The organism is Pseudomonas sp. LB3P93 (assembly GCF_054898025.1).
On sequence record NZ_CM142713.1, the window covers coordinates 1,441,791 to 1,497,696 of the forward strand.

Genomic DNA, 55,906 nt, shown 5'->3' on the forward strand with positions numbered 1-55,906 from the left:
TGAGTGGTGAGAAGCGGGTGTACGCCCAACCAATCTCTTTCAACAGATCCGCAATGCCAAACTGCAGGCAATAAAAAGGCGCGAACCTCACGGAACGCGCCTTTTTCAACAGCGATGGATCAGCTGCCCAGTGCCTTCGACGCCAGCCAGAACAGGCCGGCCGACAGGGTCACAGTCGCTGGCAGGGTCAGGACCCAGGCCAACAGGATGGTTCTGACGGTGCCGCCTTGCAGGCCGCTTTTGTTGGCGACCATGGTGCCGGCCACGCCTGAGGACAGGACGTGGGTGGTCGAAACCGGGAGGCTGAAGATGTTCGCCGCGCCGATCATGCACGCGGTGGTGATCTGTGCGGACATGCCTTGCGCATAAGTCATGCCTTGTTTGCCGATCTTCTCGCCGATGGTCAGCACCACGCGTTTCCAGCCGACCATGGTGCCCAGGCCGAGGGCCAGTGCGACCGCCAGAATCACCCAGAACGGGGCGTATTCGGTGGTGGTGGTCAGGTCTTTGCGCAGTTTGTCCAGGTCAGCCTTTTCACGGGCAGCGAGGCCAGGCAACTTGCCGACTTTCTTCGCCGTGTCGTCCAGGCAGAGCAGGTAACGACGGACTTCGATGCGGCTATCCGGTGTCAGCGAGTGGTAATCCGCTACACCTTTAAGGGTGCCGAGCAGGGCGGTGATGGTCGGTTCGGTCTGTTGCGGGTTGCAACGGAATTTTTCCGGCAGATCGCCTTCCACGCTTTTGCCCAAGGCCAGGTATTCACCCAGGGTGTCGGCGTTGCGCTTGTAGAACTGGCTCAGGTGCAGGGTCGCATCGCGGGTCCGTTCGATCTGGTAGGTGGTGCTGCCCAGGTCGAGTACGAATTGCGCCGGCACAATACCGATCAGCACCAGCATGATCAGGCCGATACCTTTCTGGCCATCGTTGGAGCCGTGCACGAAGCTCACGGCCATGGCCGAGATCACCAGGACCAGACGGTTCCAGAACGGCGGGTGCTTCTTGTCGTCGAGCTTGCGGCGCTGGTCCGGTGTCTTGTGCATCTTCGACAGGGGACGCCACCATTTAAGGCCGATCAGCACCAGGGCCGCGACCAGAAAACCCGCCATCGGCGAGAACACCAGGGACGCACCGATATCGATCGCCTTCTGCCAGTTCACACCATCGGCCAACGGGATATCGTTGATCAACGCGTTGGCCAGGCCGACACCGAGGATCGAACCGATCAGCGTATGGGAACTGGAGGCCGGGATACCGAAGTACCAGGTGCCCAGGTTCCAGGTGATGGCGGCGGCGAGCAACGAGAACACCATGGCCAGCCCGTGACCGGTGTTCACATTGATCAGCAGCTCTACCGGCAGCAAATGGACGATGGCATACGCCACGCCCACACCGCCCAGCAGCACGCCGAGGAAGTTGAACACACCGGAAAAGAACACCGCCAGATGAGGCGGCATGGCTTTGGTGTAGATAACAGTGGCCACCGCGTTTGCGGTGTCATGAAAGCCGTTGATGAACTCGAAGGCGAGGACAAAGGCCAGGGCGAGCAAGAGGCTCACAAGCACCCAAGCATCCAGTCCGCTGAATAAATCGATCATGAAGGTTTTCTGACCCGGTCATAAGGGGGCGCGATTATGCCAGAAAAGACTGCTAATCGATGCACTAGGTGCTCATCGGTAACATTCTTCAACGAATTAGTTTGTGACGATAGCCCATCCCCCAGCTTTTCACCGGGTTTTGCAAGTCATTGAATTCAGATGAAAAGGCCGCAACCACAAGGGTTTCTCTCGTGAGGTCGAGAGACTTGAACGCTTGTGTGAAATATCTGAGAAGCGGGTCAGGCACATGCCATTTGCCTCATCCATAGGGTGAGGTGGCCGCTGCCCGCTTGTAGCGGGCGCGAAAGGCATCATCCATACAACCTGCTTTTAACAGGTGCAGATGCAAACCCTTGAAAGGAATCAGGCCGGAGTAATCATGGCTCTTCGGCTTTGAGTTCCTTTTCCATCTTCTGCAATTCCTGGGTGAATGCCTGATCCTGAACGGTGGCGCGTTTACGCCAAGGCTTGCGTTCGGGTTCGGGCTGAGCGGCGTAGGTGGTGACTTCCCCGCCGTAAACTTCCTTGTAACGTTGTTCCTGGCGCTCAAGTTCCGCGCGCAGTTCGTCTTTCGTCACAGTGCTACCTGTATGAGTTGAGATAAATTCTGGTGAAACGCGCTGCATGAAATCCATTGACCACACTCGTCGAAAGGACAATGCCCGACAAAGGCATCGCTTTTTACGGCGTGCGAACAATACTTCCATGTTGCAGGCGGCCACGGCACCAGAGAAGAACAGCTGACGTAGCATCAGATACCTGTTTCAGCGAGCGCGTTGGCGGAGCATATGAAATGAGCGTCAAGCGCTTGCTGCCGACAGCGACGATAGAATACCGGGCTGCCGAATAGCGGAATCGGCACGTAAAAACCGCTTCGCCATTGAGGTGCATTATAGCGGTCGATCTGAAGAACACTATCTCTTGAGAGTTAAAAGTAGTTCTACCTGTGTGATTGTTTTGTTACTCGCAACTTTCATCGGTAACTAGGGCGGCGATGATGTCACTTTGCAACGATGTGTTTCTGACGCCATAAAGTCGAACAAGTTAACCCCGTTACATCTCCTTTTTAAGTCAGCGCCCCAACAAGAATAAAAGCATGTAGCGGCCACTGCGAAAAATCAGCGTGTGCAGGTTGGCAGTGCTCCTGACGTCGATTACGATTATCGGTCGATGGTTCGATAATCGCCCAATCTTGCGGCCTGTGGCTTGTGTGCAGGACCCGAAGCCGCTTGTAATAGCCGCTGATCCGTGTAGGAAAAGGACCTGATATGAACGATCAAATGCGCAATTCCTTCGCTTCAGTGGCACCGCCGATCGTGGCCTCGCCCGCCAAGCGAATCCAGGCCCTGACCGGCGACCCGGATTTCATGACGTCCCTGGCCCGCGGGTTGGCGGTGGTTCAAGCGTTCCAGGAGCGCAAGCGACACCTGACCATTGCCCAGATCAGTCACCGCACGGAAATTCCCCGCGCCGCTGTGCGACGTTGCCTGCACACCCTGATCAAACTCGGCTACGCCACCACGGACGGTCGCACCTATTCATTGCTGCCCAAAGTGCTGACGCTGGGCCATGCCTATCTGTCCTCGACGCCGTTGGCGGTTTCCGCCCAGCCGTATCTGGACCGCATGAGCGAGCAACTTCACGAAGCCTGCAACATGGCCACGCTGGAGGGCGATGACATTTTGTATATCGCTCGTTCGGCGACCACTCAGCGCCTGATTTCCGTGGACCTGTCGGTGGGCGGGCGGTTGCCGGCCTATTGCACCTCAATGGGCAGGATTCTTCTCGCGGCGCTGGATGACACTTCGCTGCGCGAATACCTCGACCATGCAGAGTTCCAGGCCAAGACCAGCCGAACCTTGCACACCCCCGAGGCGTTGCTCGAATGTTTGCAGGAAGTGCGGCAGCAAGGCTGGTGCATCGTCGATCAGGAACTGGAGCAAGGCCTGCGCTCGATTGCCGTTCCGGTGTACGACGCTTCTGGCCAGGTGGTGGCGGCGCTTAACGTCAGTACCCACGCCGGACGGGTCAGCCGCAACGAACTGGAGCAACGTTTCCTGCCGGGTTTACTGAGTGCCAGTCGCGACCTCAGCGCTCAGTTGTTTGCCTAAGCTGTTCGATAAACGCACAGAGTCGGGTTTATCGAATTGACGCTGTTTCCCCAGGATCATTAATGTCGCGGCAGCGCCAGCCTAAGGCTGGCACCTGTCCGACTGCGTTCTTGCGTGGAATAAAAATAATGAACCAGCCTCAGTCTGCTGTAGGAAACTGCCTCGACGTGCAGTCCTTCATCAATGCTCAACCCATTTCGCGCTACCAGTGGCGAGTGGTGATCCTGTGTTTCCTGATTGTCTTCCTCGATGGCCTCGACACTGCGGCCATGGGCTTCATCGCGCCGGCCTTGTCCCAGGACTGGGGCATCGATCGCGCCAGTCTCGGCCCGGTCATGAGTGCGGCGCTGATCGGCATGGTCTTCGGCGCACTGGGTTCCGGCCCATTGGCTGACCGCTTTGGGCGAAAAGTCGTACTGGTCGGCGCGGTCCTGTTGTTCGGCGCCTTCAGCCTGGCCTCGGCGTACAGCACCAACGTCGATCAATTGCTGGTGCTGCGTTTCCTCACCGGCCTGGGCCTTGGCGCCGGGATGCCGAACGCCACCACGTTGCTGTCGGAATACACCCCGGAGCGCAAAAAATCCCTGCTGGTGACCAGCATGTTCTGCGGCTTCAACCTCGGCATGGCCGGTGGCGGGTTCATCTCGGCCAAGCTGATTCCTGCCTTCGGCTGGCACAGTCTGCTGCTGATCGGCGGGGTTCTTCCGTTGATCCTCGCCGTCGTATTGCTGTTCTGGCTGCCGGAATCGGCGCGCTACCTGGTTGTGCGCAACCGTGGCACCGACACAGTGCGCAAGACCCTCGCGCCGATTGATCCGACCGTCGTTGCCCAGGCGTCGAGCTTCAGCGTGCCGGAACAGAAAACCGTGAAGGCCCGCAATGTGTTCGCGGTGATCTTCTCCGGCACCTATAGCACCGGCACTTTGTTGTTATGGCTGACCTACTTCATGGGCCTGGTGATCGTTTACCTGCTGACCAGTTGGCTGCCGACGCTGATGCGCGACAGCGGCGCGAGCATGGAGCAAGCGGCGTTCATTGGCGCGCTTTTCCAGTTTGGCGGGGTGCTGAGCGCAGTAGGCGTGGGCTGGGCGATGGACCGGTTCAATCCGCACAAGGTCATCGGCATTTTCTACTTGATGGCCGGGGTGTTTGCCTACGCGGTAGGGCAGAGCCTGGGCAACATCACGCTGTTGGCGACCTTGGTGCTGGTGGCCGGGATGTGCGTCAACGGTGCGCAATCGGCGATGCCTTCGCTGGCGGCGCGGTTTTATCCGACTCAAGGGCGCGCGACCGGGGTCTCGTGGATGCTGGGTATTGGCCGGTTCGGCGCGATTCTCGGGGCGTGGATGGGGGCGACGCTGCTGGGTCTGGGCTGGAATTTCGAACAGGTGCTGACGGCACTGGTGATTCCGGCGGCGGTGGCGACAGCGGCGGTGGTGATCAAGGGCATGGTCAGTCATGCGGATGCGACCTGACAGTCTGATCCAGATTCTTTGGCGCGTTTGAGGGCCTCTTCGCGGGCAAGCCCGCTCCCACAAGGATTGCGCATCAACCTGTGGGAGCGGGCTTGCCCGCAATGCTTTTAAGGATCGGTAGCGAGACAACAATCTGTTCGATAAACGAACACTCAGTCGATTATCGGATTGTTTGGGGTTTTTCAGGGGCTTACTCTCTAGTCATTCCGGCGCGCGCATCGCGCCTTTTTCTACCACTGTCGGTTCATAACAAAACGGGAGCCTGCCCCATGGCTGAAATCCTTTCGCTGCACGACGCGGTGAAGCAATTCGTCAACGACGGCGATACCGTCGCGCTCGAAGGCTTCACTCACCTGATCCCTACCGCGGCGGGTCATGAAATCATTCGCCAGGGCAAGAAAGATCTGACGCTGGTGCGGATGACGCCTGACCTGATCTACGACCAGTTGATCGGCGCCGGTTGTGCCCGAAAGCTGATTTTCTCCTGGGGCGGTAACCCGGGGGTTGGTTCGCTGCACCGTCTGCGTGACGCTGTCGAGAAACAGTGGCCGCACGCGCTGGAAATCGAAGAACACAGCCACGCCGATCTGGCCAATGCCTACGTCGCAGGTGCTTCCGGCCTACCGTTCGCGGTACTGCGTGCCTACGCCGGTTCCGACTTGCCGAAGGTCAACCCGCTGATCAAGACCGTTACCTGCCCGTTCACCGGCGAAGTGTTGGCGGCCGTACCTTCAGTGCGCCCGGACATCACCGTGATTCACGCACAGAAAGCCGACCGTAAAGGCAACGTTTTGCTCTGGGGCATTCTCGGCGTGCAAAAAGAAGCCGCGCTGGCCGCCAAACGTTGCATCGTTACCGTCGAGGAAATTGTCGACGACCTCAATGCACCGATGAACTCCTGCGTGCTGCCGACCTGGGCTTTGAGCGCGGTCTGCCACGTCCCTGGCGGCGCGCATCCGTCCTACGCTCACGGTTACAACGAGCGTGACAACCGCTTTTACCAAGCCTGGGACCCGATTGCCCGCGACCGTGAAACCTTCACCGCGTGGATCAACGAATACATCCACGGCTGCGCTGACTTCAGCGAGTTCCAGGCCAAGCTGGCCGCTGCTTCGGAGGCCAAGTAATGACTTACACCACCAATGAAATGATGACCGTCGCCGCCGCCCGCCGCCTGAAGAACGGTTCGGTGTGCTTCGTCGGCATCGGCCTGCCGTCGAAAGCGGCCAACCTGGCGCGACTGACTTCTTCTCCGGATGTGGTCCTGATCTACGAATCGGGTCCGATCGGTGCCAAGCCAAGCGTACTGCCGCTGTCGATTGGTGACGGCGAGTTGGCAGAAACCGCCGACACCGTCGTGCCGACCGGTGAGATTTTTCGCTATTGGCTGCAGGGCGGGCGCATCGACGTCGGTTTCCTTGGTGCCGCGCAAGTCGACCGCTTCGGCAATATCAACACCACGGTGGTGGGTACCTACCACCAGCCGAAAGTCCGCCTGCCGGGTGCCGGTGGTGCGCCGGAGATCGCCGGTTCGGCGAAAAGCGTGCTGATCATCCTTAAACAGTCGGCGCGTTCCTTCGTCGACAAGCTCGACTTCATCACCTCGGTCGGCCACGGCGAGGGCGGCGATTCGCGCAAGCGTCTTGGTCTGCCGGGCGCAGGTCCGGTCGGTATCATCACCGACCTGTGCATCATGGAACCGGAAGCGGACACCCATGAATTCGTGGTCACCGCGCTGCACCCAGGCGTGACCCGCGAGCAGGTGATAGCCGCCACCGGTTGGGCAATTCGTTTTGCGGACACGGTTGAACACACCGCCGAGCCCACCGACGTTGAACTCAAGGCGCTCAGGGATCTGGAAGCCCGCACCGCCGCCGCCCACGGCCAAGCACCCGGAGAAGCCTGATGCGCGACGTTTATATCTGCGACGCGATTCGCACCCCCATCGGCCGTTTCGGTGGCGGTTTGTCGGCGGTTCGTGCCGACGACCTCGCCGCTGTGCCGATCAAGGCCTTGATGGAGCGCAACCCGTCGGTGGACTGGACGGCCGTGGACGAGGTGTTCCTCGGTTGCGCCAACCAGGCCGGCGAAGATAACCGCAACGTCGCACGCATGGCGCTGCTGCTGGCCGGGCTGCCGGAAAGCATTCCGGGCGTCACCCTCAATCGCCTGTGCGCTTCGGGCATGGACGCCATCGGCACTGCATTCCGCGCCATTGCCAGCGGTGAAATGGAGCTGGCGATTGCGGGCGGCGTCGAGTCGATGTCCCGCGCGCCGTTCGTGATGGGCAAGGCCGATGCGGCGTTCTCGCGCAACATGAAGCTCGAAGACACCACCATTGGCTGGCGCTTCATCAACCCGTTGATGAAAGCCCAGTACGGCGTCGATGCGATGCCGCAGACCGCCGACAATGTAGCGGACGATTACGAAGTGTCCCGCGAGGATCAGGACGCTTTCGCCCTGCGCAGCCAGCAGCGGACAGCTGCCGCGCAAGCCGCAGGATTTTTCACTGAAGAAATCGTCGAAGTGCGGATTGCCCACAAGAAAGGGGAAACCGTCGTCAGCCAGGATGAACATCCTCGTGCCGATACCACGCTGGAAACCCTGGCCAAACTGAAACCGGTCAACGGTCCCGATAAAACCGTCACTGCCGGCAACGCTTCCGGTGTGAACGACGGTGCCGCGGCGTTGATTCTGGCCTCCGCCGAAGCGGTGAAGAAGCACGGCCTGACCGCTCGTGCCAAAGTGCTGGGCATGGCGAGCGCCGGCGTCGCACCGCGTGTCATGGGCATCGGCCCGGTGCCGGCAGTGCGCAAACTGACTGAACGCCTGGGTTTGGCTGTCAGCGATTTCGACGTGATCGAACTCAATGAAGCCTTCGCCAGCCAGGGTCTGGCGGTGCTGCGCGAACTGGGTATTGCGGACGACGCGGCCCAGGTCAATCCGAACGGTGGCGCCATTGCCTTGGGCCATCCGTTGGGCATGAGCGGTGCGCGTCTGGTGCTGACCGCGTTGCATCAGCTTGAAAAAACGGGTGGCAAGAAAGGTCTGGCGACCATGTGCGTCGGTGTAGGCCAGGGTCTGGCCCTGGCCATCGAACGCGTCTGACACCCGGCAGACTCATAAGAACAGAGGAAAGCGAAATGACTGACAAGCCTGGTTACCGTCGCCCGCAGGAAGGCACCCAGCCGGACTACCTGCACCCGACGTATCAATCCACCAACCGTCGCTCGCCGTCCAAGCCGTTGGTGTTTTTGCCTCATTCGTTGTCGGAAATCACCGGCCCGACCATCGGCGCCGAGCGTATTAACGAGAAGGACAACGACCTGACGGTGCAACACGCGGGCGAACCGTTGGGTGAGCGCATCATCATCCACGGCCGCGTGCTGGATGAAGACGGTTTGCCGGTGCCGGGGATTCTGGTGGAGATCTGGCAGGCTAACGCCGCCGGTCGCTACAACCATGCCCGCGACCTGCACGACGCGCCGCTGGACCCGAACTTCACCGGCACCGGCCGCACCGTGACTGACGCCGATGGCTGGTACCAGTTCCAGACCATCAAACCCGGCGCCTATCCGTGGGGCAACCATCACAACGCCTGGCGCCCGGCGCACATCCATTTCTCGCTGTTCGGGCCGAGCATTCTGACGCGGCTGGTCACGCAGATGTATTTCCCGGGCGACCCGCTGCTGGCCTACGACCCGATCTACAACTGCGTGCCCGATACCCGCGCCAAAGAACGTTTGATCGCCACGTTCGATCTGGAAAAAACCATCCCTTCCTATGCCCTCGGTTATCGTTGGGACATCGTCTTGCGCGGCCGCGAAGCCACGCCGATGGAGAAATAAGATGACGCTGAACGCGACCACGTCCCACACCGTCGGGCCGTATTACCACATCGGCCTGACCTGGCTGAACCGCGAAGACCTGACCGTTGAACAAACCCTCGGTGAACGCGTGGCGATCACCGGGCAAGTCGTCGATGGCAACGGCGATTTCGTCAACGACGCGATGCTGGAAGTCTGGCAGGCCAATGCCGCAGGCAAGTACGACCACCCCGAAGACGATCAGGCCAAACCCCTGGACCCGAACTTCGAGGGCTTCGGCCGGGTGCCGGTGGATGCCGAAGGGCGTTTCCGCTTCACCACCATCAAGCCTGGAACGGTGGAGGGCCTCAAGGGCTCGACCCAGGCACCGCATTTGGTGGTGCTGGTGTTTGCTCGCGGGTTGGTGAAGCACTTGCTGACACGGATTTACTTTGAGGGCGAACCGGCGAACGTCGAGGACCCGCTGCTGGAATGCGTGCCGGCTGAGCGCCGCAGTACCTTGCTGGCGAAGCAGGATGCGTCCGGTGTTTATCAGTGGAATGTGATCTTGCAAGGCACTGATGCCGAGACGGTGTTCTTCGATTATTGAGTGAACACCGTTCACCTGTGGGAGCGGGCTTGCCCGCGATGACTGAGTCACATCCAGCATCATTGCTGACTGACCCAACGCTATCGCGGGCAAGCCCGCTCCCACAGGGGATTCGCGTTGCTGATCTATCTGTGGAACGGGATTGTTGCAAAGTGTGTCTAGACTGTCATGGTCCCCGAAGAGTGAAAAATAATGGCAACCCCCACCGCTATTCCAGCGCATTACACCGGCGAAGAGCGCAGTAAGCGGATCTTCGCAATTGTCGGCGCCTCGTCCGGTAACCTCGTCGAATGGTTCGACTTCTACGTCTACGCCTTTTGCGCGATCTACTTTGCGCCGGCCTTTTTCCCGTCCGACAACCCCACCGTGCAACTGGTGAATACCGCTGGCGTGTTCGCGGCCGGGTTCCTGATGCGACCGATCGGCGGCTGGATTTTCGGCCGTGTCGCGGACAAGCACGGGCGCAAGAATTCGATGTTGATCTCGATTCTGATGATGTGCTTCGGCTCGTTGCTCATCGCGTGCCTGCCGACCTACAAGGACATCGGCGTCTGGGCACCGATCATGCTGTTGTTCGCCCGCTTGCTCCAGGGCCTGTCGGTGGGTGGCGAATACGGCACCACCGCGACCTACATGAGCGAAGTCGCCCTCAAGGGCCAGCGCGGTTTCTTCGCCTCGTTCCAGTACGTGACGCTGATTGGCGGGCAGTTGCTGGCGGTGTCGCTGGTGGTGGTCCTGCAACAGTTCCTCACCGAAGATGACCTGCGTGCCTACGGCTGGCGGATCCCGTTTGTGGTCGGCGCAGCGGCCGCATTGATCTCGCTGTTTCTGCGTCGTTCGCTCAAGGAAACTACCAGCAAGGAAATGCGCGACAACAAGGACGCCGGCAGCATCCGCGCGCTGTTCCGCGACCATAAAGCAGCCTTTATTACCGTGCTCGGCTACACCGCCGGTGGCTCGCTGATTTTCTACACCTTCACCACGTACATGCAGAAGTACCTGGTGAACACCGCCGGCATGCACGCCAAGACCGCCAGTTACATCATGACCGGCGCGCTGTTCCTTTACATGTGCATGCAGCCGCTGTTCGGCATGCTCGCGGACAAGATCGGCCGACGTAACTCGATGCTGTGGTTCGGTGCATTGGGGACGCTGTGCACCGTGCCGATCCTGCTGAGTCTGAAAAGTGTCAGCAGTCCGTTCCTGGCCTTTGTGCTGATTACCGTGGCGCTGGCCATCGTCAGTTTTTACACGTCCATCAGCGGCCTGGTGAAAGCCGAAATGTTCCCGCCGGAAGTACGCGCACTGGGTGTCGGCCTGGCGTATGCGGTGGCCAACGCAATCTTCGGCGGCTCGGCGGAATACGTCGCTCTGAGCCTTAAAGCCGTGGGCATGGAAAACTCTTTCTACTGGTACGTGACGGTGATGATGGCGGTGGCGTTCCTGTTCAGCCTGCGCCTGCCGAAACAGGCCAAGTATTTGCACCACGACCTTTGATCCATCCGCGTGGGCCTCAATGGCCCACGCCTTCAGGGACTGTTTATGAATCAGCGACCGGGCAATCAATTGTTCGATGCCTATTTCACGGCCCGCGACATGCGTGAGGTGTTCTGCGATCAGGGCCGGGTTCAGGCCATGCTCGATTTCGAAGCGGCACTGGCCCGGGCCGAGGCGCGGATTGGCTTGTTTCCGCAGACGGCTGTCGCCTCTATCGAAGCGGCATGTCAGGCCGGGCATTATGATTTTGTCGCTCTCGGCGAAGCGATTGCCACGGCGGGCAATTCGGCGATTCCGCTGGTCAAGGCGTTGGGTAAACAGATCGCGGCCAACGATGCCGAAGCCGAGCGCTATGTGCATCTGGGCGCAACCAGTCAGGACGTGATGGACACGGGGCTGGTGCTACAACTGCGCCGCGCAATGGAGTTGATCGAAAGCGATCTGGCGCAACTGGGCGAAACCCTCGCTACCCAAGCCCGGTGCTACGTCGCCACACCGCTCGCCGGCCGGACCTGGCTGCAACACGCGACGCCCGTCACCCTCGGCATGAAAATCGCCGGTTGGCTGGGCGCCGTAACCCGCAGCCGTCAGCGTCTGCGCGAACTCAAACCGCGCCTGCTAGTGCTGCAATTCGGTGGTGCGTCCGGAACACTGGCGGCCCTCGGCGAACAGGCGATGCCGATTGCCGAAGCCTTGGCCGGTGAGCTGAAACTGACGTTGCCGGACCAACCCTGGCACACCCAGCGTGATCGCCTGGTGGAGTTCGGCGCGGTACTCGGTTTGATCGCCGGCAGCCTCGGCAAACTCGGCCGCGATATCAGTCTGTTGATGCAGACCGAGGCGGGGGAGGTGTTCGAGCCGTCGGCGCCGGGCAAGGGCGGTTCCTCGACCATGCCGCACAAACGCAACCCCGTGGGTGCTGCAGTGCTGATTAGTGCGGCAACCCGCGTTCCCGGTTTGCTCTCGACGCTGTTCAGCGCCATGCCTCAGGAACACGAACGCAGCCTAGGCTTGTGGCACGCCGAATGGGAAACCCTGCCGGAGATTTGCTGCCTGGTGTCCGGCAGCCTCAAGCAAGCGTTGCTGGTAGCGGACGGACTGGAAGTGGACGCGCTGCGCATGGCGCGCAACCTCGACCTGACTCAAGGCCTGGTGCTGGCCGAAGCGGTGAGCATCGTCCTCGCACAACGGGTTGGGCGCGACACCGCGCATCATCTGCTTGAGCAATGCTGCAAACGTGCGGTGGCCGAACAACGTCATCTGCGAGCGGTACTCGGCGACGAGCCCCAAGTGACCGCCGAGCTTTCTGCCCTTGAACTCGATCGTCTGCTGGACCCCGCCCATTACCTCGGTCAGGCCCATACCTGGGTCGAGCGAGCGGTGGCTGAACATATTGCGTTGACTGCCTGAAGGAGATTGCTGTGGCTTTCGTACAACTCGCCGAGGGCGAACTGAATTACCAAATTGATGGGCCGGACGACGCGCCGGTGCTGGTGCTGTCCAATTCGCTGGGCACTGACCTGCATATGTGGGACGCGCAAATCGCAGCGTTCTCCGAGCATTTCCGAGTGCTGCGTTTCGACACCCGTGGCCATGGCCAATCGCTGGTCACGCCGGGGCCGTACAACATCGAGCAATTGGGCCACGACGTGCTGGCGCTGCTGGATGCGTTGCACATCGAGCGCGCACATTTTTGCGGCCTGTCCATGGGCGGCCTGATCGGCCAGTGGCTGGGCATCAATGCTGGCGAGCGGTTGAACAAATTGGTGGTGTGCAATACCGCGGCGAAAATCGGCGATCCGTCGGTGTGGAATCCACGGATCGAAACCGTGCTGCGTGACGGTTCGGCGGCCATGGTCGCGCTGCGCGATGCGTCGATTGCGCGCTGGTTTACGCCTGACTTTGCCGAGGCCAATCCGGCTGCCGCGAAGCGGATTACCGACATGCTCGCGGCCACTTCGCCTGAAGGTTATGCCGCCAACTGCGCCGCCGTGCGCGATGCCGACTTCCGTGATCAGCTGTCCTCGATCAAGGTACCGCTGCTGGTTATCGCCGGCACCGCAGATGCGGTTACGCCGCCGTCTGGTGGGCACTTTATTCAGGAGCATGTGCAGGGCGCCGAGTACGCCGAGTTTTATGCCGCGCACCTGTCCAACGTCCAGGCCGGTGCTGATTTCAGCGACCGTGTGCTGGCGTTTTTGTTGGCTCATTAAGGGGATTGTTGTGGACGAAAAACAACGTTACGACGAAGGCCTGGAAGTCCGTCGCGCTGTGCTTGGCGATGCCCATGTCGACCGCAGCCTGAATGCGCTGACCGAGTTCAACTCGGAGTTCCAGGAAATGATCACCCGCCATGCATGGGGTGACATCTGGACCCGCCCGGGCCTGCCGCGCCATACCCGCAGCCTGATCACCATCGCCATGCTGATCGGCATGAACCGCAACGAAGAACTCAAACTGCACCTGCGCGCCGCCGCCAACAACGGCGTGACCCGTGGCGAGATCAAGGAAGTGATCATGCAGAGCGCGATCTACTGCGGCATCCCGGCGGCCAACGCGACGTTCCATTTGGCGGAGTCGGTGTGGGATGAGCTTGGCTTAGAGTCCCGGGAGTAAATTTCGGGTTTTGCGTTGTTAGAGCTGACGCTTTCGCGGGCAAGCCTCGCTCCTACAGGGTTTGCGCAAACCCTGTAGGAGCGAGGCTTGCCCGCGAAAGCAATGTCATGACTTACACCGTGGCGACAATGAAGATCCGCTTGAACGGAAACAACGTGCGCCCATCGCATTCATGCGGGTAATGCACATGCACCCGCATCATGAAGTGATAGATGAACCGCGCCTGTTCGTCATCCTTCAAGCCTTGCATCACCGCCCGCAGGGCCGAGACCTTGATCCAGTCATAAATCGGCGACTTGCCGTCCACGACCTGCAACTGCTCGGTTTCCCAGATTTCCAGTGTCCGGGTGATCGGTGAGAGCAACCGGTAATAATTTTCCAACGACAGCAACGGCCGCGCCGCCATCGTCTCTCGCAATTGCGGGGAACCGAGCGGTTTACCGTCGGAACCACCATCGAGTGTGTCGAGCATCAGTTGATACCACAGCGCATCCCGCCAGTCGGGCATGTGCACCGCCAGACAACCACCCGGGTTTAGATAACCGAGCAAACGCGGCAGCAGCTGTTCGTGACCGTCGATGAAATGCAGCACGGCGGCGGCAAAGAGCAGGTCGGCCGGTTGCTCCGGCAACCAGTTCTGTAGATCGCACTGCTTCCACTGCGCCTTGATCGGCAAACACCTGGCCTCCTGAAGCATTTGCTCCGAACTGTCGATACCCATCAGGTGAGCGCGAGGCCAGCGTTTGGCCAGAGCTTGCGTCGCAATGCCGGTGCCACAGCCGAGGTCGTAGATGCGTTTTGGGGTTGCCAGGTCGATGCGGTCGAGTAGCTCGTTCACCGGTCGTTGTCGAAGTGTCGAGAATTGCTGATAAGCCTTGGCGTCCCAGTCGCGGTTAACGGGAGCCGAATTGAGTCGAGTGATCATGAGGTGGTCCTCTGGTGATCAAGTGGTGTCTTCCGATGACAGCCTGGCTCAAGTCTTTCGGACCAACATCAACAGATAACGGAAGCGGGGAGGGTTGTATATCGCCTGAATCCTGTCAGGTTTTTTCACTGTAATTGAAGGTCTGCAAAGCGCCAGCCAGCCTGACGGGCGGCCGGCTCGATACCGCGAAGGCGTTCTTGAGACCTACAACAAACTGATCGGATAGCTGACGATCAACCGGTTCTCGTCGAACTCGTTATTGCTGAAGTCCCGGCGTATGGTCGAGTTGCGCCATTTGACGTTGAGGTCCTTGAGCGCGCCGCTCTGCACGGTATAGCCCAGTTCACTTTCGCGGCCCCATTCCTTGCCGTCTGTGATGGTGCCGGTGTGCACGTTGTCGCCGCTGATGTAGCGGTTCATCAGGGTCAGGCCGGGGATGCCGAGAGCGACGAAGTTGTAGTCATGGCGCACCTGCCAGGATTTTTCCCGGGCGTTGTCATAACTGGCGTTGTAGCTGTCGTTGGCCAGAGTGCCGCCGCTAGTGCCGTTGACCCGCATCCAGGCGCTGTCGCCGCTGAGTTTTTGCAGGCCGACGTAAAAGGTATGGCCGCCGTACCTGGCCGAGAACAAGCCCGACCAGGTCTTGTTGTCCAGGTCGCCAGCCCGGGCGCTGCCGTCATCCTTGCCATAGAAGAAACCTAGGTTGGCGCCCAGGGTCCAGTCGCCGACGGGCTGGCTGTGGATCAGGTTCACGTATTGCTGGCTGTAGATGTCTTTGAGTTCGGCGTTCCACACACCGATCTGGGTGCGCTTGTCGTTAAAGGCGTATTCGCCGCCCTGGAAGTTGAAGCGGTCGGAGGTGAAGGTCGGTTTTCCGGTCATCGACATGTCGCTCATGCTGCTGTCATCGCGCGGGCTGTTGGCGCGGAACTGGCCGCCATAGAGCGTCAGACCGGCGATTTCTTTAGACGTTATCTGACCGCCACGGAAGGTTTGCGGCAGGGAGCGACCGTCGTCCGAGCGCAGGATCGGCAGCACCGGCATCCATTCGCCTACCTTGACTTCGGTCTGCGACAACCTGGCCTTGAACGCCACGTTGGTGCGACCGAAGTTGTCCGCGGGGCGACCGTCGTGGTCCAGCGGCAGCAACTGCGTCCCGCCCGTGCCTTTACCTCCGTCGAGCTTCACCGAGTACAACCCCAGCACGTCCATACCGAACCCGACGGTGCCCTGGGTGAAGCCGGACTTGGCGTCGAGGATGAAACTTTGCGTCCACTCTTCAGCCTTGCCCTGGGCCTTGGTCGGGTTGGTGAAGTTGCGGTTGATGTAGAAATTGCGCAGGTTCAGGTTGACCTTGGCGCCTTCGACAAAACCCGATTCCTCGGCCATGGCGGGCAGGGCTGCGCCGGCCAGAGCGATGGCGATCAGGCTTGGGAAGTAATACTGCGTGGTGAAAGGCGTCATGGGCTCGGGTCTCTCTAATTGTTAGGGGTGAAACGGTGCGTTGCCGCAACGTTGGGGTTGCAGACAAAGGATTCAAATGGATGAAAAACGGGAGCCGGTTAGCCGGACAGGGCAGGGCGCGGGGACATGGTGTCGAACCTGATGTTATTGGTCTTGTGCGACGAATGGTGCGGGGAATGGACTGGATGGTTCAATCGGGAAAAGCGGGTTTTGGGCGGTTATCGAACGTTTGTTGGATTGAGGTTTTTGTGTTGTCTGGGCTGGCTTTTTCGCGGGCAAGCCCGCTCCCACAGTGTCCGTGTCGAACACAAACTTTGTGAACCCCGCTGAACCTGTGGGAGCGGGCTTGCCCGCGAAGAGGCCGGAACTGACAACCCTGCTTTTCCCGCAGCCAACAAAAAGCCCACCAAAAGGTGGGCTTCTCTTACAACAGCGCTATCAGAACATTCTCATCTTCGGCGCGTCTTCTTTCAACGGTTCGACTTTCGCTGTCTGCTCGTTCCAGCCACCACCCAATGCCTTGTACAGATTGACCGCACTGACCAGCTGCGCCAGACGATCAGTAATCAGCACCTGTTGCGCACTGAACAGCTGACGCTGGGCGTCGAGGAAGGTCAGGTTGCTGTCGACACCGATACGGTAGCGACGCTCGGCCAGACGGTAGTAGTCCTGGTTGGCGGTGACGAAATCACGCTGCGCCTGCAGCTGATCGGTGTAGGTCTGGCGGGCGGCCAGGCCGTCGGCGACTTCCTGGAAGGCCGTTTGAATGGACTTCTCGTAGTTCGCCACGCCGATGTCTTTCTGGATTTTCGAGTAATCCAGGCTGGCGCGCAGGCTGCCGGCGTTGAAGATCGGCAGGTTGATCTGCGGCGAGAACAGCCAGGTACCCGAGCCGCCCTTGAACAGACCGGACAAGTCCGGGCTCAGGGTGCCGGCGTTGGCCGTCAGGCTGATGCTCGGGAAGAACGCCGCCCGTGCCGCGCCGATGTTGGCGTTGGCCGCTTTCAGGTTGTACTCGGCCTGGAGAATATCCGGACGACGTTGCAGCAAGTCCGATGGCAGACCGGCCGGCACGTCGCTCAGCAGGTCGTCAGCCAGTGGCTTGGCGGTTTGCAGATTGGCCGGGATGCCGGTGCCGAGCAGCAACACCAGGCTGTTTTCATCCTGCGCGACCTGACGGGTGTACTTGGCCAGTTGCGCCCGGGCGTTTTCCACCGAGGTACGCGACTGGGCGAGGTCCAGGGCCGAGGCGACCCCCACTTCGTTGCTGCGCGCGGTGAGCTTGTAGCTCTCCTCGAATGCTCCGAGGGTGTCCTGGGTCAGTTTCAGCAGTTCCTTGTCGGCCTGCCAGGTCAGGTAGGCGTTGGCCACGCTGGCCACCAGGCTGATCTGCGTGCTGCGACGACCTTCTTCAGTGGCGAAGTACTTTTGCAGGGCTTCTTCGCTGAGGCTGCGGACCCGACCGAACAGGTCGAGTTCATAAGCGCTGATGCCGACTGTGGCGGAGTAGGAACTGGTGATGCCCGCTTCGCCAGTCTGCGAAGCACGTGCCGGCAGACGCTGACGGCTGCCAGTGCCATTGGCCGAAACAGCCGGGAACAGATCGGCACGCTGGATGCGGTACTGAGCCGCGAACGCGTCGATGTTCAGGGCCGCGACACGCAGGTCACGGTTATTTTCCAGCGAGACCTGGATCAGCTGTTGCAGGGCCGGGTCATGGAAAAATTGCTTCCAGCCCTGTTCCGCAGCCGCCTGGTTCGGCGCCTGGGCCGACGAGTACGCCGGGCCTTGCGGGTATTGGGCCGCCACCGGTGCTTCAGGCTGCTGATAATCGGGTATCAGCGAGCAGCCGCTCAGCACGAAGGCGGCAACTGCGATGGAGAGTAGCGACTTGCTCATTGGCCAGCCTCTTTAGAAGGTTCAATAGCGTCATCCTGGTCGGCGATTTTGCGCTGCCCTATGGACGACACGGTGACGAAGAACAATGGTACCCAGAAGATCGCCAGGACCGTGGCGGTGATCATACCGCCAATAACGCCCGTACCGATTGCATGTTGGCTGCCTGAACCGGCGCCCGTGGAAATCGCCAGCGGCACCACGCCGAGGACGAAGGCGAGCGAGGTCATGATGATCGGCCGCAAACGCATCCGGCACGCTTCGATCGCCGCATCGCGCAGGCTACGCCCTTGCTCATGCAGTTCTTTGGCGAATTCGACGATCAGAATGGCGTTTTTCGCCGCCAGACCGATGGTCGTCAACAGGCCTACCTGGAAGTAAACGTCGTTGGAGAGTCCCCGAAGACTGGTGGCCAACAGTGCACCGATGATCCCCAAAGGCACCACCAGCATCACCGCGATCGGAATCGACCAGCTTTCGTACAGCGCCGCCAGACAGAGGAACACCATCAGCAGCGACAAGGCATACAGCGCAGGAGCCTGTGAGCCTGACAGCCGTTCTTCGTACGACAGGCCGGTCCAGGAAATACCGACACCGGCCGGCAGTTTCTGGGCGATGGCTTCGACTTCGGCCATCGCTTCGCCGGTGGAGTAGCCAGGCGCCGGGGAACCGAGGATTTCCACCGCTTCGACGCCGTTGTAACGGGCCAGTTTCGGCGAGCCGTAGATCCACTCACCCTTGGCGAACGCGGTGAACGGAACCATGGTCCCGGCGCTGTTGCGCACGTACCACTTCTTCAGGTCTTCAGGGCTCATGCGCGCGTCGGGCTGGCCTTGCACGTAAACCTTCTTCACCCGACCACGGTCGATGAAGTCGTTCACATAGCTACTGCCCAGGGCAATCGACAGGGTGTTGTTGATGTCGGCGATGGTAACGCCCAGCGCACTGGCCTTCTCGTCGTCGATTTCCAACTGGTATTGCGGCTCGTCGTTCAGACCGTTCGGGCGCACTTGCGACAGCACTTTGCTCTGCGCCGCCATGCCGAGGAACTGGTTACGGGCAGCCATCAGTTTTTCGTGACCGATACCGGCGCGGTCTTGCAGGAACACGTCGAAACCGGTGGCGTTACCCAGTTCCAGAACCGCTGGTGGCGCGAACGCGAACACCATGGCGTCACGGAAGGTGAAGAAGTGCTGTTGGGCACGGGCCGCGACTTTGAACACGTTGTTGTCAGCGTTACGTTCTTCCCACGGCTTCATCATGATGAACGCCATACCCGAACTCTGGCCACGGCCGGCGAAGTTGAAGCCGGTCACGGTAAACACCGAGTTCACCGCATCGCCTTCACCGCCATCCTTGCCGGGACGCAGCAGGTATTCACGCATCTGGTCCACGACCACCTGGGTGCGCTGCGCCGTCGAGCCGGCCGGGGTCTGCACCTGGGCGAACAGTACACCCTGGTCTTCTTCCGGCAGAAACGCGGTTGGAATACGGGTGAACAGCCAGATCATGCCGACCACGATGATGAGGTACGCCAGCAGGTACGGCGCCTTGTGCGTGAGCATGTTGCCCACGCCCCGCTCATAGCTGCGTACGCCACGGTCAAAATTGCGGTTGAACCAGCCGAAGAAGCCGCGTTTCGGTGTGCCGTGCTCGCCTTTCGGAATCGCCTTGAGCATGGTGGCGCACAGTGCCGGCGTGAAGATCAATGCGACCAACACCGATAGCGCCATGGCCGAAACGATGGTGATCGAGAACTGCTTGTAGATCACGCCCGTGGAGCCGCTGAAGAACGCCATCGGCAGCAGTACCGCCGACAGCACCAGGGCGATACCCACCAGTGCACCCTGGATCTGCCCCATGGATTTCTTGGTGGCCTCCTTGGGTGACAGGCCTTCTTCGCTCATGACCCGTTCGACGTTTTCCACCACCACGATGGCATCGTCCACCAGCAAGCCGATGGCCAACACCATACCGAACATGGTCAGGGTGTTGATGCTGAAACCGAACGCCGCGAGGATCCCGAACGTACCGAGCAGTACTACCGGCACAGTCATCGTGGTGATGACCGTGGCGCGGAAGTTTTGCAGGAACAGGAACATCACCAGGAACACCAGCACGATCGCTTCGACCAGGGTTTCAACCACGCCCTTGATCGACTCGGTCACCACCGGAGTGGTGTCGTACGGGAACACCACTTCCATGCCTTCCGGGAAGAACGGCTTGAGGGTGTCGATGGTCTTGCGCAGGGCTTTCGCCGTGTCGAGGGCGTTGGCGCCGTTGGCCAGTTTCACTGCCAGGCCGGAAGCGGGGGCACCGTTGAACTGGGCGTTGATGCTGTAGTTCTCACCACCCAGACCGACGTCGGCGACATCTTTCAAGCGAACCTGGGAGCCGTCCTTGTTGACTTTGAGCAAGATTTTGTCGAATTGCTCAGCGGTCTGCAGGCGGGTCTTGCCGATGATCGTAGCGTTCAGCTGAGTGCCGGGCAGGGCCGGCAGGCCGCCGAGCTGGCCGGACGATACCTGGACGTTCTGCGCGGCGATGGCGGTTTTGACGTCGATCGGAGTCAGGTTGAAGTTGTTCAACTTGGCCGGGTCGAGCCAGATACGCATGGCGTACTGGGAACCAAACACCTGGAAGTCGCCCACGCCGGCCGTCCGCGAGATCGGATCCTGCATGTTCGACACGATGTAGTTGGACAAGTCGTCCTTGGTCATGCTGCCGTCACGCGAGACCACGCCGATTACCAGCAGGAAGTTCTTCACTGCCTTGGTCACGCGGATACCCTGTTGCTGCACTTCTTGCGGCAGCAGCGGGGTCGCCAGGTTCAGTTTGTTCTGGACCTGAACCTGCGCGGTATCGGAGTTGGTGCCTTGCTCGAACGTCGCGGTGATCGTCATGGTGCCGTCGGAGTTACTTTCCGAGGACACATAACGCAGGTTGTCGATACCGTTGAGCTGCTGTTCGATCACCTGAACCACGGTGTCTTGTACGGTTTGCGCAGAAGCACCCGGGTAGGCCACGGAAATGGCGATCGCCGGAGGGGCAATGCTCGGGTATTGGTTGATCGGGAGTTTGAGAATCGATAGTGCCCCGACCAGCATGATCACCAGGGCAATTACCCAGGCGAAAATCGGACGGTCGATAAAAAATTTCGACATGGTTTACTCCCCTTTGCCGCTGGAAGCCTTATCAGCTGCCTGTGCGGGGGCCGGGTTCTTTGCGCCAACGTTAGTCGCTTCACTGGCTTTGACTTCGATGCCAGGTTTGACGAATTGCAGTCCTTCGGTGATCAGGCGATCGCCGGCCTTCAGGCCGTCTTCGATCAGCCATTGGCTGCCGACGGTGCGGCTGGCCTTGAGCTGACGCAGTTCAACCTTGTTGTCGGCACCCACGACCAGTGCGGTCGGTGAGCCCTTGAGGTCGCGGGTCACGCCTTGTTGCGGCGCCAGAATTGCTGCGCTGTTTACACCGGCCTGCAACTGGGCGTGAACGAACATGCCTGGCAGCAAGGTGTGATCAGGGTTGGGGAACACCGCACGCAGGGTAACGGAGCCCGTGGTCTGGTCGACCGAGACTTCGGAGAACTCGAGCTTGCCTTCCTGTTTGTACTGGCTGCCGTCTTCGAGGGTCAGCTTGACCGCTGCTGCGGTTTCACCGGCCTTTTGCAGGCGACCGCTTTCCAGTTCTCGGCGCAGTTCAAGCAGCTCCACGGAGGACTGGGTGACGTCGACATAGATCGGGTCCAGTTGCTGAATGACGGCCATGGCGTCCGCCTGACCGCTGGTAACTAGCGCGCCTTCAGTCACATTGGAGCGGCCGATGCGGCCGGAAATCGGCGCGTAGACCTTGGTGTAGCGCACATTGATCTGAGCGGTTTGCAATGCGGCTTCCGATTGCATGCGGTTGGCCACGGCCGTGTCGTATTCCTGACGGCTGACAGCCTGTTCGTTGACCAGCTGCTTGTAGCGATCAGAGATCGACTTCGTCTGTTGCAGGTTGGCTTCGGCGCTTTTCAGCGTAGCGTCATAGACCGACGGATCGATCTGATACAGCTGCTGGCCGGCCTTGACGTCACCACCTTCCTTGAACAGACGCTTGAGAATGATGCCGTTGACCTGTGGACGAACTTCGGCAATGCGGAACGCACTGGTGCGCCCCGGAAGCTCGGACGTCAGGGTAAAGGCTTGAGGTTGCAGGGTAACCACGCCGACCTGAGGAGGTGGTGCGGCGGGTGCCGCTTCTTCCTTTTTGCATCCGCTGAGCAGTGATGCCAAGGCGACGGCGGCGACCAGAGCGGTAACAGCTGGCTTGAATTGCATGAAAATCCTCGGGTCAGGCGCGTAAGAAACGCACTAGAAATGTGGAAGGGTAAAAAATGAGTACCGGGTGGATAAGTAGCTTGCTAAGGAATATACTTACGTTCATGGTTGTTTGTAAACACCTTGACTGCGTATCCATCCCGTTACCAACGCCCGTCAACGGTTCGAATTGTAAGCCGGGGACGAGACCCGAGAGCGCTCGCCCCACTTTTGTTCAGCGGCTGTTCAGACATCGCTGAAGCATCCTGATTGAGGTTTTACTGCCATGGTCCGTCGTACCAAAGAGGAAGCTCAAGAAACCCGCAGCCAGATACTCGAAGCGGCAGAGAAAGCCTTTTATGAAAGGGGCGTGGCGCGTACGACGCTGGCGGACATCGCGACCCTGGCCGGCGTGACTCGCGGAGCCATCTACTGGCATTTCAGCAACAAGGCGGATTTGGTGCAGGCCATGCTGGATAGCCTGAAAGAGCCGCTGGATGAAATGGCCAGGGCCAGCGAAAGTGAAGATGAACTCGATCCGCTGGGCTGCATGCGCAAACTGCTGATTCATTTGTTTCATCAAGTTGCCCTGGACCCGAAAACCCGACGCATCAATGAGATTTTGTTTCATAAGTGCGAATTCACCGATGAAATGTGCGACCTGCGTCAGCAGCGTCGTGAGGTCAGCCTCGATTGCAATGTGCGAATCGCCCTGGCCCTGAGTAATGCGGTGAAACGAGGGCAAATGCCTGAGGACCTCGACACGGCCCGCGCGGCCATCAGCCTGCACGCCTACATCGATGGCATGCTGTACCAGTGGCTATTGGCCCCCGACAGTTTTCAACTGCACACCGAAGCCGAGCGTTGGGTCAATACAGGATTGGACATGCTGCGCCTGAGCCCCAGCCTGCGCAAATAAATCAAAATGCGTAATTGGATCCGGTTATGTCAACCATTAAGGCGGGCGTTGATCCCTTCAATGCTCGCCTTGTGGCAATGGGATGCTTTTATATACGCACGCTCGCCAGGTTGAAAGGTAGCGAGCTACGTATTTTGTAGGGATTTTGTGTCGCGCGTGTGAATCAGTGTGAAGCCATGTGAATAACCATGGCGCAATAAAAAGCCCCGGCTCTTTCGAGTCGGGGCTTTTGCATTTCCAGGGGGACGCTTACATCACTGGATAGTCGATGTAGCCGACCGGGCCCTTGGCGTAGAACAACTCGGGACGCGCTTCGTTAAGCGGCGCATCAGCCTTCAAGCGTGCCGGCAGGTCCGGGTTGGCAATGAACGGCACGCCGAAGGCAACCGCATCAGCCTTGCCGCTGGCCAGCCAGGCGTTGGCGCTGTCCTTGGTGAAACGTTCATTGGCGATGTACGGGCCGCCGAAGGCTTCTTTGAGTTGTGGGCCAAGGCTGTCGCCGGCTTCTTTCTCGCGGGAGCAAATGAACGCGATGCCACGTTTGCCCAGTTCGCGAGCGACGTAGATGAAAGTCTCGGACAGGTTGTCGTCGCCCATGTCATGGAGATCGGCGCGGGGTGACAGGTGCACACCCACGCGGCCTGCGCCCCAGACTTCGATCGCGGCATCGGTCACTTCCAGCAACAGGCGCGCACGGTTTTCCAGGGAGCCGCCGTAATTGTCGGTGCGCTGGTTGGTGCTGCTTTGCAGGAACTGGTCGAGCAGGTAACCGTTGGCACCGTGGATTTCCACACCGTCGAACCCGGCCGCCTTGGCGTTCTCGGCCCCGACGCGATAAGCGTCGACGATGTCGGCGATTTCAGCGGTTTCCAGGGCGCGCGGGGTAGGGTAGTCGGCCAGTGGGCGAACCAGACTGACGTGACCTTTTTGCTGGATGGCGCTCGGTGCGACCGGCGCTTCGCCGTTCAGGTACAAAGCGTGGGAAACCCGACCAACGTGCCACAGTTGCAGGAAAATCTTGCCACCCGCGCCGTGGATCGCCTTGGTCACGTTGGCCCAGCCACGCACCTGATCGTTGGACCAGATGCCCGGGGTGTCCGGGTAGCCGACGCCCATCGGCGTGACCGACGTGGCCTCGCTGAGGATCAGGCCGGCCGAGGCACGTTGTACGTAGTATTCGGCCATCAGCGCGTTCGGCACACGGCCTTCGTCGGCGCGGCAGCGGGTCAGCGGTGCCATGATGATGCGGTTGGCGAGCTCGATGTCGCCCAGTTTGATTGGATCGAAAATAGTCGTCATTTCAGTACAACCCTCGTGAGGTATCAGTTAGTCGCAGGAGCCAGTTCGGGGTTACCGCTCTGACGGAAAGTAATCAGGGTCACCAGCAGGGCGAGTACCGCCAGTACTGCTGCCGCGAGAGGCACGCTGGTCAGGCCGAAGCCGTGGGCGATGACACTGCCGCCGACCCAGGCACCCAAGGCGTTGCCGATGTTGAAAGCGCCGATGTTCAAGGTCGACACCAGGTTCGGCGCGGCCTTGCCGTAGGTCACCACGTTCACTTGCAGGGCGGGCACGGCGGCGAAGCACGCGGTAGCCCAAAGGAACAGGGTGATTTCCGCAGGAATCAGCGCGACGCTGGTCCAGGTCAGTACGGTCGAGATCACGGCCATCGAGATGAAGACGCCGATCAGCGTCGCGGCCATGCCTTTGTCTGCCAGCTTGCCGCCGATGATGTTGCCGACTGTCAGGCCCAGGCCGATGAGCATCAGGGTCCAGGTCACGCCTTTGGGCGAGACGCCGGTGACATCACCGAGCAGCGGGGCGACATAGGTGAACAGGGTGAATACGGAGGCCGCAAACAACGCAGTCATGCTCAGCGATAGCCAGATCCCGGCGCCTTTGAGGGCGCGCAATTCGGCACGCATGTCGAGTTTCTCTTCATCGCGCTTGGCCGGCAGGAAGCGGATCAGGCCGATCAACGCGATCACACCAATCACGGTCACAGCCCAGAAGGTCGAACGCCAGCCGGCTTCCTGACCGAGCGCGGTGCCCAGGGGGACGCCGAGTACGTTGGCCAGGGTCAGGCCGGTGAACATCAGGGCCACGGCCGATGCGCGCTTGTTCGCCGGAACGAGCCCCGCAGCCACCACCGAACCTATACCGAAGAAAGCACCGTGGCAGAGGGCGGTGACCACTCGGGCAAACATCAGCACGTTGTAGTCGGTGGCCATTGCACAGAGCAGGTTGCCGATGATGAAAATGCCCATCAACGCTACCAGTGCAGCCTTGCGCGGTAATTTGGCAGTGGCCAGTGCCATGAACGGCGCACCGATGGCCACGCCCAGGGCGTAACCGGTCACCAGCCAGCCAGCGCCGGGAATCGACACGCCGAGGTCAGCCGCCACATCGGGCAGCAGGCCCATGATGACGAACTCGGTGGTGCCGATGGCGAAGGCGCTCAAGGCCAGAATGAGTAGCGAGAGGGGCATTGTTTAATTCCTTGTCGGAGCGCTGAGCTCCTTGACGATGGCAGCGAGGAACGCCTGGATCACGTCCTCGTTGCGTTTGAAGAAGTGCCATTGACCGGCTTTCTGGCTGCTGATCAGTCCCGCACGTTGCAAGGTCGCCAAATGGGCGGACACGGTCGACTGCGACAGGCCGCAGCGTTGATCAATCTGTCCGGCGCAGATGCCGTACTCGTGGTTGTGGATTTGTTCCGGGAACTGGGCTTTGGGGTCTTTCAGCCAAGTGAGGATGTCTCGGCGTACTGGGTGTGCCAGGGCTTTTATTATTTCGTCGAGGTCGATGGTCATGGGTTTGGGCTCGTGATGAGTAAAACGCTATATCGCGATGAAGCGAACTTTAAATCGGTACTTCGCGATATACAAATATGATTTTGGTCTGACGACCGTGTAAATCGGTATATCGGGTTATAACGATACATTGGGTGTAAAGATATAAAGCCGCAGTGCTAAGCTGCGCCCATGAATTATCTCGCACATCTCCACCTCGGTGGCCAGCGCCCCGGCCAATTGCTCGGCAGTCTGTATGGCGATTTCGTCAAGGGTCGACTGCAAGGGCAGTTCGACCCGGAGATCGAAGCGGCCATCCAGCTGCATCGCAGCATCGATGTCTTCACCGACCGCCATCCGTTGGTTGATACGTCTTTGTCGCGGTTTTCCATCACGCGCCGGCGATACGCGGGGATCGTGCTCGATGTGTTTTTCGATCACTGCCTGGCGCGGGACTGGGCGCTGTATTCGAATCAGCCGCTGGCGCTGTTCACGTCGGATGTGTACCGGGTGCTGTCGGCCGAGCCGCAATTGCCGGAACGGTTGGCGAGGATCGCGCCGCACATGATGGCGAATGACTGGCTGGGTTCTTATCAGGAGTTCGAGGTGTTGGAGCAGGTGCTGCGGGGGATTTCGCGGCGGTTGACCCGGCCTGAGGAACTGGCGGGGGCGATGCAGGAGTTGCGTCGGTTGTACGAACCGCTCAGTGAGGATTTCCGGTTGTTCTATCCGCGGCTTCAGGATTTCGCCCAGAACTATCCAACACCCTAACCCCCCTGTGGGAGCGGGCTTGCCCGCGATTGCGGTATGCCATTCAACATCAATGCTGAATGTTAAGCCCCCATCGCGGGCAAGCCCGCTCCCACAGGGATTTGTGTTTCTTCAGGGACTTTGTGTCAGGCCGCGATGGCGGGGCGCATCGGGGCTTGCTGGGTTTCCGGAATAGCCCCAAACAACGCCTTCTGCACCGCCTGCTGCGCCTCGAACGCCAGCGCCGCACGCTCCCGGCCTTCGCAAGCGATCGGCTTGAGCACTTTGATTTCCACTTCCCCGCGATCATTGGCGAACAGACGCATCAGGTGCGACAGCAAATCATCATCGCCAATGAACGGCGCCAGCGAGTCTAGTTCGCCGTCACGCAGATAACGGATCGCCACGGGTTGCAGCTTCACTTCCGAGTCAATCGCCGCTGACAACAAACGGCCATGAAACGTACGCAGCGAACGCCCATTGGTGGTGGTGCCTTCCGGGAACATCAGCAGCGGATGTTCCTGCGCCAGGTGGCGCGTCATCTGTTTGCGAATCAGCTGGCTGTCACCCGACCCGCGACGGATAAACAGGCTGCCGGCCTTGGCCGCCAACCAGCCGGCCACCGGCCAGGTGCGCACTTCGGCCTTGGACAGGAACGACATCGGAGTGAGCATGCCCAGCAACGGAATGTCTGTCCACGACACGTGATTGCTGACCCACAGCATCGGCTCTTTCGGCAATTCCCCGTGAACCGTCACGCGAAAGGGCAGGGCGTTGCTCAAGCGCGCCATGAAAAATCGCGACCAGCGCTGCCGGCGGACCATCGAATGGGCAATCCCCAAACGCTCGAACAGCCCAAACACACTGGCCATGCTTAAACCCAGCGCGACCACCACCAGCACTCGCGCAATCCGCGCGTACACGCGCAACCGGCTCATCAGACCGCCGCCTTGAAGTGCTTGGCATAACGTGGGCAAAGCTCATCGCGCTTGAGCAGGATAAACACGTCGGCGACCTGGAAGTCTTCGTCCCAGCAGGGCTCGCCGCAGATCTTCGCGCCAAGTCGCATATAGGCCTTGAGCAGCGGCGGCATTTCGGCGATCACGTTGGACGGGATGTCCAAAACCGGCAGCGGTTTTTTCGGCTCGGCCCGCAGGTGTTCGGTGCACAGGTAACGTTCGCGTAGACGCTGCATGATCGCGTGGGCCTGAATCCCGCCGTCCTGCATCGGAATGCTCGCGCAACCCATCAAATAGCTGTAACCGCCCTGATTCAACACTTCGGCCAGTTCACCCCAGAGCACCGCGATGGTGCCACCGTTGCGATAAGCCGGGTCGACACAGGTGCGACCGATTTCCAGGATCGGGCCCTTCAAATGGACCAGGCCGTGCAGGCTGAATTCTTCTTCACTGTAGAACTTGCCCAGGCTGCTGGCCGCCGTGTGATCCAGCAAACGGGTGGTCGCCACCAGGCGCCCGGTGTTCAAGTCACGCACGCCGATGTGGGCGCAGTGAACATCATAGTCGTCCATGTCCAGACCCAGTTCCGCGCCTTTGAGCTTGGCGTTGAACTCGCCGCTGAAGACGTTGAAACGCAAGGCCTGGGCTTCTTGCAATGCCTCGGCGCCCACCAGGCGTTCGGCTTGCAGGCGGCGTTCATTGCCGGTGTCGCTGATGCGGGCGATCTGAGTCATTGGGAATCTCCGTGCGGGCTGTTCACCCGTCTTGGGTTGCAGCCGATCGACTTTCTTTATGCAGCCGTGTTGTGCAAAGTCAGGCTATGTAGCCCCGGTGTCATCGCCATGAAGCTTTGGTGATGCTTATATGACAGCCCACAAGGAGCCTCTTATGCCCTGGCAAAACCTGTTGAATCGCCGCGATCGCCTGCCCGCCAACCCGGACCTGGCGGAAGGTTTCGCGACCTTGTTGCACACGTTGGGAGCAGTCACGCCGTTCGAACTGGCGGTGGTCGGCGGGCGGTTGATGGCGACGCCGGGGTTGGCGTTTCTGGTGGGGTATCAGGCGGCACTGCGAATGCTCTGGCCGAGCGCGCCGCTGAGCCTCGGTGCATTGTGTGCCACCGAACAGCGCAGCCTGCGGGTGGCGGACATGCAGACGCGCCTGAGCGATTTACGCGTGAGCGGGCGCAAGGATTTCGTCACCGCTGGCGATGCGGCCGACTGGTTGCTGATCGCCGCTCGCAGCGAGGCGCCCGGCGAAAGTCCGCGCTTGAGTCTGGCGGTGGTCTATCCCGATGAACCGGGCGTGCGCCTGGAAAAACTCCCGGCGATCCCGCTGATGCCAGACATCAGCCACGGTCGGTTGTTTCTGGATAACGCCCAGTGTGAATTGCTCGCGGGGGATGGCTGGGATGCTTATGTCAAACCGTTCCGCACGCTCGAAGACATTTATGTCTTGAGCGCGATGACGGCGTGGCTGTACGGGGTGGGTCAGGACAGCGACTGGCCGCAGGCCCTGCAACTGCGCTTGCTGGCGCTGCTGGCCGGGTGTGCGGAAGTCAGCCGGCAAGCGCCGAATAGTCTGGCCGGGCATGTGGTGCTGGGGGGATTGTTTGCACAGTTCGACGGACTCAAGGCTGAGATCAATCAGGCACTGGCCGACGGCCCGCCACATTGGGCGGCGATGTGGACGCGCGATCAGACGGTGATGGATCTGGCGGCGGGGGCCAGAGGCAAGCGATTGGCCAAGGCGTTGGCGGGATTGTCGTAAGGCTGAAGGGCCTCTTCGCGGGCAAGTCGGATCGCCGCCCGCTCGCTCCTACAAGTTCAGCGAAAAATCTGTAGGAGCGAGGCTTGCCCGCGAAGGCGGCCTCCCGTGCAGCACAAATCCCTGAACTGTCATCAACCTCGACTAGGCTCACCCAGCCCATCCCTGCGAGCCCCCGCCATGTTCAAAGGCTTGTCCCTGATTTTCATGCTGCTGCTCAGCCTCACGGCCCACGCCGAAAACTGGCCCGCCGAGCAATGGTCGACAGGTCCGAAAGTCACCGGCCCAGCACTTCAGGCCCTGGAGACTTACGCCTTCCCACCCCGCGACGACACGACCCGACAAGGCATCCGCACCGATGCCTTGCTGGTGATCCGTGACGGTCAACTGATCTACGAACGCTACGCCGGCCCGACCACGGCCGACACACCGCACCTGACCTGGTCCATCAGCAAAAGCCTGATGGCCACGGTCCTCGGTGTCGCCTACGGCGAAGGCCTGTTCAAGCTCCAGGACCCGGCGCAGAAGTTTTATCCGCCGCTGGCAAAACACCCGGCGATCACCCTGGCCGACCTGCTGCACTGGGCTTCGGGCCTGGACTGGCAGGAAGACTACGAATACGCCCCGTTGAAGTCCTCGGTGGTGGCCATGCTCTACACCCGCGGTCATCACGACATGGCGGCGTTCACCGCCGACCACGATGAATACGCCAGGCCCGGTCAGGCCTTTCGCTATTCCAGCGGTGACAGCAACCTGCTGGCTGCGGCGCTGAAAAACATCGTCGGCCTGGCACGTTATCCGGACTATCCATGGACGGCATTGTTCGAGCCGTTAGGGATTCGCCACGCCGTCTGGGAAGCCGATGCCACCGGCACTTTCGTCGCGTCCTCTTATGCCTACCTCACCGCCCGGGACCTGGCGCGAGTCGGTTTGCTGATGGCGCGCGACGGTCGCTGGGGAGATCGACAACTGCTGCCCAAAGACTGGGTCGCCTTCAACCGCGAGCCCTTCGCTCACTATCAAGCCAATCAGGACGATGCAGTTCCGGGTGGTCATTGGTGGCTCAACCGCGCGGTGGACGGCACCGCCCGACCCTGGCCCGATGCGCCCGCCGATACCTTTGCCGCACTGGGCCATTGGGGGCAGGCGATGTACGTGATTCCCAGCGAAAACCTGGTGATCGTGCGCTATGGCGATGATCGCGATGAGCGCTACCAGCACAACGAATTGCTCAAGCTCGCGCTCAAGGCATTTGCCGGGAAGGTGCAGCCATGAACCGCCGCAGTGTTGTGCGTCGCCGGCCCTTCAGCACGCTGCTGCTGGTTTTGCTGGTCGTCTTGCTCGGCTGGATCTGGCAGGAGCGGGTGGCGCTGTGGGCGTTCCCGGACATCATCAGCGCCTACACCGCCAAGGAATATTGCTCCTGCCGATACGTGATGAACAATCAGGCCGAGTACTGCCACAGCTATGTGAAACAGTGGCTGCCCACCAGCGGCTTTACCGATGACCCCGCCAGCAAGCGCGTGACCGTCAGCGGCATGGGCCGCAGCAACAGCGCGCAATGGATCGGCGAACACCAAGGTTGCCGCCTGCAACCCTGAATGCGCTGAAGCTTTTTGTGCTGGAGAGGCTTTTGTGGTGAGAGAGCTTTTGTGGCGAGGGAGCTTGCTCCCGTTCGGCTGCGCAGCAGTCGTAAAACCGGAAAACACGGTCTGACTGATAAATCGAATGGGGGCCGCTTCGCGACCCAGCGGGAGCAAGCTCCCTCGCCACAATGGCCGGGTGTCAGCGATGGACAGTTTGCATCTGGCTCACGGACGGTTAAGGTTCATGCACGTTTATTTTTAGCACGAGTCTTTATGCTCAAGCGGTCCCTCTCCAAAACCCTCGCCTTCCTGCTGCTGGCCGGCGCCTCGCTGTCGGCCCAGGCCAATTGGTACCTCGACGGCGAGTCCTCGCGGCTGTCGTTCGTCAGCACCAAAAACGCCAACATCTCCGAAGTGCAGCGCTTTTTGGTGTTGCACGGCAAGGTCAGCCCCAAAGGCCTGGCCGAGGTGGAAGTCGAGATGGAGTCGGTCAACAGCGGTATCCCGTTGCGTGACGAACGCATGCGCAAGGAGCTGTTCGAGATCCAGACCTTTCCCGAAGCGCTGATCACCGCGCAGATTGATCTGCGGCCGATCAACGACCTCGCGCCCGGTGCCCAACTGGAGTTGCGCTTGCCGCTGACCGTCAACCTTCACGGGAAAACCCACGAATACAACGCCGAGCTGCTGGCAACCCGTCTCGATGACCGACGCTTCCAGGTCGTGACCCTGGAGCCAGTGGTCATCAATGCCGAAGACTTCGATCTGGCACCGGGCCTGGAAAGTTTGCGCAAGGTCGCCGGTTTGTCGGCCATCAGTCTGTCGGTGCCGGTGGGTGCGGTGCTGATTTTCACGGCGCGCTGAAATGGCCGGTTCAATCTTTCCCTGGCGTGCAGGCAACCACTTCGAACTGCTGATCGACGGTCCGCAGTTCTTCCCGCGCATGTTGGTTGCGATTGCCCGCGCCGAAGAGCAGGTCGAGCTGGAGCTGTATCTGGTGGAGGCGGGGGCCTGCGCCGAGGCCATGGTGCAAGCGCTGGTGCAAGCAGCCGAGCGTGGCGTGCGCGTGCGCTGCCTGTTCGATGACTACGGCAGTCTCGCGTTCACCCTGACTTTGCGTCAGCGTCTGATGGCCGCGGGCGTGGAGCTGCGTTTCTACAATCGCCTGAGCTGGCGGCGCTGGGTGGGTAACTTTTACCGAGATCACCGCAAGCTGTTGCTGGTGGATCAGAGCATGGCTGTGGTTGGCGGCACGGGCGTCACGGATGAGTTCTGGACACCGGGCGAAGACACCAGCGAATGGCACGAGGTGATGGTGGAAATCACCGGCCCCCTGGTCGTCGACTGGCAGCTGCTGTTCGATCGGCAATGGATCGCCAACCGCCATCGCCGCGCCTGGAAACCCTCGTCGCACTTCGGCCTGCCGCGTCTGCCGCGCGCGCCGTCCACGGGCGAGGGCATGGGCCGTGTGGCCTATGCCGACGCCCGCCAGCATCGCGACATCCTGCAATCACTGATTCGTGCACTGAACAGCGGCCAGCGGCGGATCTGGCTGGCCACGCCGTATTTCCTGCCGACCTGGAAAGTCCGCCGCTCGTTGCGCAGGGCTGCCAGCCGAGGCGTCGACGTGCGTCTGCTGCTGACCGGGCCGCGCACCGATCACCCGTCGGTGCGCTACGCCGGGCACCGCTACTACCCGCGACTGCTCAAGGCCGGGGTGAAAATCTTCGAATACCAGCCGTGTTTCCTGCACCTGAAAATGGTACTGATCGATGACTGGGTGAGCATCGGCTCGTGCAATTTCGATCACTGGAATCTGCGTTTCAATCTGGAAGCCAACCTTGAAGCGCTGGACCCGGGGCTGACGCAGGCAGTGGTGGCGAGTTTCGAGAAGGACTTTGCGCAGAGCCAGGAAGTCAGCCTGGAGGCATGGCAACGCCGGCCGTTGTGGCGGCGGGTCAAGCAACGGGTTTGGGGATGGGTGGATCGGTTGGTGGTGAACCTGCTGGATCGACGGGGATAGTGACGCCAGATCGTTCCCACGCTCTGCGTGGGAATGCAGCCCGTGACGCTCCGCGTCACTGGACGCGGAGCGTCCCTTGAGGCATTCCCACGCGGAGCGTGGGAACGATCATTGCGGTGTGTCAGGGATTACAGCAACTCAAAGCTCTGCTGCGTCACGTCCTGGGAATCCAGGCCGATCTGCACGTTGAACTTGCCCGGTTCTGCCCCGTACTTGAGCTGTGCATTAAAGAACTTCAAGTCATCCTCGGTGATGGTGAAGTGCACGACTTTCTGTTCGCCGGCCTTGAGCGTGATTTTCTGGAAGTTCTTCAGTTCCTTGACCGGACGAATCATCGAGCCGGTCACGTCCTGGATGTACAACTGCACCACGGTTTCGCCGTCACGCTTGCCGGTGTTTCTCACCATCACGCTGGCGTCGAGTTTGCCGGTCTTGTTCAGCGTGGTCGACGACAACGCCATGTCGGTCAGGCTGAAATCGGTGTAGCTCAGGCCGAAACCAAACGGGAACAGGGGGCCGGTGGTGTCATCGAAATACTGCGAGGTGTAGTTGCCCGGTTTGCCCGGCGTGAACGGCCGGCCAATGCTCAGGTGGTTGTAATAGGTCGGAATCTGGCCCACCGAGCGCGGGAAGGTGATCGGCAGTTTGCCCGACGGGTTGTAGTCACCGAACAGCACGTCGGCGATGGCGTTGCCGCCTTCGGTGCCGCTGAACCAGGTTTCCAGAATCGCGTCAGCCTGTTCCTTCTCTTCGAGAATCGACAGCGGACGGCCGTTCATCAACACCAGTACCAGCGGTTTGCCGGTGGCTTTCAGCGCCTTGATCAAATCACGCTGGTTGGCCGGGATATTCAGGTCGGTGCGGCTGGACGATTCGTGGGACATGCCACGGGACTCGCCGACTGCTGCGACGACGACATCAGCATCCTTGGCGGCTTTCACCGCTTCGTCGATCAGCACTTGGGCCGAACGCGGATCATCCACCACTTCCGGGGCATCGAAGTTGAGGAAGTTCAGGTAATCGAGGGCTTTCTTGTCACTGGTGATGTTGGCGCCACGGGCGTAGATCAGCGTCGATTGCGCGCCCAGTGCGTTGGTCATGCCGTCGAACAGCGTCACCGATTGCGCAGGGCGACCGTTGGCGGCCCAACTGCCCATCATGTCGATCGGTGCCTTGGCCAATGGACCGACCAAGACAATTTTCGCAGTTTTCTTCAGCGGCAAGGTTTCGCCCTGATTCTTCAGCAACACCAGGCTGCGGCGCGCAACGTCGCGAGCCTCGGCGCGGTGCAGGCGGCTGTCGGCGTTAGTGTCGGCCGGATCATCTTCAGCCTTGCCGATGCGCAGGTACGGATCCTTGAACAGGCCCATGTCGTACTTGGCGTCGAGCACCGCACGCACGGCGTTGTCGATGTCGCTCTGCTGGATCTCACCGGCCTTCAGCAGCCCTGGCAGTTCTTTGCCGTAGAGCGTGTCGTTCATGCTCATGTGGATGCCGGCCTTGATCGCCAGCTTCGCAGCTTCGCGACCGTCAGCGGCAACGCCGTGCTTGATCAGCTCGAAAATCGCCCCGTGGTCGCTGACGGCCAGGCCTTTGAAGCCCCATTGCTTGCGCAGCAGGTCGTTCATCAGCCAGGTGTCGGCGGTGGCCGGCACGCCGTTGATCGAGTTCAACGCGACCATCACCCCGCCAGCACCGGCGTCAATGGCGGCGCGGTACGGTGGCAGGTAGTCCTGGTACATTTTGACCGGGCTCATGTCGACGACGTTGTAGTCGCGACCGCCCTCGACCGCGCCGTACAAGGCAAAGTGCTTGACGCTGGCCATGATGCTGTCGGCCGCGTTCGCGCCGGTGCCCTGGAAGGCCCGGACCATGACGCCGGCAATGCGCGACACCAGGTAAGTGTCTTCGCCGAAGCCTTCGGAGGTGCGGCCCCAACGCGGGTCGCGGGAAATGTCCACCATCGGCGCGAAAGTGATGTCGAGGCTGTCCGACGCGGCTTCCTTGGCGGCGATGCGCCCGGACAGGCCGATGGCGTCCATGTCCCAGCTCGAGGCCAGGGCAATCGGGATCGGGAAGATCGTGCGGTGACCGTGGATCACGTCATAGGCGAAGAACATCGGGATCTTCAACCGGCTGCGCATGGCCGCGTCCTGCATCGGACGGTTTTCCGGGCGCGTGATCGAGTTGAAGGTGCCACCGATGTTGCCGGCGGCGATTTCCTTGCGAATCATCTCCCTAGGCATTTCCGGGCCGATGCTGATCAGGCGCAACTGGCCGATCTTTTCATCGAGGGTCATCTGCTTCATCAGGTCAGTGATGAAAGCGTCCTTGTTCTCTAGAGGTGCGGGCGTCGTGGCGGCCAATACGGTATGACTGGCCAGGCTAACGAAAAGGCCCAGCAAACACAGCTTCTTCATGAATAGTTTTCTCAAAGGCCTAAACGGCAGTGAATACGCGCCGGTCAGCCAAAATTTAGGGAGCGACTATTGTTGTTCAGGTAAATGCAGCACACTTCTGCAGTGTTTTTAGCGCTGGGGCATCTTTTAGCCCATTGGCTCGATGCAATCCAGTGGCGGCGGCAGATTATGCCCCAAGACACCGCTCAGAAGGTCGCTGGTTGTTTTTCAACGGAATGTGCAAGGGAGCGTCAACCAGATGAATGTACGACACCACTATCGGTCGAGCCTGCAGGTTGCAGCCTTGATGTTGCTCGCCACGCTGCTGGCCGGCTGCGGCATCAACAACATTCCGACCCTCGACGAGCAGGCCAAGGCTGCCTGGGGCCAGGTGCAGAACCAGTACCAGCGCCGCGCCGACCTGATTCCCAATCTGGTGGAAACCGTCAAGGGCTACGCCAAACACGAAGAAGAAACCTTGACCGCGGTGATCGAAGCCCGGGCCAAGGCGACCTCGATCCAGGTGGATGCCAGCACCCTGGACAATCCGGAAAAACTCAAGCAGTTCCAGCAGGCGCAGGATCAGTTGACCGGTGCCCTGAGCCGTTTGATGGTGGTGTCCGAGCGTTACCCGGACCTTAAGGCCAACCAGAATTTCCTCGCGTTGCAATCGCAGCTCGAAGGCACCGAGAACCGCATCGCTGTGGCGCGTCGCGACTTTATCCTCGCGGTGCAGAAGTACAACACCGAAATCCGCACCTTCCCGGGTCGCCTGTGGCACACCGTGATGTACAGCGATCTGCCGATCCGTGAAACCTTCGAGGCCACCAGCCCCAATGCTGAAAAAGCGCCTGAAGTGAAGTTCCAGTAAGCACCGGGACGGGTTCGAAGCATCACCACGGATGAGGTTGCCAATGCGCGTGTTGAAAGTGGGCCTGGTGCTGTTGCTGTGGGTGTTTGCCCTGGCGGCCCAGGCCGAGTTGAAATTTCCGCAACTGACCGGGCGGGTGGTCGATAACGCCCAGATGATCGAGCCGTCGGTGCGTGAGCAGCTGACGCAACAACTCCAGGCCCATGAAAAAGCCACCGGCGAGCAATTGGTCGTGGTGACGGTGCCGGACCTGCAGGGCACCGATATCGCAGACTTCGGTTATCAGCTGGGACGTTACTGGGGCATCGGCCAGAAGGACAAAAATACCGGCGCGTTGCTGATCGTCGCGCGCGATGATCGTAAATTGCGCATCGAAGTCGGTTACGGCCTGGAAGATCGCCTGACCGATGCGCAGAGTTCGGTGATCATCAACCAGGTGATCACGCCAGCGTTCAAGACCGGCAACTTCAGTAAAGGCATCAGCGATGGGGTTGCCGCGATGCTGGTGGTGTTGGGCGGCAATCCGCTGGATGAGCCGTCGACGGTCTATGAGCCGCGCGGTAATGAGGGCGACGATTTCCTGTCCCGCCATCCGGGCGTGTTCGTGTTTCTGGTGATGCTGTTCATCCTGACGATTTTCGTCTGCCAGATGCTCGGGATCCTGCCCAGCGGTGGTGGCGGGGGCCGAGGCAGCTCGGGTGGCGGTTTCGGCGGTGGAGGTTTTGGCGGCGGCGGTGGAGGCGGGGGCTTCAGCGGCGGTGGCGGCAGTTTCGGGGGCGGCGGTTCGTCGGGCGGCTGGTGAGAATAATAATGAGCGAGCACTGTTAAACATGGCATTACTGACTGAACACGAACAACGCAAAGTCGCCGAGGCGATTGCCCGGGTCGAGCGCGACACGGACGCCGAACTGGTGACCGTGCTCGCGGCCCGCGCCGACGACTACGCGTACATCCCGCTGCTGTGGGCCAGCCTGCTGGCGCTGGTGGTGCCGGGTGTCGTGCACTACCTGACCGGCTGGCTGACCATGCACAGCCTGCTGCTGGTGCAATGGATCAGCTTCATCGTGCTGTGCCTGGTGTTCCGCATTCCGAAAGTCACCACCCATCTGATCCCGCGTTCGGTGCGCCATTGGCGCGCTTCGAACCTGGCGCGTCGGCAGTTTCTGGAGCAGAACCTGCACCACACGGTGGGCAGCACCGGGATGCTGATTTTTGTCTGCGAAGCCGAGCGGTATGTGGAGATTCTGGTGGACGAAGGGATTTCCAAGCGGCTGGACAACAAGAACTGGGACGCGATTGTTGCGGCGTTTACGCAACAGGTGAAGCAGGGGCAGACGTTGCAGGGGTTTGTGACGTGCGTGGAGGCCTGTGGCGAATTGCTCAAGGTGCATGTGCCGGTGACGCATGTGAGGAATGAGTTGCCGAATCGGTTGGTGGTGTTGGGCTGATTCCTGGCTACAACACATTCCAGTAGCAGCTGGCGAAGCCTGCGTTCGGCTGCGCAGCAGTCGTAAATCCGATATTCACGGTCCTCCTGATGCACCGCGTGTGCTGGTTTTACGACTGCTGCGCAGCCGAACGCAGGCTTCGCCAGCTGCTACAGTTTGCACCGTTCGGGAAATTAGCCGTGCCCTCGTATGCCATCCCCCCTAAAATACCCGCCATTCCCCGAATCGCTCCGCCCGAGGCCGTTTTTTCCATGTCCGTCACCGCCACTCCCGCCAGCCTCGCGCCGGATCACCACGCCCAGTTCATCGACCTGCTGCAAACCAGTCTCGACCAGAATGCCTTCATCAAACTGGTACTGGCCAAGTACGTCGGCACCGAAGCGGATTTGCAGCGGCTGATCATCAAGCAACTGACGGTCAAGGATCAGCCCTGCCTGTCCTTCGTCTACCGCTACAAGACCCGCGATATCACCAAGAACCTGCCAATTACCGAGGGTGTGGCTACCCTCGCCGCGCTGTTGCCGGCCTCGTTCAAAAATGCGCATTTGCTGTCGCTGACTGACGAAGCCCAGCTCGAATACAGCAAAAAGGGCAAGTCTTCGCTGTTCAAGAGCAAACCTCAGCAATTGCGTGAAGTGCCGTCCGCCGAGCATAACCGCGAGAAAAACCGCTTCCTTGACCTGAGCCGGCCGTTCCTTGCCGACCTGGGTGTGACGAACAGCAAGCACGAGCTGATCCCGGCGATGTCGCGCAAGTGGAAGCAGATCAACAAGTTCATCGAAGTCTTCAGCCATGCGCTGACCAACTCGCCCCTGGTGCTGGACAAGCCGGTGCAGGTGGCGGATTTCGGCTCGGGCAAGGGTTATCTGACGTTCGCGATCCACGACTACCTGCGCAATACCTTGAAGGCCGAAGGCGTGGTGACCGGAGTCGAGCTGCGCGAAGAAATGGTCAACCTGTGCAATGCCGCCGCCGCAAAGCTTGAGCACCCGGGGCTGGTGTTCAAGTGCGGTGACGTGCGCAGCGTCGCGCCAAGCGAGCTGGACGTGATGATCGCGCTGCACGCCTGCGACATCGCCACCGACTATGCGATCCACACCGGCATCCGTTCCGGCGCTTCGATCATCATGTGCTCGCCGTGCTGCCACAAACAGATCCGCCTGCAAATCCAGAGCCCGGCGCTGCTCAAGCCGATGCTGCAATACGGTCTGCATCTGGGTCAGCAAGCGGAAATGGTCACCGACAGTTTGCGTGCGTTGTTCCTGGAAGCCTGTGGTTACGAAACCAAAGTGTTCGAGTTCATCTCACTGGACCACACCAACAAGAACAAGATGATTCTGGCGGTCAAGCGCGCCGAGCCGGTGGACCCGGCCCAGCTGTTGGTGAAAATTCAGGAATTGAAGGATTTTTACCAGATCAGCGAACATTGCCTCGAAACCTTGCTGCGAGCCGACGGCTACCTCTGACCCCCTGCGATCCTGTGGGAGCTAGCCTGCTAGCGATGGCGGCTCTACATTCAGCATAAATGTTGAATGTTACGGCCCCTTCGCGAGCAGGCTCGCTCCCACATGGGGTTTGATGGCGGTCTTGCGACCGAGCATCACGGTCACGATCACCCCGGCGGCAAACAGCCAGGTGATTGGCTCGATGTGTTCACCAAAGAACAACGCCGAAAACGCGATGGTGAAGAAGATCTGCAACAGCTGGATCTGACTGACCCGGGCAATGCCGCCCATCGCCAACCCGGCGTACCAGGCAAAGAACCCGATGAACTGCGAAAACAGCGAAACATAACCAAACGCCCACCAGGTCTTGGCGGAAATCTCGCCCTGGTGTTGCAGCGCCAAATACGCCACCGGCCCGATCAACAACGGCGTCGACAGCACCAGCGCCCAGCAGATCACCTGCCAGCCGCCCATCTCCTTGGCCAACCGGCCGCCCTCGGCATAACCCAGACCGCCCACGGCAATCGCACCGAGCATCAGCAAGTCACCGGCCTGAATACTGCCGGCACCGCTGATCAGCGCATAACCCAGCACCAGAGCACTGCCCAATGCGGCGCAGGCCCAGAAGGCTTTCGACGGTCGTTCGTGGGACAACCACGCGGCGTACAGCGCCACGCACAACGGCTGTAATCCATTGACCAGTGCGCCGTGAGACGCCGGCAAGGTTTGCATCGCCCAGGCCGACAACACCGGGAAGCCGAGGATCACGCCCGCGATCACCAGCGTCAGGCCTTTGACCTGTTTCCAGGTCGGCCATTTCTCCCGGCGCCACAGCAGCAATATCGCCGCCGGAACCGCCGCAAACAGCGCCCGGCCCAAGCCGTTGAGCAGCGGATGGAGTTCCTGCACGACGATCCGTGTGAAGGGCAGGGTGAGGCTGAAGATCACAACGCCCAGCAGGCCGAGGGCCATGCCGGTGTTTTCGCGGGAGGACATGATGGGGGACCAGAATCGAAGATGGCGGGAAGAGTCCTCATCTAGCCATAAACTCGGCGTCTGCTGCTGTTACAGCTAGGCGCAGAGTTATCCGTACAGTTGAGCGCGGTCCCTGTGGCGAGGGAGCTTGCTCCCGCTGGACCGGTCCGCGCTCGGGCGCAGCAGTCCCATTGTTTGGGGCCGCTTCGCAGCCCAGCGGGAGCAAGCTCCCTCGCAACAAAAGCTCATTGTCCGTAGTAGCTGGTTATTACCCGACCCCGCGGATAAGGACTACCTTGAATACTCCTACGTATTTCCCAGAGGAGTCCTCCCCATGGCTGCCAAGAAAATCCTGATGCTGGTCGGCGATTACGTCGAAGACTACGAAGTGATGGTGCCCTTCCAGGCGCTGCTGATGGTGGGTCACACGGTGCACGCCGTTTGCCCGGAAAAATCCGCCGGCCAGACCGTGCGCACGGCGATCCACGACTTCGAGGGCGACCAGACCTACAGCGAAAAACCCGGTCACTTGTTCGCGTTGAACTTCGATTTCGCCAAAGTTGCTGAAGCCGACTACGACGCGTTGCTGATCCCTGGCGGTCGTGCGCCGGAATACCTGCGCCTGAACGAAAAAGTCCTCGAGCTGGTGCGCGCGTTCGACAAGGTCGGCAAGCCGATCGCCGCCGTGTGTCACGGTGCGCAATTACTGGCGGCAGCGGGGATTCTCGAAGGTCGCGAGTGCAGCGCTTACCCGGCGTGTGCCCCGGAAGTGCGCCTGGCGGGCGGTACGTTCATCGATATCCCGGTGACGGAAGGTCACGTACAAGGCAATCTGGCCACTGCGCCCGCCTGGCCGGCGCACCCGAGCTGGCTCGCCGGTTTCCTCGGGTTGCTGGGCACCAGAATCACGCTGTAACGAGGGACTTTTCATGTGCGAGCTCTACGTCAAAGCCGATCCGATTCTCTACGAATCGCGCTCCCGCTCGCTGCGCATCTGCGGGGTGGTCACCACCCTGCGGCTGGAGAATCAGTTCTGGGACATCCTCAGCGAAATCGCCGGGGTCGACGGCATGACCACCAACCAGTTGATCGCCAAGCTGTATGAAGAGGTGATGGATTACCGCGGCGAGGTGGTGAATTTTGCTTCGTTTTTGCGGGTGAGTTGTACGCGGTATCTGAGTCAGCGGCGGGGGCAGGTGCCGGAGTTGTCGGTGGTGCGGGCGGGGGTGAAATAGCGCAGACCGTGTCGACCCCATCGCGAGCAAGCTCGCTCCCACAGGGACCACGCTGAACCTGTGGGAGCGAGCTTGCTCGCGATGAGGCCGGTACAGGCGACAGATATCCCAGGCTGGTCTTTACTCTGAAGCGCGAAACCTCTCAATTGCCAAGGAGAACGAGCATGTCCGGATGGTACGAAGTGAGCAAAAGCAGCAATGGTCAGTTCAGGTTTGTGCTGAAGGCGGCCAACGCCGAAACCATTCTGACCAGCGAGCTGTACACCACTCGCAGCGCCGCCGACAACGGCATTGCTTCGGTGCAGAAGAACAGCCCGCTGGATGAACGCTACGAAAAGAAAACCACCAAGGATGGCCATCCTTACTTCAACCTCAAGGCCGGTAACCACGAGATCATTGGAAGCAGCGAGGCTTACGCGTCCGCTGGCGCGATGGATAAAGGCATCGCCAGCGTCAAGGTCAACGGGCCGACCAACGTGATCAAGGACAAGACCTTGCCGGTGCTCTAACTGTCCGAGATCGTTCCCACGCTCTGCGTGGGAATTCAGCCCGTGACGCTCCGCGTCACTGGACGCGGAGCGTCCCTTGAGGCATTCCCACGCAGAGCGTGGGAACGATCATCGGACGTAAGATCAGCGCAATGCTTTCAACAAGTCTTGCAACTGACCGACGCCAGCCTCACCCAGCGGAAACACCGGCAACCGCGGATCACCCACCTCTAGCCCGGTCGCACGCAAACCAGCCTTGATCGTCGCTGGCAAGCCTCCCTTGAGGATGAAGTCCAGCAGCGGCAACTGGCGATAGAACAGTTCACGCGCCTTGCCCAGGTCGTTGGCCAATACCGCTGCATACAAATCGAGATTGAGCTGCGGGATCAGGTTTGGTGCCGCCGTGCACCAGCCTTTCGCGCCGGCGGCAAAGGCTTCCAGCGCCAACGGATTGCAGCCGTTGTAGAACGGCACCTGACTTTCGCCCAGCAGTTGCAGCTTGTGCATGCGCTGGATGTCGCCCGTGCTCTCCTTGACCATGGTCACGTTCTCCACGGCATTGACGATCCGCAGGATCAGGTCCACCGACATGTCGGTGCCGCTGGTGGCCGGGTTGTTGTAGAGCATGATCGGCACGCCGATGCTGTCGCCGATGGCGCGGTAGTGGGCGAGGATTTCTGCTTCGCTGAGTTTCCAGTAGGACGTCGGCAGCACCATCACCACATCAGCCCCGTGGGCTTCGGCGAAACGCGCGCGGCGCACGGCTTTGGCGGTGGTCAGGTCGGACACGCTGACGATGGTCGGCACCCGTTTGGCCACATGCTTGATGCTGAATTCACTGACCTGATCCCACTCGGCGTCGCTCAGGTAAGCGCCTTCGCCGGTGCTGCCCAACGGGGCGATGGCGTGGACGCCGCCGTCGATCAAACGGTCGATGGAACGCCCGAGTGCGTCGAGATCAACGCCTTCGCCATTGGCGGTGAACGGGGTGATGGTGTAGCCGATGATGCCGTGAATGGTTGGGGTCGACATGTTGTCTCTCCTTTAGAAAATGGGTGGGTTCAGTTCAGGCAATCGGCGTGTTGACGCAGGTTCTGCCGGGCGTAGTAGTTGAACGCAGCGCCGTGGCGCTTGGGTTTCGAAATCCAGTCATGGGCTTCGCGGCCCAGTTCCGGCAGGATCGGCTTGATGGTCCCGGCACTCATCGCCAGCAGTTGCAGCTTCGCGGCGCGCTCGATCAATTGAGCGATGACACAGGCTTCTTCGATGGTCGTGCCGGTGGACAGCTGGCCGTGGTGCGACAGCAGGATGGCTCGCTTGTCGCCCAATGCACCGGCGATCAAATCACCTTCTTCGTTGCCCACCGGGACACCTGGCCAGCCTTCGAGGAACGCGCAATCGTCGTAGAGCGGGCAGAGGTCCATGTGGGAAATCTGCAGCGGCACTTCGAGCATCGACAGCGCCGCGACGTGGGTCGGGTGCGTGTGAATGATGCAGTTCACATCAGGCCGGGCGCGGTACACCCAACTGTGGAAACGGTTGGCCGGGTTGGGCATACCGTGGCCTTCGAGCACTTCCAGGTCTTCGTTGACCAGCAACAGATTGCTGGCGGTGATTTCGTCGAAACCCAGGCCCAGTTGTTGAGTGTAGTAAGTGCCGGGTTGCGGGCCTCGGGTGGTGATCTGCCCGGCCAGGCCCGAGTCGTGACCACTCTCAAACAGAATCCGGCAGGTCAGGGCCAGCTTTTGCCGGTCAGTCCACGTATTATCCGCCAGGGTATTTTGCATCTGGGTCAGCGCTTGCTTGACCAGTTGCTCTTTGGGCAGTGCTAAGGTCTTGGCCATATCGGTGTCCTTTGGGTGGTTCAATGGACGTCGGGTTTGCCGTTCACTCGTTGCTCGCAAGGTCATGGGTGAATGCAAATGACACAAACGAGACTATATGACACAAAGTGTCATTGGCAAGGGCAAATCGTCGCTTCCTTGATGGATTAATCGTTTTTCATGTCTATCCGTTTGAAAGTATTGAGAAAAAAACTGGGCGTGACCCTGGAGTCCTTGGCCGAAAAATCGGGCATGACCAAGAGCTACCTGTCGAAAGTCGAGCGCGGGCTGAATACCCCGTCGATCGCTGCCGCCCTGAAACTGGCCAAGGCGCTGAACGTGAAGGTCGAGGAGTTGTTCTCCGAAGACAACATCAGCCTCGACAGCTACAGCCTGGTGCGCAGCGACGAACGCCAGTCCCTGGCGGCCAACGATGAAAGCCCCGGCTACGCGGTGCTGGCGCATCAGGTCAGCGAGCGCAACCTGCTGCCGTTCATGATTTATCCGCCGAACGAATTCGCCGATAAAACCTTTAAGGAACACGTGGGGGAAGAGTTTCTGTTTGTGCACGAGGGGCAGGTGGAAGTGGACTTCATGAACGAGCGCGTGCTGCTCGATCGGGGGGATGCGTTGTACTTCAATGCGCAGAAGCCGCACCGGATTCGGTCAGTGGGGGAGGTTCAGGCGCAGTTGCTGGTGGTGGTGCATAGCGCCGAAGAATAGCGCAGACATGATCGTTCCCACGCTCCGCGTGGGAATGCCTCTGCGGACGCTCCGCGTCCAGTGACGCGGAGCGTCACGGGCTGCATTCCCACGCAGAGCGTGGGAACGATCTTGACCTAAACCTCAACCGGTACCGTGAGCTTCGGGCTGCCGAGCGCATGCGTCTTCGAATCAAAAAAACGCAACGCTGACCCAGTCCCCTCAAACACCTTCGCGTAATGCCGCTTCTGATGCTGGATAAACGCCTTGCTGCGCGGGTAAATCGAGATCGCCACCATCTTGGGTTTTGCCTGGCGCAACGCATGGATGATATGGCTGTCCTGCTCGCCGAGGGCATGACCAAACAGGCACAACCCATCGCCATGGCTCAATAACTGGTCATAGCAAAACGACAAATAATCCGAGCTGCGAATGGTCTTGAGCTTGTCCTGCGCTGGTCCTTCGTTAACAAACAGCGGCACATCGTCGAGGGTCTTGATCGTATTGTTGATCGCAAAACTGCCCAGCAACGTGCCCTCGGTCGACATCAGTTTGCGCGCCGTGCCGTCCTGATTGCGCACCAGGTGCAGCCCACCGTGCAGATACAACAATCGGGTTTTATCAGTCGCCGTGGCGCTCAAATCAAAACCCGGTTCTGCACCCTGGAACAAGTCGGTGATCGCATCCGGCTGATGCTGAATCGCCCAGTAATTCAACAAGTCGTAATTGGTGGTGAACACCGTCCGATAACTGCCCAGTTCCTGACTGATGGTCGCCAGGGTCGAAGGCACGACCAGTCGCCATGGGATGTGGACTGCGTGAACCGTGTTGATTAGCGCTTCCTTGATCGCGTAGTAACGATTGCGCGGCGCGGCGGAGCTTACGGCCAGGGCCTTGTTGACCCGGCTGGTGGTTTTCAGCGCGCTCAGCACCTGCTCGAAACTGCGCGTCTGCATGGCATCGAACACGCTCAGCTCGGACTGGCTCAGGGGCTTTTCTTCAACGGTGCGGGCGTTTTCGAACAGCGAGTCATAGCCGAAGTCGTCCCACACTGCGCGGCTCGCACCGTTACCCACCAGCAAACCGCTGAACGAGGCGGTGGCGCGCAAGGCGTTCCAGTCTTCAAGTTGGGCATCAACATCCTGGAAATCGGTCATTGCGGTCAAAGTCTCAAAGCAAAAGGTCTGATGGGCGGCGACTTTATCACGCCCGGGACTTGAGCCAGATCAAGTTCCTGCGTAACCGATGGGTCGATCCTGTGGGTACCCGCTGGATCGGCATTGCTGGTTCGGCCCCCGCCAGGAGACACGCTCATGAGCAGCACGTTTTTCATTCCCGCCGTGAACATCATGGGCAACGATTGCCTGGACGAAGCCATGGACGCCATCGGCAAGTACGGCTTTCGCAAGGCACTGATCGTCACCGACGCCGGGCTGGCCAAGGCCGGCGTAGCGAAGATGATTGCCGAGAAACTGGCGATGCAGGACATCGACTCGGTGATCTTCGACGGCGCCAAACCGAACCCGAGCATCGCCAACGTCGAGCTCGGCCTGGGCCTGCTCAAGGAAAGTCTCTGCGATTTCGTGGTGTCGCTCGGTGGTGGTTCGCCCCATGACTGCGCCAAGGGCATCGCGTTATGTGCGACCAACGGCGGGCAGATCCGCGACTACGAAGGCGTCGACCGATCCACGCAGCCACAACTGCCCCTGATCGCGATCAACACCACCGCTGGCACGGCCAGCGAGATGACCCGTTTTTGCATCATCACCGACGAATCGCGCCACGTGAAAATGGCCATCGTCGACCGCAACGTCACGCCGCTCTTGTCGGTCAACGACCCGGCGCTGATGGTCGCCATGCCCAAGGGCCTGACCGCTGCCACTGGCATGGACGCACTGACCCACGCCATCGAAGCCTACGTGTCCACCGCTGCCAACCCGATCACCGATGCCTGCGCACTGAAGGCCATCACGTTGATCAGCAACAACTTGCGCCTGGCCGTTCGCGATGGCAGCGACATGGCTGCACGGGAGAACATGGCCTACGCGCAGTTCCTCGCCGGCATGGCGTTCAATAACGCATCCCTGGGTTATGTCCACGCCATGGCTCACCAGTTGGGCGGGTTCTACGACTTGCCTCATGGCGTGTGCAACGCGGTGTTGCTGCCCCACGTACAAAGTTTCAACGCGCTGGTTTGCGCCTCGCGCCTGACGGATGTGGCCCACGCGATGGGCGCCGATACCCGTGGTGTCAGCCCGGAAGAGGGGGCTCAGGCAGCCATCGTCGCGATCCGCAGCTTGTCCAGAGACGTGGAAATTCCCGCTGGTTTGCGTGAACTCGGCGCCAAGCTCAACGACATTCCGACACTCGCCATCAATGCGCTGAAAGACGCCTGCGGCCTGACCAACCCTCGGGTGGCGGATCAGCGCCAGATCGAGGAGATTTTTCGCAGCGCGTTCTAATCGGATTGACGGCCGGGCGCGAGCATCACGCACAGCATCGCGCCCAACGCCAGCAAGGTGCAAAACAGGGACAGCGGCCATGCCTGCTGGCTTGCAATCAGGCTGGCAATCGCGCCGATGACGGCGGCCATCAGTTGGTGAATGAAACCGCTCAGCGCCATCGCATAAGCGCCGCCGACCGGCGAGCCGTCATTGGCCAGAGACAGGCTGATCGGGTAGTTCAACGACTGCCCGAACACCGCAAAGCAGTACGGCAACCAGAACAGCAGCGCAACGGATGTACCCGCGAGACTGCCCAGCAACATCACCGCGCTGCCCGCCAGCACCAGCCCCACGCCCGCCGTCATTAGCCGGTGTTGACCGGTGCGCAGCACGAAGGCATTGACCCCCAACGCCCCCAGAAAATACGCCGCGCTGATCGGCCAGCCCAACAGCCCGTACTCCACGGCCGACCAGTTGAAGGGGCCTTGCAAAATCAGCGGCGCAGCGGTGTTGAACGCAATGATTACCCCATAACCGAGGCCGCCGGCGAGTGCCGGCAGCAGGAAGGCGCGATCACGCAGAATGCGCCCGTAACTGGGCCAGGCGGACGACAGAACATTGTCCTCAGCCAACACCGGAAAGCTGACCCGCGCCACGACCAGCGCCATCAACAGACTCACACCACCCAACAGATAGAAAATCGCCGGCCAGCCCAGCGCCACTTGAATGATCGACCCCAGGTACTGGCCGATGCCCAGCGCCACCACAAAGGAAATCGATATCCAGGACAGTGCCTTGGCAAGCAGGTCACCGCGGAAACTGTCGCGGATCAGCACCCGCGCCATCACCGAAATCCCGCTGGCGCCAATCCCCTGAACCAGTCGCCATAACAGGAACGATTCAAACGTCTGGCCGAAGGGCAGGGCCAGGTTACCCAGCCCGTAGATTCCGAGTGCGGCGAGCAACACCGGTTTTCGGCCAATGCGCTGACCCAGGCTGCCCCAGAACAACATCGGCAACGCCATGCCGATCAGGTACACCGCCAACCCCCAGGACACCTGCGACGCATCGGCGGACAGATCCCGGGCAATGTCCGGCAGTGCTGGCAGATAAATGCTCATGCCCAGTTGGGCGAGAAACACTGTGCTGCAGGTGACGAGGAGGGTGGTGCTGCTCTTCATTGAGTCTTCCTTGGGTTTCAGAAACCGACGTCCCCGTCGTAGGGGCGTAAAGCTACATCAAGTCGCGCGACTTTATCGCGTGCGGCGCGGGGATTGAATCAGCTGTTTCCGTCTCGGTTGAGTGGTTCAAGAGATTTATGCGGAGGGCGATGACGTGTGATGCTGTGGGCCAAAACCGGGCTATCCTGCCGACTCAGCCGACCTGAAGTCATCGAGCCCTCCATGCTGCAAAAAAGCCTGATCCGCCGCCTCGACCTGATCACCCTCCAGCTGTTTGTCGCCGTCCACGAAGAAGGCACCCTGACCCGTGCCGCGACTCGCGAAGCGATCGCGGTGTCGGCGGCCAGCAAGCGGCTGATGGAGTTGGAAGAAGCGCTGGGCATCAGCCTGTTCGTGCGCCAGGCCAAAGGCATGACCCTGACCCCGGCTGGCGAAACCCTGCTGCACCATGCCCGACAGATGTTGTTCAACGTCGAAAAAATGGGTCTCGAACTGGGCGAGCACAGCCACGGGGTGCGTGGCTATGTGCGCATGCTCGCGAACTTGTCGGCGATCATTCAGTTTTTGCCCGAAGACCTTCGGGATTTTTCCGAACGTCATCCCCAGGTCAAGACCGACCTCGAGGAACGTCCTAGCAGTGGGGTGATTCAGGGGGTGCTGGACGGTGTGGCGGACCTTGGGATCTGTTCCAGTGACAGCGACGTCAAAGGTCTGCACAGCGTGTTCTATCGCCAGGACAAACTGGTGGTGTTGATGCTGCCCGATCATCCGTTGGCGAGTCGTTCCAGCCTGGCGTTCGCCGATACGCTGGACAGCGATTACGTCGGTCTGCATGCCGCCAGTTCGATCAACATGCGCACCCACGCGGCGGCGCGCAAGGCGGGCAAGGTGCTGCGGTTGCGGATTCATGTGCCGGGTTTTGATGCGATGTGCCGGATGGTCCAGGCCAACATGGGCATCGGCATCCTGCCGCAAAAGGCCTATGAACTGTTTGGCCGGGCGTTGGGTTTGCAGGCGGTGCCGTTGACGGATGACTGGTCGGATCGTGCGCTCATTCTGGTCGTGCGTGATGAAGCGGCGCTGTCGCCGGTGAGCCGGATGTTGTTTGAGCAGTTGCGTGGAGTTGTCTGACGGTTCTCGATTGAATCGGGGGCCCCATCGCGGGCAAGCCCGCTCCCACAGGGATCTCGGTTGCTCACAAAATTTGTGTTTGCCCGAAGTCCTGTGGGCGCGAGCTTGCTCGCGATGACGGACCTGAGAGCGCAATAATTTTCTGGAGCGTTCGCGTTTCGCGAACGAACGTTGCCAACTGAAGGTTGGATTCATCGACCCCTGGTCCTCTAGCCTTGGCTCATATTCCAAGAACAACAAGAGGTACCCCGCGATGACTGCCCCCTTGAGTGCAATCAAAGTGATCGAAATCGGCACGCTGATCGCCGCGCCATTCGCCGCGCGCATGCTCGCCGAGTTCGGCGCCGAAGTGATCAAGATCGAAGCCATGGGCCAGGGCGACCCGCTGCGCAAGTGGCGCAAGCTGCACGAGGGCACCTCGCTGTGGTGGTACCTGCAATCGCGCAACAAGAAGTCCTTGGCGCTCAACCTCAAATCCGCCGAAGGCATCGAACTGGTCAAGCAATTGGTGACCAGCGCCGACGTGCTGATCGAAAACCTGCGGCCAGGCGCTTTGGAAAAACTCGGTCTGGGCTGGGACGTGTTGCACGCCCTCAACCCTAACCTGACGCTGGTGCGTATTTCCGGTTATGGCCAGACCGGCCCTTACCGCGATCGTCCGGGTTTCGGTGCCATCGGCGAAGCTATGGGCGGGATCCGCTACACCACCGGCACTCCCGGTTCGCCGCCCGCACGGGTCGGCGTCAGCCTCGGCGATTCCCTGGCGTCTTTGCACGCGGTGATCGGTGCCTTGATGTCGTTGCTGCGGGTCAAGACCGGGCAGGGTGGCGGGCAGGTGGTCGATGTGTCGCTGGCCGAAAGCGTGTTCAACGTCATGGAAAGCCTGGTGCCGGAATACGACATGCTTGGCCATGTGCGTGAGCGCAGCGGCGGCGCCTTACCGGGCATCGCACCGTCCAACACTTACCTGACGGCCGACGGCGCCTACGTGGTGATCGCCGGCAACAGTGACCCGATCTACAAGCGGCTGATGGAAGTGGTCGGTCGTCGCGACTTGGCCTACGCGCCGGAGTTTGCTCATAACGATGGCCGCGCCGCCAAGAGTAATGTGCTCGACGCCGCCATCACTCACTGGACCAGCAGCCTGCCGATCGACGACGTATTGTCCGCGCTGGAAGCCGCCGAAGTCCCTGCCGGGCGCATCTATTCAGTCGCCGACATCGTCGCCGATCCGCACTATCAGGCGCGGGATATGCTGCTCAGCGCCGACCTGCCGGGCGGTGCCACGGTGAAGATGCCCGGCATCGTGCCAAAAATGTCCGAAACCCCCGGCGGCGTGAACTGGTCCGGGCCGACATTGGGCCAACACACCGACGGTATCCTCGCAGGGCTGGGCCTTACGGAGTTGGACATCGAGCGCCTGAAAGCTAAAGGGGTGGTGCAATGATCACTGATTTTTCCGAGACCCTGATCGTTCAGGAAGTCTCCCCCCGCGACGGCTTGCAGATCGAGCCGACCTGGGTCGAAACCGTCGACAAGATTGCGCTGATCGATCAGCTGTCGCTGGCCGGTTTCAGCCGTATCGAGGCCGGCTCGTTCGTGTCGCCCAAGGCCATTCCGGCGCTGCGCGATGGTGAACTGGTGTTCAAGGGCATCGCCCGGCAACCGGGGGTGATCTACGTCGCGTTGATCCCCAACCTCAAAGGCGCGCAGCGGGCGCTGGCGACTCGGGCCGATGAGCTGAATCTGGTGATGTCCGCCAGCCAGACCCACAACCTGGCCAACATGCGCATGCGTTGCGAAGCGTCGTTGGCGGCGTTCGGCGAGATCGTGCAATACGTCGGTGGCACACAGGTGCGACTCAACGGCAGCATCGCCACCACCTTCGGCTGCCCGTTCGAAGGCAAGATCGATGAGGATCGGGTGCTGCAAATCGTCGAGGCCTATCAGGAACTCGGCATCCAGGGCATCACCCTGGCCGACACCACCGGCATGGCCAATCCGCGGCAGGTGGATCGGCTGGTGCGGCGGGTCTTGCAGCGGGTTTCACCGGCTGATCTGACCCTGCATTTCCACAACACCCGCGGCCTCGGTTTGTGCAACGTGCTGGCCGCCTACGAGGCCGGTGCCCGACGTTTTGACGCAGCCCTCGGTGGCCTCGGCGGCTGCCCGTTCGCGCCGGGTGCCTCGGGCAATATTTGCACCGAAGACCTGGTCAACCTGTGCGATGAAATCGGCATTCCTACCGGCATCGATCTGCCGCTGTTGCTGAAGTTGTCCCGAAGATTACCGGCGCTGCTGGGCCACGAAGTGCCCGGTCAACTGGCCAAGGCAGGCCGCAATTGCGATTTGCACCCAGTGCCCTCCTGAACACCGCAAATCCCCTGTGGGAGCGAGCCTGCTCGCGATGACTGCGTCACATCCAACATAGATGTCGACTGATTCACCGCTATCGCGAGCAAGCCCGCTCCCACAGTAAAGCGTCCATACAGACCTACTAAACCAGACAACAAAAACAATCGGACCCCCAAGGGAAGTCCGCCTGGAGATAGCACCATGAGCCTCAATGTACTGGAGGCGGGCGCGAGCCCGTCCGTTAACCACGACGAAGAAAAAGCCCTGGTCAGCAAGGTCGCCTGGCGCCTGATGCCGTTGATCATGGTCTGCTACCTGTTCGCCTTTTTCGATCGCATCAACATCAGCTTTGCCAAGTTCCAGTTGCAGGCCGACCTGAGCCTGAGCGACACCGCTTACGGCCTCGGCGCCGGGCTGTTCGTGGTCGGTTACGTGATCTTCGAAGTGCCGAGCAACATGATGCTGTACAAGGTCGGCGCCCGGCGCTGGATCGCCCGGATCATGATGTCCTGGGGTGTCGCCACCGCCCTCATGGTCTTCGTCAACAGCGAATGGCAGTTCTACGCGCTGCGTTTCGTGATCGGCGCGATGGAGGCCGGTTTTGCGCCGGGAGTCCTGTATTACCTGACGCTGTGGTTCCCGCAGCACTATCGCGGGCGCATCACCTCGATGCTGTTTCTGTCGTCGGCGTTTGCCGGACTGGTCGGTGCACCGTTCTCCGGGCTGGTGCTGCAACACCTCGACGGCTTTATGGACATGCGCGGCTGGCATTGGCTGTTTTTGCTGGGCGGCGTGCCTTGCATCGGGCTTGGCTTGCTGGTGCTGACCTTGCTCAAGGACCGCATCGAAGACGCCCATTGGCTGACGCCGTCGGAGAAAACCCTGCTGGCCAGCCGGATTGCGCACCATGAACCGCACAAGAGTGGCGGCTCGCTGCTCGCCGCATTGCGGATTCCGGGTTTCCTGACCTTGGGGCTGATCTATTTCCTGATTCAGGTGGCGTCCTACGGCTTGAATTTCTGGGCACCACAACTGATCCGCAGCGCCGGCACCGAAAGCCCGGTGATGATCGGTTTGCTGACCGCCATCCCGTACATCTGCGGCGCCATCAGCATGGTGGTGATCGGACGGCTGTCTGACTCGACCGGTGAGCGACGCAAGTTTGTCGCTGGTCTGGTCGCGGTGGGCGCGCTCGGGTTCTTCTGTGCGGGGATCTTCGCCAACCACACGACCTTCCTGATTGTCGCGCTGGGCTTGCTCGGTGCCGGGATCATCGCCTCCATCCCAAGCTTCTGGACCCTGCCGCCGAAACTGCTGGCCGGTGCCGGCGCAGGGGCTGCCGGCGGAATCGCGGTGATCAATACCCTCGGCCAGTTCGGCGGCATCGTCAGCCCGGTCATGGTCGGACGAATCAAGGACCTGACTGGCAGCACCACTCCGGCGCTTTACGTTATCGGTGTTTGCGCGCTGATCGCCGTTGCGCTGCTGTTGTGGGGGTTGCCGCAGAAGCTGCGCACGCTCGACAAGTTCTAAGCGTTTCGCAGGCTACGCCGGTCCCTGCATCGACCACGCATCCTTGCAGAGGCCGGCGAAGGCTGCGATCCCAAGGTGATGATCGTTCCCACGCTCTGCGTGGGAATGCAGCCCGTGACGCTCCGCGTCACTGGACGCGGAGCGTCCTTAGAGGCGTTGCCACGCAGAGCGTGGGAACGATCAGGATGTCGCGATCAGCGCTTTGGTCGGCGCAGCACTGAGCTGAATCAACATCACCCCCGCCAGCAACAACACCGCCCCAACCACCCGCGGCAACGTCATCTGCCGTTCCACCAACCCAAACAACCCGAAGTGATCCAGCACCAGCGAAGCCACCACCTGTCCCGCCAACGCCAAAGCAATAAACCCCGACGCCCCAAGCTTGGGTAGCAGCATCAGCGCCAACGAAATAAAACACACCCCGAACGCACCACCCGCCCACATCCACAGTGGGGCCTTGGTGATAAACGTCAGTGACGGCAGCGGCAAGCGCATCGCCAACATAATCGGCAACACCACCACGATACTCACCAGCAACGAAGCAAGCGTCGCCCACAACGGATGACCCAACCCACGCGTGAGGTTGGCGTTGATCGCACTCTGAAAAGGCACCACCGCCCCGGCAATCACAGCCAGCAGCAACAGCCCGGCCCAATGCAACGTACTCATGATGATTCTCCAACAGGTTTTGCTGGACTCTAGAGTATTCGTCGCGCAGATTTAAATTCCAAATTGCTATCCAGAACATGCAGCAGATGAATGATCTTCGACGTATCGACCTCAATTTGCTGGTGATCCTCGACGCCCTGCTCAGCGAGCAGCACGTCACGCGTGCGGCGCAACGCTTGCACCTGAGTCAGCCCGCGGTCAGTCATGCGCTGGCGCGATTGCGCGACTTGCTGGGCGATCCTTTGCTGGTACGCGCGGGTGCGACGCTCGTGCCCACCCCGCGAGCCTTGGAGTTGATCGCACCCTTGGCCGAGGCACTTGCCCAAGTGCAATCACTGCTGGCGCCGAACGCCTTCGACCCGGCCACGGCCAAGCGCACGTTTCGTCTGGCGATGTCCGACTACGGCGCCGCCATCGTCCTGCCAGGGCTGGTTCGGACGTTGCGCCGGGAAGCGCCGGGCATCGACCTGCAAATCAGCCACGCCAGCCGCGAAGGCATGCTCGACGCAGTACTCAACGGCGACATCGACGTTGCGGCCGGGGTCTTTCCTGAACTGTCCAACGAACTGCGCAGCACCCCGCTGTTCGAAGAACACTACGCCTGCCTCGTGGACCGCAACACCTTGCCCGCCAATGGCGTACTCGACCTGCCGACCTACCTCGCGCGGCCTCACGTCCTGCTGGAAATGCGCGGCAGCGGCACCCCGGAAATCGAACGAGCCCTGACGGCACTGCGTGAGCGCCGTCGCGTCGCGATCAGCCTGCCGCACTGGAGCGTTGCCCCGGAGTTCATCAGTGGCACAGACCTGATTTTGACCGTTGCTTCACGTGGGCTGCGCGAAATTGATGAGCGCTCGTTGATGGTGGTTGCGCCGCCGTTTCATATTCCGTCGTTTACGTTTGTGTTGGTCTGGCACAAGCGGCGGGGCGGGGATCAGGCGTTGAACTGGTTGAATGGGCGGATTGGGGAGGGGATAGTGCGCGCCTGAAATCATCTGTTTTTTTGAAACATACAAGGAACAAGGAATGACATTGAAGTCTGGATGGATGAGTTGTGCGGCGCTGTGCGGATGGGTGATCACGACGCAGGCGTTCGCTGAATGTGAATCACCGTTTCTGGCGGGCGATTTCGGCTATTCGGTTTGCAAGGACTGGCCAGCTTATCCGGGGCTCACGATTACTGCGTTGTCGCAGTTCGAATCGGGGTATTCGGCAAGCGATTATGGCCCTCAGGGTAAATATGATCTCGATCTTGCCGTTGTACCGGCTGGCGATTCGAAGCCGCTGGCGACGTATCACAAGGCATCGGCTTTTGAGTCAGATGCCATAGCCTTTGAAAGTCTGCAACTCGATACCGCACGCTACACACTCACTCCTGAACTAAGAGCGTTTGGCGTGCGTGCCACGTTCAATGGCTCGTCGCGGCTGAATCCTGTGAGCGAAAAGTTGCTCTCACTCTATGTGAAAGAGGGCGACAAATTGCGTCCGGTCCTGGATAAGCTCATCACCTATGAGTATGGAGGTGAGTGGGATGGCAATTGCGCCGGTGAGATTTATCAAACCACCCGTACGCTAGAAATCGGCAAAACCGGTTCACATGGATACGCGGACTTGATCGTCAAGACAGTGTCCACCAGCGAAGTCGGGAAAGGCGAAGGGGGGGCGTGTGAATCCAAAACCATTACAGCCAAACCGGTGCTGACAACTCTTCGGTATGACGGTAACAACTACGTGCTGCCGCAAGGGTTCAAGGGCTTATAAGTACTACGCACCGATCAGGGAAGAACATGCCAATCGCAAAGAAACTACTGAATTCACTGGCCTTGCTCGGCCTACTTACAGCTGTTAGCCAAGCACAAGCGGGTTGCGAAGAAGCGCCATTTGGCGAGCGAACGTTCACCCTTTGCAAAGTCTGGCCGGCGTATGACGACCAGACCATTGTGGCCCAGTCGACATTCAAGCCGGATTCCGCCGACGCCAACACCGATGGCGGAAACGTCGATCTGGAACTGTCGCTCATCCACTCATCCAGCTCGAAACGCCTCGCCAGTTACCATAAAAAAGACGCCTACTATTCAGACGCTGTGGCGTATGCAGGGTTGTCCATTGATA

The 55,906-nt window shown here is 60.4% G+C and carries 53 protein-coding genes (1 of these 53 running past the window's edge); 34 read left to right on the plus strand and 19 right to left on the minus strand.

What is annotated here, in order from left to right; all coding sequences use genetic code 11:
* Positions 1-119: 119 nt before the first annotated feature.
* Together ACYZT8_RS06345 and ACYZT8_RS06350 are read right to left on the minus strand one after the other, a co-directional pair.
* Positions 120-1,595 (minus strand): inorganic phosphate transporter, encoded by a 1,476-nt coding sequence (locus tag ACYZT8_RS06345; protein ID WP_461980016.1) that lies wholly within the window; start codon positions 1,593-1,595, stop codon positions 120-122.
* 377 nt (positions 1,596-1,972) lie between these two features.
* Positions 1,973-2,173, minus strand: coding sequence for a hypothetical protein (locus tag ACYZT8_RS06350; protein WP_007935837.1), 201 nt, complete (start codon positions 2,171-2,173; stop codon positions 1,973-1,975).
* A gap of 690 nt (positions 2,174-2,863) precedes the next feature.
* On the opposite strand from ACYZT8_RS06350, the gene pcaR reads away from it, so the two are divergent.
* The 11 genes from pcaR (at position 2,864) to pcaC (ending at position 13,710) form a co-directional block, all read left to right on the plus strand.
* Entirely contained in the window at positions 2,864-3,706 is an 843-nt protein-coding gene (gene pcaR / locus ACYZT8_RS06355) for a pca regulon transcriptional regulator PcaR (RefSeq protein ID WP_010462552.1), read from the plus strand.
* 128 nt (positions 3,707-3,834) lie between these two features.
* Entirely contained in the window at positions 3,835-5,181 is a 1,347-nt protein-coding gene (locus ACYZT8_RS06360; protein WP_461980017.1) for an aromatic acid/H+ symport family MFS transporter, read from the plus strand.
* A 269-nt stretch (positions 5,182-5,450) separates the two neighbouring features.
* Positions 5,451-6,308, plus strand: coding sequence for a CoA transferase subunit A (locus tag ACYZT8_RS06365; RefSeq protein ID WP_007947285.1), 858 nt, complete (start codon positions 5,451-5,453; stop codon positions 6,306-6,308).
* A complete protein-coding gene (locus tag ACYZT8_RS06370) occupies positions 6,308-7,087 on the plus strand; it encodes a CoA-transferase subunit beta (protein ID WP_461980018.1) in 780 nt (259 codons plus the stop codon). Before ACYZT8_RS06365 ends, ACYZT8_RS06370 begins: the two co-directional genes overlap by 1 nt.
* A complete protein-coding gene (pcaF, locus tag ACYZT8_RS06375) occupies positions 7,084-8,289 on the plus strand; it encodes a 3-oxoadipyl-CoA thiolase (RefSeq protein WP_461982384.1) in 1,206 nt (401 codons plus the stop codon). Before ACYZT8_RS06370 ends, pcaF begins: the two co-directional genes overlap by 4 nt.
* Before the next feature lie 35 nt (positions 8,290-8,324).
* Positions 8,325-9,029, plus strand: a complete 705-nt coding sequence (gene pcaH, locus ACYZT8_RS06380; protein ID WP_461980019.1) for a protocatechuate 3,4-dioxygenase subunit beta — start codon at positions 8,325-8,327, stop codon at positions 9,027-9,029.
* Position 9,030: 1 nt separating this feature from the next.
* Entirely contained in the window at positions 9,031-9,597 is a 567-nt protein-coding gene (pcaG, locus tag ACYZT8_RS06385; protein ID WP_461980020.1) for a protocatechuate 3,4-dioxygenase subunit alpha, read from the plus strand.
* A gap of 192 nt (positions 9,598-9,789) precedes the next feature.
* Positions 9,790-11,094: an MFS family transporter gene (locus ACYZT8_RS06390; RefSeq protein ID WP_461980021.1), complete on the plus strand. Its 1,305-nt coding sequence runs from the start codon at positions 9,790-9,792 to the stop codon at positions 11,092-11,094.
* Positions 11,095-11,139: 45 nt separating this feature from the next.
* On the plus strand, positions 11,140-12,504 hold the full coding sequence (locus ACYZT8_RS06395) for a 3-carboxy-cis,cis-muconate cycloisomerase (protein WP_461980022.1): 1,365 nt from the start codon (positions 11,140-11,142) through the stop codon (positions 12,502-12,504).
* Between the two features lie 11 nt (positions 12,505-12,515).
* Positions 12,516-13,307 carry a 3-oxoadipate enol-lactonase gene (gene pcaD / locus ACYZT8_RS06400; RefSeq protein ID WP_461980023.1) on the plus strand — a complete coding sequence of 264 codons (792 nt, stop codon included), beginning with the start codon at positions 12,516-12,518 and terminating at the stop codon, positions 13,305-13,307.
* 10 nt (positions 13,308-13,317) lie between these two features.
* The gene (pcaC, locus tag ACYZT8_RS06405) at positions 13,318-13,710 is read left to right on the plus strand and encodes a 4-carboxymuconolactone decarboxylase (RefSeq protein ID WP_461980024.1); all 393 of its coding nucleotides are present in this window, start codon (positions 13,318-13,320) and stop codon (positions 13,708-13,710) included.
* A 112-nt stretch (positions 13,711-13,822) separates the two neighbouring features.
* On the opposite strand, the gene ACYZT8_RS06410 is transcribed toward pcaC, so the two are convergent.
* The 5 genes from ACYZT8_RS06410 to emhA all read right to left on the minus strand — a co-directional run bounded on the left by ACYZT8_RS06410 (position 13,823) and on the right by emhA (position 22,320).
* The gene (locus tag ACYZT8_RS06410; RefSeq protein WP_461980025.1) at positions 13,823-14,635 is read right to left on the minus strand and encodes a methyltransferase domain-containing protein; all 813 of its coding nucleotides are present in this window, start codon (positions 14,633-14,635) and stop codon (positions 13,823-13,825) included.
* Between the two features lie 204 nt (positions 14,636-14,839).
* The gene (locus ACYZT8_RS06415; protein ID WP_461980026.1) at positions 14,840-16,099 is read right to left on the minus strand and encodes an OprD family porin; all 1,260 of its coding nucleotides are present in this window, start codon (positions 16,097-16,099) and stop codon (positions 14,840-14,842) included.
* Between the two features lie 438 nt (positions 16,100-16,537).
* Entirely contained in the window at positions 16,538-17,998 is a 1,461-nt protein-coding gene (emhC, locus tag ACYZT8_RS06420) for an efflux RND transporter outer membrane subunit EmhC (RefSeq protein ID WP_461980027.1), read from the minus strand.
* On the minus strand, positions 17,995-21,159 hold the full coding sequence (gene emhB, locus ACYZT8_RS06425; RefSeq protein ID WP_461980028.1) for an efflux RND transporter permease subunit EmhB: 3,165 nt from the start codon (positions 21,157-21,159) through the stop codon (positions 17,995-17,997). Before emhB ends, emhC begins: the two co-directional genes overlap by 4 nt.
* Positions 21,160-21,162: 3 nt before the next feature.
* A complete protein-coding gene (gene emhA, locus ACYZT8_RS06430; RefSeq protein WP_461980029.1) occupies positions 21,163-22,320 on the minus strand; it encodes an efflux RND transporter periplasmic adaptor subunit EmhA in 1,158 nt (385 codons plus the stop codon).
* Between the two features lie 265 nt (positions 22,321-22,585).
* On the opposite strand from emhA, the gene emhR reads away from it, so the two are divergent.
* The gene (emhR, locus tag ACYZT8_RS06435; protein ID WP_461980030.1) at positions 22,586-23,218 is read left to right on the plus strand and encodes an efflux system transcriptional repressor EmhR; all 633 of its coding nucleotides are present in this window, start codon (positions 22,586-22,588) and stop codon (positions 23,216-23,218) included.
* Between the two features lie 249 nt (positions 23,219-23,467).
* On the opposite strand, the gene ACYZT8_RS06440 is transcribed toward emhR, so the two are convergent.
* Genes ACYZT8_RS06440 through ACYZT8_RS06450 form a run of 3 tightly spaced genes read right to left on the minus strand, consistent with a single transcriptional unit; the run spans position 23,468 to position 26,031 of the window.
* The gene (locus tag ACYZT8_RS06440) at positions 23,468-24,517 is read right to left on the minus strand and encodes an alkene reductase (RefSeq protein WP_461980031.1); all 1,050 of its coding nucleotides are present in this window, start codon (positions 24,515-24,517) and stop codon (positions 23,468-23,470) included.
* 23 nt (positions 24,518-24,540) lie between these two features.
* Complete coding sequence (locus ACYZT8_RS06445; RefSeq protein ID WP_461980032.1) at positions 24,541-25,707, minus strand: MFS transporter; 1,167 nt, start codon at positions 25,705-25,707, stop codon at positions 24,541-24,543.
* Positions 25,708-25,710: 3 nt separating this feature from the next.
* On the minus strand, positions 25,711-26,031 hold the full coding sequence (locus ACYZT8_RS06450; protein ID WP_461957560.1) for an ArsR/SmtB family transcription factor: 321 nt from the start codon (positions 26,029-26,031) through the stop codon (positions 25,711-25,713).
* A gap of 171 nt (positions 26,032-26,202) precedes the next feature.
* Between ACYZT8_RS06450 and ACYZT8_RS06455 the strand changes: the two genes are divergently transcribed.
* Positions 26,203-26,781, plus strand: a complete 579-nt coding sequence (locus ACYZT8_RS06455; protein ID WP_461980033.1) for an acyl carrier protein phosphodiesterase — start codon at positions 26,203-26,205, stop codon at positions 26,779-26,781.
* Between the two features lie 125 nt (positions 26,782-26,906).
* Here ACYZT8_RS06455 and ACYZT8_RS06460 read toward each other — a convergent pair whose 3' ends face one another.
* Positions 26,907-27,698 carry a lysophospholipid acyltransferase family protein gene (locus ACYZT8_RS06460; protein WP_461980034.1) on the minus strand — a complete coding sequence of 264 codons (792 nt, stop codon included), beginning with the start codon at positions 27,696-27,698 and terminating at the stop codon, positions 26,907-26,909.
* A complete protein-coding gene (olsB, locus tag ACYZT8_RS06465) occupies positions 27,698-28,453 on the minus strand; it encodes an L-ornithine N(alpha)-acyltransferase (protein WP_208671639.1) in 756 nt (251 codons plus the stop codon). The genes ACYZT8_RS06460 and olsB overlap by 1 nt, the downstream gene beginning before the upstream one ends.
* A gap of 154 nt (positions 28,454-28,607) precedes the next feature.
* Here olsB and ACYZT8_RS06470 point away from each other — a divergent pair, with 154 nt between their 5' ends.
* From ACYZT8_RS06470 to ACYZT8_RS06490, 5 genes are all read left to right on the plus strand, one after another.
* A complete protein-coding gene (locus ACYZT8_RS06470) occupies positions 28,608-29,489 on the plus strand; it encodes an acyl-CoA dehydrogenase middle domain-containing protein (RefSeq protein ID WP_461980035.1) in 882 nt (293 codons plus the stop codon).
* Between the two features lie 177 nt (positions 29,490-29,666).
* Positions 29,667-30,761 (plus strand): serine hydrolase domain-containing protein, encoded by a 1,095-nt coding sequence (locus ACYZT8_RS06475; RefSeq protein WP_461980036.1) that lies wholly within the window; start codon positions 29,667-29,669, stop codon positions 30,759-30,761.
* Positions 30,758-31,087, plus strand: coding sequence for an amidase (locus ACYZT8_RS06480; RefSeq protein ID WP_461980037.1), 330 nt, complete (start codon positions 30,758-30,760; stop codon positions 31,085-31,087). The genes ACYZT8_RS06475 and ACYZT8_RS06480 overlap by 4 nt, the downstream gene beginning before the upstream one ends.
* Before the next feature lie 258 nt (positions 31,088-31,345).
* Positions 31,346-31,936 carry a YceI family protein gene (locus ACYZT8_RS06485; protein ID WP_461980038.1) on the plus strand — a complete coding sequence of 197 codons (591 nt, stop codon included), beginning with the start codon at positions 31,346-31,348 and terminating at the stop codon, positions 31,934-31,936.
* Between the two features lies 1 nt (position 31,937).
* Complete coding sequence (locus ACYZT8_RS06490) at positions 31,938-33,095, plus strand: phospholipase D-like domain-containing protein (RefSeq protein ID WP_461980039.1); 1,158 nt, start codon at positions 31,938-31,940, stop codon at positions 33,093-33,095.
* A 128-nt stretch (positions 33,096-33,223) separates the two neighbouring features.
* Here ACYZT8_RS06490 and bglX read toward each other — a convergent pair whose 3' ends face one another.
* Positions 33,224-35,515 (minus strand): beta-glucosidase BglX, encoded by a 2,292-nt coding sequence (gene bglX / locus ACYZT8_RS06495; RefSeq protein ID WP_461980040.1) that lies wholly within the window; start codon positions 35,513-35,515, stop codon positions 33,224-33,226.
* Positions 35,516-35,753: 238 nt separating this feature from the next.
* Here bglX and ACYZT8_RS06500 point away from each other — a divergent pair, with 238 nt between their 5' ends.
* The 4 genes from ACYZT8_RS06500 (at position 35,754) to ACYZT8_RS06515 (ending at position 39,279) form a co-directional block, all read left to right on the plus strand.
* Positions 35,754-36,365 (plus strand): LemA family protein, encoded by a 612-nt coding sequence (locus ACYZT8_RS06500; RefSeq protein WP_461980041.1) that lies wholly within the window; start codon positions 35,754-35,756, stop codon positions 36,363-36,365.
* Positions 36,366-36,408: 43 nt separating this feature from the next.
* On the plus strand, positions 36,409-37,167 hold the full coding sequence (locus tag ACYZT8_RS06505; RefSeq protein WP_461980042.1) for a TPM domain-containing protein: 759 nt from the start codon (positions 36,409-36,411) through the stop codon (positions 37,165-37,167).
* A 28-nt stretch (positions 37,168-37,195) separates the two neighbouring features.
* Entirely contained in the window at positions 37,196-37,813 is a 618-nt protein-coding gene (locus ACYZT8_RS06510) for a TPM domain-containing protein (protein WP_109628344.1), read from the plus strand.
* 251 nt (positions 37,814-38,064) lie between these two features.
* On the plus strand, positions 38,065-39,279 hold the full coding sequence (locus ACYZT8_RS06515) for a class I SAM-dependent methyltransferase (RefSeq protein WP_461980043.1): 1,215 nt from the start codon (positions 38,065-38,067) through the stop codon (positions 39,277-39,279).
* Positions 39,280-39,348: 69 nt separating this feature from the next.
* Here the strand turns inward: ACYZT8_RS06515 and ACYZT8_RS06520 are convergent, their stop codons facing one another.
* Positions 39,349-40,254, minus strand: coding sequence for a DMT family transporter (locus ACYZT8_RS06520; protein ID WP_461980044.1), 906 nt, complete (start codon positions 40,252-40,254; stop codon positions 39,349-39,351).
* A 313-nt stretch (positions 40,255-40,567) separates the two neighbouring features.
* On the opposite strand from ACYZT8_RS06520, the gene ACYZT8_RS06525 reads away from it, so the two are divergent.
* From ACYZT8_RS06525 to ACYZT8_RS06535, 3 genes are all read left to right on the plus strand, one after another.
* Positions 40,568-41,149: a DJ-1/PfpI family protein gene (locus ACYZT8_RS06525; protein ID WP_461980045.1), complete on the plus strand. Its 582-nt coding sequence runs from the start codon at positions 40,568-40,570 to the stop codon at positions 41,147-41,149.
* A gap of 13 nt (positions 41,150-41,162) precedes the next feature.
* Entirely contained in the window at positions 41,163-41,468 is a 306-nt protein-coding gene (locus ACYZT8_RS06530) for a ribbon-helix-helix domain-containing protein (protein ID WP_461980046.1), read from the plus strand.
* Between the two features lie 164 nt (positions 41,469-41,632).
* On the plus strand, positions 41,633-41,977 hold the full coding sequence (locus ACYZT8_RS06535; RefSeq protein ID WP_461980047.1) for a YegP family protein: 345 nt from the start codon (positions 41,633-41,635) through the stop codon (positions 41,975-41,977).
* 123 nt (positions 41,978-42,100) lie between these two features.
* On the opposite strand, the gene ACYZT8_RS06540 is transcribed toward ACYZT8_RS06535, so the two are convergent.
* Together ACYZT8_RS06540 and ACYZT8_RS06545 are read right to left on the minus strand one after the other, a co-directional pair.
* On the minus strand, positions 42,101-42,988 hold the full coding sequence (locus ACYZT8_RS06540; RefSeq protein WP_461980048.1) for a dihydrodipicolinate synthase family protein: 888 nt from the start codon (positions 42,986-42,988) through the stop codon (positions 42,101-42,103).
* A 29-nt stretch (positions 42,989-43,017) separates the two neighbouring features.
* Complete coding sequence (locus ACYZT8_RS06545; RefSeq protein ID WP_461980049.1) at positions 43,018-43,800, minus strand: aldolase; 783 nt, start codon at positions 43,798-43,800, stop codon at positions 43,018-43,020.
* 159 nt (positions 43,801-43,959) lie between these two features.
* Between ACYZT8_RS06545 and ACYZT8_RS06550 the strand changes: the two genes are divergently transcribed.
* Complete coding sequence (locus ACYZT8_RS06550) at positions 43,960-44,502, plus strand: helix-turn-helix domain-containing protein (RefSeq protein ID WP_461980050.1); 543 nt, start codon at positions 43,960-43,962, stop codon at positions 44,500-44,502.
* A gap of 116 nt (positions 44,503-44,618) precedes the next feature.
* Here the strand turns inward: ACYZT8_RS06550 and ACYZT8_RS06555 are convergent, their stop codons facing one another.
* Positions 44,619-45,638, minus strand: coding sequence for a DUF4917 family protein (locus ACYZT8_RS06555; protein WP_461980051.1), 1,020 nt, complete (start codon positions 45,636-45,638; stop codon positions 44,619-44,621).
* Positions 45,639-45,794: 156 nt separating this feature from the next.
* Between ACYZT8_RS06555 and yiaY the strand changes: the two genes are divergently transcribed.
* Complete coding sequence (gene yiaY / locus ACYZT8_RS06560) at positions 45,795-46,943, plus strand: L-threonine dehydrogenase (RefSeq protein ID WP_461980052.1); 1,149 nt, start codon at positions 45,795-45,797, stop codon at positions 46,941-46,943.
* Here the strand turns inward: yiaY and ACYZT8_RS06565 are convergent.
* Positions 46,940-48,106: a multidrug effflux MFS transporter gene (locus ACYZT8_RS06565; RefSeq protein WP_461980053.1), complete on the minus strand. Its 1,167-nt coding sequence runs from the start codon at positions 48,104-48,106 to the stop codon at positions 46,940-46,942. The genes yiaY and ACYZT8_RS06565 overlap by 4 nt on opposite strands.
* Positions 48,107-48,328: 222 nt before the next feature.
* Here ACYZT8_RS06565 and ACYZT8_RS06570 point away from each other — a divergent pair, with 222 nt between their 5' ends.
* The 4 genes from ACYZT8_RS06570 (at position 48,329) to ACYZT8_RS06585 (ending at position 53,125) form a co-directional block, all read left to right on the plus strand.
* Positions 48,329-49,237: a LysR family transcriptional regulator gene (locus ACYZT8_RS06570; protein WP_461980054.1), complete on the plus strand. Its 909-nt coding sequence runs from the start codon at positions 48,329-48,331 to the stop codon at positions 49,235-49,237.
* 253 nt (positions 49,238-49,490) lie between these two features.
* Entirely contained in the window at positions 49,491-50,684 is a 1,194-nt protein-coding gene (locus ACYZT8_RS06575) for a CaiB/BaiF CoA transferase family protein (RefSeq protein WP_461980055.1), read from the plus strand.
* Positions 50,681-51,607 (plus strand): hydroxymethylglutaryl-CoA lyase, encoded by a 927-nt coding sequence (locus tag ACYZT8_RS06580; RefSeq protein ID WP_461980056.1) that lies wholly within the window; start codon positions 50,681-50,683, stop codon positions 51,605-51,607. The genes ACYZT8_RS06575 and ACYZT8_RS06580 overlap by 4 nt, the downstream gene beginning before the upstream one ends.
* 186 nt (positions 51,608-51,793) lie before the next feature.
* A complete protein-coding gene (locus ACYZT8_RS06585) occupies positions 51,794-53,125 on the plus strand; it encodes an MFS transporter (RefSeq protein WP_461980057.1) in 1,332 nt (443 codons plus the stop codon).
* A gap of 180 nt (positions 53,126-53,305) precedes the next feature.
* Here the strand turns inward: ACYZT8_RS06585 and ACYZT8_RS06590 are convergent, their stop codons facing one another.
* Positions 53,306-53,794 carry a DMT family transporter gene (locus ACYZT8_RS06590; protein WP_461980058.1) on the minus strand — a complete coding sequence of 163 codons (489 nt, stop codon included), beginning with the start codon at positions 53,792-53,794 and terminating at the stop codon, positions 53,306-53,308.
* Positions 53,795-53,871: 77 nt separating this feature from the next.
* Here ACYZT8_RS06590 and ACYZT8_RS06595 point away from each other — a divergent pair, with 77 nt between their 5' ends.
* The 3 genes in view from ACYZT8_RS06595 to ACYZT8_RS06605 are tightly spaced (at most 37 nt apart) and all read left to right on the plus strand, a layout consistent with a single transcriptional unit that may run on beyond the window.
* Positions 53,872-54,783 (plus strand): LysR substrate-binding domain-containing protein, encoded by a 912-nt coding sequence (locus ACYZT8_RS06595; RefSeq protein ID WP_461980059.1) that lies wholly within the window; start codon positions 53,872-53,874, stop codon positions 54,781-54,783.
* Between the two features lie 37 nt (positions 54,784-54,820).
* Entirely contained in the window at positions 54,821-55,555 is a 735-nt protein-coding gene (locus ACYZT8_RS06600; protein ID WP_461980060.1) for a PA3715 family protein, read from the plus strand.
* 26 nt (positions 55,556-55,581) lie between these two features.
* Positions 55,582-55,906: the 5' portion of a PA3715 family protein gene (locus ACYZT8_RS06605; protein ID WP_461980061.1), read on the plus strand. Its footprint extends 404 nt past the window's final position; only the first 325 of its 729 coding nucleotides appear in the window; the start codon lies at positions 55,582-55,584; its stop codon lies beyond the right edge, outside the window.

Coding starts and splice junctions, on each gene's coding strand:
- ACYZT8_RS06345 (WP_461980016.1), bottom strand. CDS start 1,595: ATGATCGATTTATTCAGCGGACTGGATGCTTGGGTGCTTGTGAGCCTC.
- pcaR (WP_010462552.1), top strand. CDS start 2,864: ATGAACGATCAAATGCGCAATTCCTTCGCTTCAGTGGCACCGCCGATC.
- ACYZT8_RS06360 (WP_461980017.1), top strand. CDS start 3,835: ATGAACCAGCCTCAGTCTGCTGTAGGAAACTGCCTCGACGTGCAGTCC.
- ACYZT8_RS06365 (WP_007947285.1), top strand. CDS start 5,451: ATGGCTGAAATCCTTTCGCTGCACGACGCGGTGAAGCAATTCGTCAAC.
- ACYZT8_RS06370 (WP_461980018.1), top strand. CDS start 6,308: ATGACTTACACCACCAATGAAATGATGACCGTCGCCGCCGCCCGCCGC.
- pcaH (WP_461980019.1), top strand. CDS start 8,325: ATGACTGACAAGCCTGGTTACCGTCGCCCGCAGGAAGGCACCCAGCCG.
- pcaG (WP_461980020.1), top strand. CDS start 9,031: ATGACGCTGAACGCGACCACGTCCCACACCGTCGGGCCGTATTACCAC.
- ACYZT8_RS06390 (WP_461980021.1), top strand. CDS start 9,790: ATGGCAACCCCCACCGCTATTCCAGCGCATTACACCGGCGAAGAGCGC.
- ACYZT8_RS06395 (WP_461980022.1), top strand. CDS start 11,140: ATGAATCAGCGACCGGGCAATCAATTGTTCGATGCCTATTTCACGGCC.
- ACYZT8_RS06410 (WP_461980025.1), bottom strand. CDS start 14,635: ATGATCACTCGACTCAATTCGGCTCCCGTTAACCGCGACTGGGACGCC.
- ACYZT8_RS06415 (WP_461980026.1), bottom strand. CDS start 16,099: ATGACGCCTTTCACCACGCAGTATTACTTCCCAAGCCTGATCGCCATC.
- emhC (WP_461980027.1), bottom strand. CDS start 17,998: ATGAGCAAGTCGCTACTCTCCATCGCAGTTGCCGCCTTCGTGCTGAGC.
- emhB (WP_461980028.1), bottom strand. CDS start 21,159: ATGTCGAAATTTTTTATCGACCGTCCGATTTTCGCCTGGGTAATTGCC.
- emhA (WP_461980029.1), bottom strand. CDS start 22,320: ATGCAATTCAAGCCAGCTGTTACCGCTCTGGTCGCCGCCGTCGCCTTG.
- emhR (WP_461980030.1), top strand. CDS start 22,586: ATGGTCCGTCGTACCAAAGAGGAAGCTCAAGAAACCCGCAGCCAGATA.
- ACYZT8_RS06440 (WP_461980031.1), bottom strand. CDS start 24,517: ATGACGACTATTTTCGATCCAATCAAACTGGGCGACATCGAGCTCGCC.
- ACYZT8_RS06445 (WP_461980032.1), bottom strand. CDS start 25,707: ATGCCCCTCTCGCTACTCATTCTGGCCTTGAGCGCCTTCGCCATCGGC.
- ACYZT8_RS06450 (WP_461957560.1), bottom strand. CDS start 26,031: ATGACCATCGACCTCGACGAAATAATAAAAGCCCTGGCACACCCAGTA.
- ACYZT8_RS06455 (WP_461980033.1), top strand. CDS start 26,203: ATGAATTATCTCGCACATCTCCACCTCGGTGGCCAGCGCCCCGGCCAA.
- ACYZT8_RS06460 (WP_461980034.1), bottom strand. CDS start 27,698: ATGAGCCGGTTGCGCGTGTACGCGCGGATTGCGCGAGTGCTGGTGGTG.
- olsB (WP_208671639.1), bottom strand. CDS start 28,453: ATGACTCAGATCGCCCGCATCAGCGACACCGGCAATGAACGCCGCCTG.
- ACYZT8_RS06470 (WP_461980035.1), top strand. CDS start 28,608: ATGCCCTGGCAAAACCTGTTGAATCGCCGCGATCGCCTGCCCGCCAAC.
- ACYZT8_RS06475 (WP_461980036.1), top strand. CDS start 29,667: ATGTTCAAAGGCTTGTCCCTGATTTTCATGCTGCTGCTCAGCCTCACG.
- ACYZT8_RS06480 (WP_461980037.1), top strand. CDS start 30,758: ATGAACCGCCGCAGTGTTGTGCGTCGCCGGCCCTTCAGCACGCTGCTG.
- ACYZT8_RS06485 (WP_461980038.1), top strand. CDS start 31,346: ATGCTCAAGCGGTCCCTCTCCAAAACCCTCGCCTTCCTGCTGCTGGCC.
- ACYZT8_RS06490 (WP_461980039.1), top strand. CDS start 31,938: ATGGCCGGTTCAATCTTTCCCTGGCGTGCAGGCAACCACTTCGAACTG.
- bglX (WP_461980040.1), bottom strand. CDS start 35,515: ATGAAGAAGCTGTGTTTGCTGGGCCTTTTCGTTAGCCTGGCCAGTCAT.
- ACYZT8_RS06500 (WP_461980041.1), top strand. CDS start 35,754: ATGAATGTACGACACCACTATCGGTCGAGCCTGCAGGTTGCAGCCTTG.
- ACYZT8_RS06505 (WP_461980042.1), top strand. CDS start 36,409: ATGCGCGTGTTGAAAGTGGGCCTGGTGCTGTTGCTGTGGGTGTTTGCC.
- ACYZT8_RS06510 (WP_109628344.1), top strand. CDS start 37,196: ATGGCATTACTGACTGAACACGAACAACGCAAAGTCGCCGAGGCGATT.
- ACYZT8_RS06515 (WP_461980043.1), top strand. CDS start 38,065: ATGTCCGTCACCGCCACTCCCGCCAGCCTCGCGCCGGATCACCACGCC.
- ACYZT8_RS06520 (WP_461980044.1), bottom strand. CDS start 40,254: ATGTCCTCCCGCGAAAACACCGGCATGGCCCTCGGCCTGCTGGGCGTT.
- ACYZT8_RS06525 (WP_461980045.1), top strand. CDS start 40,568: ATGGCTGCCAAGAAAATCCTGATGCTGGTCGGCGATTACGTCGAAGAC.
- ACYZT8_RS06530 (WP_461980046.1), top strand. CDS start 41,163: ATGTGCGAGCTCTACGTCAAAGCCGATCCGATTCTCTACGAATCGCGC.
- ACYZT8_RS06535 (WP_461980047.1), top strand. CDS start 41,633: ATGTCCGGATGGTACGAAGTGAGCAAAAGCAGCAATGGTCAGTTCAGG.
- ACYZT8_RS06540 (WP_461980048.1), bottom strand. CDS start 42,988: ATGTCGACCCCAACCATTCACGGCATCATCGGCTACACCATCACCCCG.
- ACYZT8_RS06545 (WP_461980049.1), bottom strand. CDS start 43,800: ATGGCCAAGACCTTAGCACTGCCCAAAGAGCAACTGGTCAAGCAAGCG.
- ACYZT8_RS06550 (WP_461980050.1), top strand. CDS start 43,960: ATGTCTATCCGTTTGAAAGTATTGAGAAAAAAACTGGGCGTGACCCTG.
- ACYZT8_RS06555 (WP_461980051.1), bottom strand. CDS start 45,638: ATGACCGATTTCCAGGATGTTGATGCCCAACTTGAAGACTGGAACGCC.
- yiaY (WP_461980052.1), top strand. CDS start 45,795: ATGAGCAGCACGTTTTTCATTCCCGCCGTGAACATCATGGGCAACGAT.
- ACYZT8_RS06565 (WP_461980053.1), bottom strand. CDS start 48,106: ATGAAGAGCAGCACCACCCTCCTCGTCACCTGCAGCACAGTGTTTCTC.
- ACYZT8_RS06570 (WP_461980054.1), top strand. CDS start 48,329: ATGCTGCAAAAAAGCCTGATCCGCCGCCTCGACCTGATCACCCTCCAG.
- ACYZT8_RS06575 (WP_461980055.1), top strand. CDS start 49,491: ATGACTGCCCCCTTGAGTGCAATCAAAGTGATCGAAATCGGCACGCTG.
- ACYZT8_RS06580 (WP_461980056.1), top strand. CDS start 50,681: ATGATCACTGATTTTTCCGAGACCCTGATCGTTCAGGAAGTCTCCCCC.
- ACYZT8_RS06585 (WP_461980057.1), top strand. CDS start 51,794: ATGAGCCTCAATGTACTGGAGGCGGGCGCGAGCCCGTCCGTTAACCAC.
- ACYZT8_RS06590 (WP_461980058.1), bottom strand. CDS start 53,794: ATGAGTACGTTGCATTGGGCCGGGCTGTTGCTGCTGGCTGTGATTGCC.
- ACYZT8_RS06595 (WP_461980059.1), top strand. CDS start 53,872: ATGCAGCAGATGAATGATCTTCGACGTATCGACCTCAATTTGCTGGTG.
- ACYZT8_RS06600 (WP_461980060.1), top strand. CDS start 54,821: ATGACATTGAAGTCTGGATGGATGAGTTGTGCGGCGCTGTGCGGATGG.